The organism is Microbacterium sp. SORGH_AS_0888, from assembly GCF_030818905.1.
In the GTDB taxonomy this organism is placed as follows: domain Bacteria; phylum Actinomycetota; class Actinomycetes; order Actinomycetales; family Microbacteriaceae; genus Microbacterium.
In genome coordinates this window covers 682,941-740,324 of sequence record NZ_JAUTAZ010000001.1, presented here as the reverse complement: position 1 = coordinate 740,324, position 57,384 = coordinate 682,941, and the positions used below count along the sequence as shown (strand labels likewise).

Here is a 57,384-nt window from a genome sequence, read left to right as displayed (position 1 = left end):
AGGACGACGACGACGAGAGCGCGACCAAGAAGCCGGCGTTCACCGATCCGCTGCCCAGCGGCGCGATCGTCATCTCGTCGAGCGACGAGGACGACGTCCCGGTCTACTCCACTCAGATCACGGGTGCGACCGCCGACCCGGTCAAGGACTATCTGAAGCAGATCGGCAAGGTCCCGCTGCTGAACGCGGCCGAAGAGGTCGAGCTCGCGATGCGGATCGAGGCGGGCCTGTTCGCCGAGGAGAAGCTGTCGAAGATGTCGGCGGCCGAGAAGTCGAACCAGCTCGGGCTCGACCTGCAGTGGGTCGCTCGCGACGGTCAGCGCGCCAAGAGCCACCTGCTCGGGGCCAACCTCCGCCTCGTGGTCTCGCTGGCCAAGCGCTACACGGGCCGCGGGATGCAGTTCCTCGACCTCATCCAGGAGGGCAACCTCGGCCTCATCCGCGCCGTCGAGAAGTTCGACTACACCAAGGGCTTCAAGTTCTCGACGTACGCGACGTGGTGGATCCGTCAGGCGATCACACGCGCCATGGCCGACCAGGCGCGCACCATCCGCATCCCCGTGCACATGGTCGAGGTCATCAACAAGCTGGCCCGCGTGCAGCGCCAGATGCTCCAGGACCTGGGCCGCGAGCCCACGCCGGAGGAGCTCAGCCGCGAGCTGGACATGACCCCCGAGAAGGTCATCGAGGTGCAGAAGTACGGCCGCGAGCCGATCTCGCTGCACACCCCGCTCGGCGAGGACGGCGACAGCGAGTTCGGCGATCTCATCGAGGACACCGAGGCCGTGGTCCCGGCGGACGCGGTCGGCTTCACGATGCTGCAGCGCCAGCTCGAGTCGCTGCTCGACTCGCTCAGCGAGCGGGAGGCCGGGGTGATCCGGATGCGGTTCGGCCTCGGTGACGGTCAGCCCAAGACGCTCGACCAGATCGGCGACACGTTCGGCGTCACGCGCGAGCGGATCCGTCAGATCGAGTCGAAGACGATGGCCAAGCTGCGCCACCCCTCGCGGTCGCAGTCTCTGCGGGACTACCTCGAGTGAGCTCCGACGCGATTCCGAACGAGGGCAAGGCGCTCACCGTCCAGTACGAGGGCGTCACGTATCAGCGGATCCCGCTGCGCACGCGCGTCGTCATGCCGGGCGATGAGCTCGACCCCTTCGTCCTCGAGTACGCCGGCTCGGTCGTCGCGCCGGGCGACATCCTGTTCGTGACCGAGAAGATCGTCGCCATCACGCAGGGCCGGTCGTTCCCGGTCAGCTCGATCCGCCCGAGAAGGCTCGCGCACTTCCTGTCCCGTTTCGTCGTCCGGACCCCGCACGGCATCGGGCTCGGAATGCCGGAGACCATGGAGATGGCGTTGCGCGAGTGCGGCACGCCCCGCATCCTGCTCGCCGCAGCCGTGTCGGCCGTGACGAAGCTCTTCGGACGCAAAGGCGACTTCTACCGCGTCGCCGGAGACAAGGCGCGGGCGATCGACGGTCCCACGAGCGGGACGATCCCGCCCTACAACGAGGCGGTCGTGCTGGGTCCTCAGCGGCCGCGTGAGGTCGCCCGGCACCTGCAGGAGCTCCTTCCCGCGGGCGTCCAGGTCGCCATCGTCGACATCAACGACCTGGGCGGCAACATCCTCGGGTCGACGATGGACCGTGCCGCCGAGCGCCGGCTGGTCGGCATCCTGCGCGACAACCCGCTCGGCCAGGGACACGAGTCCACGCCGCTCGGCATCGTCCGCACCGTCTGACGCCAACCGAAGAAGGCCGCACGATTGCTCGTGCGGCCTTCTCGCGTCGTGTGCGCCTCAGGGGGCGTCGATGAGACGCGACGTCTCGTCGTGCCAGCTCGTGGCGACGGCGCGAAGCTTCTCCTCGTACTTGCGTCCGTGGTGAGCGCAGAACAGCAGTTCGCTGCCGTTCACCTCCGCGGCGATGTACGCCTGCGCGCCGCAGGAGTCGCACCGGTCCGCGGCGGTCAGACGGTGTTCGAGGACGGCCTGATCGTCGGGTGCCGAAGTCATGTTCATGTCGGGGCCTCCTTCGAGATGCACGAGGTGCGTGGTGTCACGACATACAACCACGGCCAGGTTTCGAGAATGCCGCGAGGAGGTCACATTTCGCTGTGCGCGTAGCGCGACCCCTGCGCCCCGTGTCTGTGCAGGGTCGGGCGGGGCGCCGCAGATACGCTTGACGATTGTGACCGCCGAGTATTCCGCCCATCATCTGCAGGTTCTGGAGGGGCTCGAGGCGGTCCGGAAGCGGCCGGGCATGTACATCGGCTCGACCGATTCCCGCGGCCTGATGCACTGTCTGTGGGAGATCATCGACAACAGCGTCGACGAGGCGCTGGCCGGACACGGCTCGCGCATCGACGTGGTGCTGCACCGCGACGGCAGCGTCGAGGTCCGAGACCGTGCCCGCGGCATCCCCGTCGACATCGAGCCGCGGACCGGGCTGTCCGGCGTCGAGGTCGTGTTCACCAAGCTCCATGCCGGCGGCAAGTTCGGCGGCGGCTCCTACGCCGCCTCCGGCGGACTCCACGGCGTGGGCGCCTCGGTCGTGAACGCGCTCTCCGAGCGCCTCGACGTCGAGGTCGACCGCGGCGGCAAGACCTGGGCCATGTCGTTCCGTCACGGCGAGCCGGGACTGTTCGCCGATGCGGGGGAGCCACGTCCGGACGCGCCGTTCACCCCGTTCCGGGACCGCAGCGAGCTGCGGGTCGTCGGAAAGGCGGCGAAGGGATCGACGGGCACCCGCATCCGCTACTGGGCGGACCGCCAGATCTTCACGAAGGATGCCGCCTTCACGTCCGACGAGCTCGTGCAGCGGGTACGGCAGACCGCGTTCCTCGTCCCCGGGCTGCAGATCGTGGTCCGGGACGACCGCGGCGACGAGCCCGTCGAGTCCGAGTACCGCTTCGACGGAGGCATCTCCGAGTTCGCCGAGTTCCTCGCGCCCGATGCGGCCGTCACCGACATCTGGCGGCTCACCGGCTCCGGCACGTTCACCGAGACGGTCCCCGTGCTCCAGGCATCCGGCGCGATGGTCCCGACGGAGGTGCAGCGCGAGTGCCAGGTCGACATCGCGCTGCGCTGGGGGACCGGCTACGACACGACGACCCGCTCGTTCGTCAACATCATCGCGACGCCCAAGGGCGGCACGCACCAGCAGGGGTTCGAGCAGGGGCTCATGAAGGTCCTGCGCACGCAGGTCGAGCAGAACGCCCGTCGGCTCAAGGTCGGCAACGACAAGCTCGAGAAGGACGACATCCTCGCCGGTCTCACGGCGGTGCTGACCGTGCGGCTGCCGGAGCCGCAGTTCGAGGGACAGACGAAGGAGGTCCTGGGCACGCCCGCCGTGCGACAGATCGTCGCGTCCGTCGTCGGGAGCGAGCTCGCCGCGAAGTTCGCGTCGCCCAAGCGGGACGACAAGGCCCAGACCGGACAGCTGCTCGAGAAGGTCGTCTCGGAGATGAAGGCGCGCATCTCGGCGCGCACGCACAAGGAGACCCAGCGGCGCAAGAATGCGCTCGAGTCGTCGTCGCTCCCCGCGAAGCTCGTCGATTGCCGCTCGAACGACGTGGCTGACTCGGAGCTGTTCATCGTCGAGGGGGACTCGGCTCTCGGAACGGCCAAGCTCGCCCGCAACAGCGAGTACCAGGCGCTGCTGCCGATCCGCGGCAAGATCCTCAACGTGCAGAAGGCCTCGATCAGCGACATGCTGTCCAACGCCGAGTGCGCCTCGATCATCCAGGTCGTCGGTGCGGGCTCGGGGCGCTCGTTCGATCTCGATGCCGCCCGCTACGGCAAGATCATCCTCATGAGCGACGCGGACGTCGACGGCGCGCACATCCGCACGCTCCTGCTGACCCTCTTCTTCCGGTACATGCGCCCCCTCATCGACGCGGGGCGGGTGTATGCCGCGGTGCCGCCGTTGCACCGTGTGGTGGTCATCAACCCCGGTTCCAAGCCCAACGAGACGATCTACACCTACAGCGAGCAGGAGCTGCATCAGCTGCTGAGCCGGCTGTCCAAGTCCGGCAAGAAGTGGCAGGAGCCGGTCCAGCGGTACAAGGGTCTCGGCGAGATGGACGCCGAACAGCTCGCCGTCACGACGATGGATCGTGCGGGCCGTACGCTGCGCCGCGTGCAGATGACGGACGCGGAGGCGGCCGCGTCCGTGTTCGAGCTGCTGATGGGCAACGAGGTCGCCCCCCGGCGCGATTTCATCGTCACCTCGAGCGACCGCCTGGCGCGCGAGCGCATCGACGCCTGACCCCCGCCTGACCGCGAGACCAGTCCGCGACGCTGAGACCGGCGGGTTTCTCGCCGGTCTCGGCGCGCGGGACTGGTCTCGCGGGTAGTGGGGCCGGGGTGGGGGTCAGGCGATCGCGGTGCCGACGGCGCCGATCACGGCGTCGAGAGGCTGGCCGGATGCGTCGCGCTTGGCTCCAGCCGGCGGCAGGGTGCGAGCGGCGCCGTCCGCGCCGACTGCGCGCGGCTCTGCGCCGACCCACGCGAGCGTGAGCAGGTCCTCGCCCTTCAGGAACCGTTGCGCACGGACGCCGCCGGTCGCACGGCCCTTCGGCGGGAACTCCGCGAACGCGGACACCTTTCCGCTGCCGGTGTCGGCGCCGACGAGTGCCTGGGAGGACCCGGCGATCGTGACGACGACCGGGTCGGTCTCGGCATCCACCGCGCCGAAGAAGACCACCGTGGCTCCGGCGGCGAGCTTGATCCCCGCCATGCCCGCGGCGGTTCGACCCTGCGGGCGCACCGCCGTCGCGTCGAAACGCAGGAGCTGCGCATCGTTGGCGACGAAGACCAGCTCCGTGCCGTCGGGGGCGGGGGCGGCCCCGACGACGCGGTCTCCGGGCTTGAGCGAGATGAGCTCGGCGTCGGACTTGTTGGCGATCTCGGCGGCCGACACCCGCTTGACGACGCCCTGCGCCGTGCCGAGCGCGATCGGCGGTTCCGCCGCGAGCGGCACCAGAGCGACCACGTGCTCGTTGCCCGACAGGCCGAGGTACTGGTCGGCTCGCGTGCCCGCCGCGGGCTGCACGGCGTTGGCGGGGACCGCCGGCAGGTCCGCCGGGGTGAGTCGTACGATGCGGCCGGCCGTCGTGATCGCGCCGAGCTCGCCGCGCACGGTCGTGTCGACCGAGGAGCGGATCGCATCGTGCTTGGAGCGGCGTGCCGGGGGGACGACCCCGCCGGCCGCCTCGTCGGGCCGCAGCACGGTGCGCACCATGCGTCCGGTCGCGGTGAGGTACACACGACAGGGATCGTCGGCGAGCTGCAGGTCGGCCGCGGCGGGACCCCGGGACGACCGCGAGGCGACCGGCCCGCCATCCAGCAGCAGGGTGCGGCGCGGAGTGCCGTATGCCTCGGCGGCGGCGTCCAGCTCGCGGGCGACCTGCGCGCGCAGCAGGACGTCGCTGGCGAGCAGCTCCTCGAGGGCGGCGATCTCTGCCTGCAGCGCGTCGCGCTCGGCCTCCAGCTCGATCCGGGAGAACTTCGTGAGCCGGCGCAGCCGGAGCTCCAGGATGTACTCGGACTGCTGCTCGGACAGGTCGAAGACGTCCATCAGCCGTCCACGCGCCTGCTCGGCGTCATCGGAGGTGCGGATGACCTGGATGACCTCGTCGATGTCGAGGATCGCGATGAGCAGTCCCTCGACGAGGTGGAGCCGCTCTCGGCGGCGTCCCAGGCGATAGCGGCTTCGTCGTGTCACGACCTCGATGCGGTGATCGAGGTACACCTGCAGCAGGTCGCGCAGCCCGAGCGTCCGCGGTTGACCGCCGACCAGCGCCACGTTGTTGATGCCGAACGAGTCCTCGAGCGGGGTGAGCCGGTACAGCTGCTCCAGCACGGCCTGCGGGTCGAACCCGGTCTTGATCCCGATGACCAGCCGAAGGCCGTTGCGGCGATCGGTCAGGTCCGTGACGTCGGAGATGCCCGTCAGCTTCTTGGCCGTGACCGCGTCCTTGATCTTCTCGATCACGCGTTCCGGCCCGACCAGATACGGCAGCTCGGTGACCACGATGCCGGTCTTACGCGGCGCGAGCTGCTCGATCGAGGTCTTCGCCCGCGTACGGAACGAGCCGCGCCCGGTCGCATAGGCGTCCTTGATGCCGTCCAGGCTCACGATGATCCCGCCCGAGGGCAGATCGGGCCCGGGCACGAACTCCATGAGCTCCTCGAGCGTCGCCTCGGGGTGCTCAAGGAGGTGGGTGGCGGCCGCCACGACCTCGATCAGGTTGTGCGGCGCCATGTTCGTGGCCATGCCGACCGCGATACCGGTCGTGCCGTTGACGAGGAGGTTGGGGAAGGCGGCCGGCAGCACCTCAGGCTGCAGGAACTGGCCGTCGTAGTTCGGGATGAAGTCGACGACGTCCTCGTCGAGGTTCTCCGTGAGCGCGAGCGCGGGCGGGGCGAGGCGCGCCTCGGTGTAGCGGGGGGCGGCGGGGCCGTCGTCGAGCGAGCCGAAGTTGCCGTGCCCGTCCACGAGCGGAACCCGGAGCGAGAACGGCTGCGCGAGCCGCACGAGCGCGTCGTAGATCGGGGCGTCGCCGTGCGGGTGGAGCTTTCCCATCACCTCGCCGACGACGCGCGCGCTCTTCACATGGCCACGGTCCGGGCGCAGACCCATGTCGGCCATCTGGTAGAGGATGCGCCGCTGCACGGGCTTCAGCCCGTCGCGGGCGTCGGGAAGCGCCCGCGAGTAGATCACCGAGTACGCGTACTCCAGGAACGAGCCCTGCATCTCCGTGGACAGGTCGATGTCCTCGATGCGACCTTCGGGCACGGGGGAGTCGGAACGCGGGGGTGTCATGGGCAAGCAGTACCTCGGGTCGGTGGTGGCGAGTCGGCCCTGTGCCAGACTTGCCCCGATGTCACTCAGCCTACCGGCGCGCTCCGTCACGGCCCCGCGCCTCACCGACGTCGTCCCGATCGTGCAGGCCGCGATCGACGGGAAGGACGGGCTGTTCCCGCGCGTGAGCAGTGCGATCGTGTTCGTGGTCGATGGACTCGGTGCGCGCAATCTCGCCGCTCGGCGCGCGCATGCCCGCTTCCTGGGGGCCGCGATGGGCCGCCGCGACACGGCGTCCACGGTCTTCCCCAGCACGACGGCGGCGGCGCTCACCTCGCTGTGGACCGGTGTCTGGCCGGGCGAGCACGGCGTCGTCGGCTATCGGGCGCGGGTGCCCGAGACGGGGGATGTCGAGAACCAGCTGACGGGCTGGGACACCGGCGGCCTCGACCCGCTCACCTGGCAGCGCGCCGCGCCGATCCTGCAGACGGCGGCGGACGAGGGCCGGCCCGTGTTCGTGGTGTCCAAGCCCGAGTACCGCGACAGCGGCTTCACGCGGGCGACCCTGCGGGGCGCGGAGATCCATGGGGTGGCGTCGCTCGCCGAGCGCGCAGAGCTCGCCGCTCATCTGGCGCGCGCCCACGCAGGAGCGCTCGTCTACCTCTACGCGCCGGAACTGGATGTCGTCGGCCACCGCGTCGGCGCCGAGTCCGAGCGGTGGGCGAACGCGCTGGAGGAGCTCGACGCGGTCGCGCGCCGTCTCCACGAGCGCGTCGGCAAGGACGTCGGCGTGGTCCTCACGGCGGATCACGGCATGGTCGATGTCCCGTCCGAACGCCAGGTGCTGTTCGGGGCGGGACCCCTCACCGATGCCGTGAGCGCCGTCGGCGGCGAGCCGCGGATGCTGCACCTGTATGCGCAGCCGGGCGCGGCGTCCGAGGTCCACGCCGCGTGGCTCGGCGAGCAGCATCGCTCGTGGGTGCTGACCCGTGACGAGGCCGTGGCCGCCGGCCTGTTCGGCCCGGTCGTCGCCCCCGAGGTGCGCGACCGGATCGGCGATGTGCTGGTCGCCGCGCGGGCACGCATCGCGTACTACGACGATCGCGTGGCCGACACGGCGCCGCGCAGGATGGTCGGGCAGCACGGATCGCTCACCGACGAGGAGACGACCGTGCCGCTCATCCGCTTGGGCGGCTTCGCGCGCTGAACCGGCTCAGCCCTCGTCGCCGCGGGCTCCGAAGACGATCTCGTCCCACGACGGCATAGAGGTCCGGCCCTTGCGCCGTGGGGCGGGCTCAGCGGGCTCCGCACGGGGCGGGGCGGGCTCGGCACTCGCCTCCGGGTCGCCCTCGAGCGCGTCGAAGAGCGCGACGGGCGCGGCCGACCGCTCCTCCTCGGCCCCGTTCGGTGCGGCGGATCGCTGACCCCGCCGACGTCGAAGCGCCTCGAGGAGATCAGCCGTCTCCGGGGATGTCACCAGCTCTTCCGGCGCGCGCTTGATGGCGGCGTCCTGGACAGCCGCGCTGGTGGGGACGCCGGGCTGCTCGGCCAACGACCGCGGGCCGAACGCTCCGCTGTCGAAGCGAGAGTCGTCCTTCATGCCGGGGACGTCGAGCGCGCGCAGTCGGGGGATGAGACCTTCGGGCAGCGAGCCCTGGCGCGACAGCTGGGTCGCGTCGGCGTTGAGGGGCGACAGGACGCTCCGACGAGGGTCGAACGACCATCGCGCGTCGCGGTCGACGTCGCCGACGACGAACGTCAGCTTCACGATCCAGCCCGTCTGCTCCTTCCAGCTCGTCCAGCGCTCCGCGGTCGCACCGGCCTCGGCGAGCTTGGCGCGCACGGCCGTGCCGAAGTTCGTGGCCGGTCCGTCGACGAAGTCGGCCGAGGTGAGCACGGGCACCGAGAGCGCCTGGCCGACGACGAACTCGCGTTCGGCCAGCACGGGAGCCTCGTAACGGCGGACGTCGTCGACCGAGACGCCGAGCAGCTCGGCGACCTCCTCGGCGGACAGGCCGGCGCGCACCTGTGCCTGGATGTCCTTGGGGCGAGCCTTGGCGGCGGGCGCCTCCTGCGGGACCCGGCGGGCACGCCGCAACTCCGCTCGCAGCACCTCGTCGACCGGGATGCGGTACCGTTCACCGGCCTGGTCGGCCAGGATCAACGAGCCGTCCTCGGTGCCGATCACTCTCAGCTGTTCCATGCGAGACACGCCTCCGATCTGCCGTGTGCGCCCATGCTGACACACCGCGGGCCGTGCGCCGGGAATATCCGGCGCGCGCCGCGAGTTTTCCCGCTGGCACGGAGCATCCCGCACCCGCACCCGCATTTGCGAAATGCGGATGGTTCGTGCAAACTAACGCCGCCCGCTCGCCGGGCTGCACCACACACACCGCAAGCAGAGACACGGACGCATGGCCACGGATTACGACGCCCCCCGCAAGACCGAGGATGACAGCGAGTCGATCGAGGCGCTCAAGGAGCGTGTTCCCGACAAGCTCTCAGGGTCGGTCGACGTCGAGGACGCCGACAACCCTGCGGGCTTCGAGCTTCCCGGCGCGGACCTCTCAGACCTCGAGCTCGACGTCGTCGTGCTGCCTGCCCAGGAGGACGAGTTCACCTGCGTGAGCTGCTTCCTCGTGAAGCACCGCTCTCAGCTCGACCACGAGGAGTCCTACGGACCTATCTGCTCGGAGTGCGCAGCCTGAGCTGAGCGCGGCGGACCGCGGCGGCGAGCCTGTCCGGTGTCCGGCTGGAGATCACCCAGGCCGGCGTCGGGTCGTCCGAGTCGAGGACGGGAACGACCACGACCCCGTCGATGCCGCCGCGCAGCAGGTGCCAGGACCGCACGGGGAGCCCCGGACCGCGCAGCGCCCGCGCCTCATCGCCGGTGAGGGCGGTCGGCTCTCCGAGGAACGAGACGTCGATGTGCGCCCGACCGGCCCGCAGGGTCGAGCCGCTCACCGAGACGCGGGGCGCGAGGCCCAGCAGCAGGCTCACGATCGCGATGGCGACCAGGACGCCCACGACGAGCGCGAGCACCGCGCCGGCGGGCACGAAGACGAGGATCGCCATGGGCGCGCACACGGCGGCCGCCACGATCGTCCAGAGCGACGGCGTGAGCCGCTCCCGGTAGTCGGACGGGGAAGCACTGGAGGACATCTTCTGCATTACCCTCGTTGGGTGACCGAAAGCGTGGACATCCCCATTATCGCGTCCGCCGTCCCCGTCTACGCGCACCCGGGTGATGCCGGCGCCGATCTGACGTCGGCCGAGGCCGTGCGGATCGAGCCCGGGCACCGCGCGCTCGTCGGCACGGGGGTGCGGATCGCCCTCCCCGAGGGCTACGCGGCGTTCGTCGTTCCCCGCAGCGGGCTGGCAGCGCGCCACGGCATCACGGTCCTCAACAGCCCGGGAACCGTCGATGCCGGTTACCGCGGCGAGCTCAAGGTCGCGCTGCTGAACACCGACCTCTCGGAGCCCTACGACATCGCCGTGGGCGACCGCATCGCCCAGCTGATCGTGATGCCCGTGCCGCCGGTGCGCTTCGTGCCGGTCGACGAGCTGCCGGACAGCGTTCGCGGCGAGGGCGGTTTCGGCTCCACCGGCTACGCGCAGAAGGAAGGGATCACGGCATGACGGATGCATCCATCACCCCCGCCGAGAAGTCGTCGCCGGAGGACCGCGCCACCGCTGGGCCCTTCGACGACTCCGAGGCGAACCCGGTCCGCCCCTACATCGACCTCGGCGCGATCAAGGTCCTCCCGCGGGAGGGGCTGAACCTCCGGCTCGAGGTGGAGGAGCAGACCAAGCGCATCGTCGCCGTCGGACTCGACCTCGCGGGCTCCACGCTCCAGGTGCAGGCCTTCGCGGCGCCGCGTTCGAGCGGGCTCTGGGACGAGACGCGGGAGCAGATCCGGCAGCAGGTGCGGCAGCAGGGCGGTCGTGTCGAAGAGCGCACCGGGCCGCTCGGGCGAGAGCTGCTCGCGGAGGTGCCGGTCACGGCCGGCCAGGAGTCCGGGATGCGGCTCGCCCGCTTCGTGGGCGTGGACGGACCGCGCTGGTTCCTCCGCGGTGTGATCGGGGGCGCGGCCACCGGAGACGTCGACGCTGCCGCCGAGGTGGAGGACCTCTTCCGCTCCCTGGTCGTGGTGCGGGGGACGACCCCCATGCCGCCGCGCGACCTCATCCCGCTGAAGATGCCGGCGACGCCGGGCTCGGCATGAGCGACGACGACCGGCCTTCGACCACTCCGCCCGCCGCCTCCGAGGCGCTGGGGCAGGCGCTGGGCGCGGCGGCGCGGCGCGCGGGCCTCGACCCCGCGGAGGGGGCGACGACCGGGCACGTCGTCTGGCGCGCGATGGGCGGATGGCGCGGGGTCGCCGAGTCGGTGCTCCCCAGCCTCGTGTTCGTCATCGTCTTCACGGTGACCCTCGACCCGGCGACCGGGCAGGGAGACCTGTGGCTCTCGCTCGGTCTGTCGGTCGGGCTCGCGGCGGTGTTCACGGTGGTGCGGCTCGTCACGCGCAGCGCGGTCACCGCAGCCCTCGGCGGACTGGTCGCGACGGCCGCAGCCGCGGCTCTGGCGTTGTGGACGGGCCGTGGCCAGGACAACTTCGTCCTCGGATTCTTCACCAACGGCGCCTACGGCACCGCCTTCCTCGTCTCCGCCGTGATCGGGTGGCCGCTGATCGGACTGGCGGCGGGCTGGCTCATGAACGAGGGGACGGCCTGGCGGCGCGATCGCCGCAAGCGGCGTGTGTTCACGCTGCTCTCGCTCGCCTGGGCGGCGCTGTTCGCGCTGCGGCTCGCCGTCCAGCTCCCGCTCTACTTCACCGGCGCGGTCGCGCTGCTGGGCGCCCTGAAGATCGCGATGGGCCTCCCGCTGTTCGCGCCGCTCGTGGCCGTGACCTGGCTCGCTGCGCGCGCGCTCTACCCGCGTGCGGCGAAGGCCCCCGATGCCCGCTCCGAGCGCCCCGCCGAGTGATACATTTATCTTGATATCGAGATAAATTGCACCCCATCCGCGGTAAGGTCACCCTTCCTAGCCGCCTCGGTTGCGACCGGGGATGATGGGGGCATCGGGCCGGTGAGAAGCCCGTTACTCGCCCACGAAGGAGAAGGTCGTGTCGACGGTAGACAGCTTCGGAGCCAAGAGCACCCTGACGGTCGGCAGCACCGACTACGAGATCTTCCGCATCGATGCGGTGGAGGGCTACGAGAAGCTGCCCTTCAGCCTCAAGGTGCTGCTGGAGAACCTGCTCCGGACGGAGGACGGCGCGAACGTCACGGATGAGCAGATCCGGGCTCTCGGCTCCTGGAACCCGAGTGCCGAGCCGGACACCGAGATCCAGTTCACGCCCGCTCGCGTGGTGATGCAGGACTTCACCGGCGTTCCCTGCATCGTCGACCTCGCCACGATGCGCGAGGCCGTGACGGCGCTCGGCGGCGACCCGAGCAAGATCAACCCGCTGTCGCCGGCCGAGATGGTCATCGACCACTCGGTGATCGCCGACCTGTTCGGCACGGAGAACGCGCTCGAGCGCAACGTCGACATCGAGTACGAGCGCAACGGCGAGCGCTACCAGTTCCTGCGTTGGGGACAGACGGCCTTCGACGACTTCAAGGTCGTCCCGCCCGGGACGGGCATCGTCCACCAGGTCAACATCGAGCACCTCGCGAAGGTGGTCTACGACCGCCAGGTCAACGGCGTGCTCCGCGCCTACCCCGACACCTGCGTGGGAACCGACTCGCACACGACGATGGTCAACGGCCTCGGCGTGCTCGGCTGGGGCGTCGGCGGCATCGAGGCCGAGGCCGCCATGCTCGGTCAGCCGGTCTCCATGCTCATCCCGCGCGTCGTGGGCTTCAAGCTCACGGGAGAGATCCCCGCCGGTGTCACGGCGACCGACGTGGTCCTCACGATCACGGACATGCTGCGCAAGCACGGCGTGGTCGGAAAGTTCGTCGAGTTCTACGGCGCGGGCGTCGCATCCGTGCCGCTGGCCAACCGTGCCACGATCGGCAACATGAGCCCGGAGTTCGGCTCGACGGCGGCGATCTTCCCGATCGACGAGGTCACGCTCGACTACCTGCGCCTCACGGGCCGCGACGAGCAGACGGTCGCGCTGGTGGAGGCGTATGCCAAGGAGCAGAAGCTCTGGCACGACCCGGCCGTGGAGCCCTCCTACAGCGAGTACATGGAGCTCGACCTGGGAACGGTCGTCCCCTCGATCGCCGGGCCGAAGCGTCCGCAGGACCGCATCCTGCTGAGCGAGGCCAAGGAGCAGTTCGAGAAGGACATCGTCAACTACGCGACGCCGTCGGGGTCCGACTCGATCGTCGACCTGGAGTCCGACCAGTCGTTCCCGGCCTCCGACCCGGGCCCGGTGCCCGGCGAGGAGGAGACCCACACCGGCGAGATCCTCATCTCGAGCGGTGGCCCGGCGGCGGCGTCGAAGCCCGTGAAGGTCACCCCGGCCGACGGCACGCCGTACATCCTCGACAACGGTGCGGTGACGCTCGCGGCGATCACCTCGTGCACCAACACGTCCAACCCCTCCGTGATGATCGCGGCGGGCCTCCTGGCGCGCAAGGCGCGCGAGAAGGGCCTGAAGCAGAAGCCGTGGGTCAAGACCACGCTCGGCCCGGGCTCGAAGGTCGTCACCGACTACTACGAGAAGTCGGGCCTGGACAAGGACCTCGAAGGCCTCGGGTTCTACACGGTCGGCTACGGATGCACGATCTGCATCGGGAACTCCGGTCCGCTCATCGAAGAGGTCTCCGCCGCGATCAACGACAACGACCTCGCGGTCACGGCCGTGCTGTCGGGCAACCGCAACTTCGAGGGACGCATCAGCCCCGACGTGAAGATGAACTACCTGGCGTCGCCGCCGCTGGTCGTGGCCTACGCCCTCGCCGGATCGATGAACTTCGACTTCGAGAAGGATGCCCTGGGCACCGGCGCCGACGGCGAGAAGGTGTACCTCAAGGACATCTGGCCCGCACCCGACGAGGTGCAGGAGATCATCGACTCCTCGATCTCTCGCGACCAGTTCATCACGCAGTACGCGACCGTCTTCGACGGTGACGAGCGCTGGCGGAACCTCCCGACCCCGACGGGTCCCGTGTTCGAGTGGGATGCCGACTCCACCTACGTCCGCAAGGCGCCGTACTTCGACGGCATGCGGATGGAGCTGACACCGGTCTCCGACATCACGGGCGCGCGTGTCATGGCGACGCTCGGCGACTCGGTCACGACCGACCACATCAGCCCTGCCGGCAACATCAAGGCGGGAACGCCGGCCGCGCAGTACCTCACCGAGCACGGTGTCGCGCAGAAGGACTTCAACTCCTACGGCTCGCGCCGCGGCAACCACGAGGTCATGATCCGCGGCACGTTCGCGAACATCCGCCTCAAGAACGAGCTGGTCGCCGCCGTCAACGACGGCAAGATCGTCGAGGGCGGCTACACCCGCGACTTCACGCAGCCCGGCGGTCCGCAGTCGTACATCTTCGACGCCTGCATGAACTACCAGGCCGCGGGCACCCCGCTCGTCGTCCTCGGAGGCAAGGAGTACGGTTCGGGCTCGTCGCGCGACTGGGCGGCGAAGGGAACGAACCTGCTCGGTGTGAAGGCCGTGATCACCGAGAGCTTCGAGCGCATCCACCGCTCCAACCTGATCGGCATGGGTGTCGTGCCGCTGCAGTTCCCCGAGGGGGAGAGCTGGAAGTCGCTGGGGCTGGACGGCACGGAGATCATCTCCATCACGGGTCTCGAGCAGCTCAACGAGGGAGTGACGCCGAAGACGGTGCGCGTCACGGCCGAGCCGAGCGAGTTCTCGCCCGCCGGCAAGGAGACGATCGAGTTCGACGCGAAGGTCCGCATCGACACGCCCGGTGAGGCCGACTACTACCGCAACGGCGGGATCCTGCAGTACGTGCTCCGCTCGCTGGTCTGATTCCGGCACGAGACGCGGAGCCTCCCCGGGGTCCTCTCGGGGAGGCTCCGCGTCTCGTATCGCCGGAGCCGAGGCCCGTCGTCCGAGGCGTCAACCCTCAGGGTTCGGACCGGTCGCGGCGGTAAACTCGAATCTCTTGGCGCCGGTCGAAGGAGTGGGATGTCGCTGTTGTCGTCGATCACGGGTCCGCGTGACCTCGACGCCCTGTCCGTCCCCGAGCTCGAGCGGCTCGCGCAGGAGATCCGCGACTTCCTCGTCGCGAACGTCTCCCGTACGGGTGGCCACCTCGGGCCGAACCTGGGCGTGGTCGAGCTGACCCTGGCCCTGCACAGGGTGTTCCGCTCCCCGCAGGACCCGTTCATCTTCGACACGGGACACCAGTCGTACGTGCACAAGCTGCTCACCGGTCGACAGGACTTCACCGGTCTCCGTGCGCGCGGGGGTCTCGCCGGCTACCCGCAGCGGGGCGAGAGCGAGCACGACGTCGTCGAGTCCTCGCACGCCTCCAGCTCGCTGAGCTGGGCGGACGGGATCTCCCGCGCGCTGACCCGCACCGGGCGCAAGGACCGTCACGTGGTCGCCGTCGTCGGCGACGGCGCGCTGACGGGCGGGATGACGTGGGAGGCGCTCAACAACATCTCTGACGACAACGACCGCAACCTCGTGATCGTCGTCAACGACAACGGCCGCTCCTACGCCCCCACGATCGGCGGCATGGCGCGGTATCTCAACCGTGTGCGCACGACCGACAGCTACCAGACCCTGCATCGCGGCTCATCGAGCGTCGCCCGCCATCTCGGGCCCGTCGCCCGCGCCTTCTACCGCGGCGTCCGCGGCGGCACGCACGGCTTCCTCTCGCGTTTCGTGAACAACGAGGCGCTGTACTCGAACCTCGACATCAAGTACCTCGGCCCGATCGACGGTCACGACCTCGGTTCCCTCATCGAGACGCTGGAGCTCGCGAAGTCGTACGGTGCTCCGGTGATCGTGCACACGATCACCGAGAAGGGGCACGGCTTCGAGCCGGCCCGCAACGACGAGGCGGACCAGTTCCACGCCGTCGGCCGCATCGACCCGACGACGGGGGAGTCCATCGGCTCCTCGGGCGCGGTCGCCTGGACCGACGTGTTCGAGGCGGAGCTGCTCGCAGCGGGGGAACGGCGTCCGGACGTGATCGCGATGACCGCGGCGATGCTCCGCCCGACCGGGCTGCAGGCGTTCGCCGAGCGCTTCCCGGACCGCGTCTACGACGTCGGGATCGCCGAGCAGCATGCCGTTGCCTCCGCCGCGGGCATGGCCTACGGCGGCCTCCACCCGGTGGTGGCGATCTACGCCACCTTCATGAACCGCGCGTTCGACCAGATGATGATGGATGTCGGGCTGCACCGCGCCGGCGTGACCTTCGTGCTGGACCGTGCCGGGGTCACGGGCCCCGACGGGCCCAGCCATCACGGGATCTGGGATCTCGCGATGCTGCAGATCGTGCCGCACATCCGCATCGCCGCACCCCGCGACGCGACTCGTCTCGCGGAGGAGTTCGCGGAGGCGCTCGAGGTGGAGGACGCGCCGACCGTGATCCGCTACCCGCGGGGCGCCGTGTCGCCGGAGCTGCCGGCGCAGGAGCGGCTGCACGACGGCGTCGACGTCCTCGTCCGCGGCGCGGGAGCCGACGTCCTGCTCGTGGGCATCGGGCCGATGGCGCACGTGGCCGTCGACGTCGCCGAGCGTCTCGCGGCTCAGGGGATCGCCGCGACGGTCGTGGACCCGCGCTGGGTCGTGCCGGTGCCCGAGTCGATCGTCGAGCTCGCCCGCGAGCACCGTCTCGTCATCACGATCGAGGACGGGATCCGTGTGGGAGGCATCGGCACGCGTGTGCGTCAGGTGCTGCGTGAGGCGGGTGTGGACACGGCGGTGGACGAGCTCGGCCTCCCCGACGAGTTCATCGACCACGCCAGCCGTGAGCAGATCCTCGCGGATGCCGGCCTCACCGCGTCCAAGATCGCGCAGGACGTCGTCGCCCAGGTCCTGGGTACCCGAGTCCCGGTCGCGCGCCAGGTCGGAACGGACACCTCGCCCGTCTGGACGACCGAGATGTCCGCATCCACCGACACCGACGGCTGAGGCCGGGCGGCAGACAGGGCGCGGCCCGCCGCCCCCGGACGGGAGTGCGGCGAGCCGGCGCCCTGTCTGACCGCTCAGGCTCCGACGCCCCGGATCGGCGGCGTGTGGAAGGTTCCCGAGAACACGCGCTCCGACGCGCCGACGCGGTCGAGGTACGGCGTCGCTCCGCCGTCGATGAAGGGCCAGCCGGCGCCCAGGATGAGGCAGAGATCGATGTCCTCGACCTCGGGGACCACGCCCTCGCCCAGCATGATCTTGATCTCCTGGGCCAGACCGTCCTGCACCCGTCGGAGGATCTCGTCTTCCGACACGGGCGCCTTGCCGGTCTTCAGCACCTTTGCGGCGGCCTTGGACCAGCCGGTGATCTTCCCGTGCTTGTCCTTCTCGACCACCTCCGGCAGTGCCGCGAGCTCGTGGAAGTTCTCCGAGGCGAAGAACCGCTCGGGGAAGGCGTTCGCCATCGTGTCCTGCACGTGCGCGGCCACCTTCCACCCGACCAGGTCGATGAGCTGGAACGGCGTCATGGGCAGACCGAGGGGCGCGAACGCCTTCTCGACCGTCAGCAGCGGGGTCCCCTCGTAGACGGCACGCGCCGCCTCTCCCATGACCTTGGCCAGCAGGCGGTTGACGACGAAGCCCGGTGCGTCCGCGGTGAGCACCGCGTTCTTCCCGAGCCCCTTCGCCACCACGAACGCGGTCGACAGCGCCGCCTCGGCCGTCACGGGCGTCTTCACGATCTCGATCAGTGGCATGACGGCGACGGGGTTGAAGAAGTGGAAGCCGACCAGGCGTTCCGGATGTGCGAGATTCGCACCGATCTCCTCGACCGACAGCGATGAGGTGTTGGTCGCGAGGATCGCATCCTCGGCCACGATCGGCTCGATCTCCGCGAACACCTGCTGCTTGACCCCGACCTCCTCGAACACGGCCTCGATGACGAAGTCGCAGTCCGCGTACTCGGTCTTGTCGGTCGTGCCGTGCACGAGGGCGCGGAGCTGGTTGGCGGAGTCGCCGTCGAGACGTCCCTTCGCCTCGAGCTTGCCGATCTCATCGTGGATGTAGGCCACGCCCTTGTCGACACGGGCCTGATCGAGGTCGGTGATGAGCACCGGAACCCGGAGCTTGCGCACGAACAGGAGCGCGAACTGGCTCGCCATCAGACCCGCACCGATGATGCCCACCTTCGTGACCTTCTTGGCGAGCGCCTTGTCGGGGGCGCCGACGGGACGCTTCGCCCGCTTCTGCACCAGGTCGAAGGCATACATGGACGCGGCGAACTGATCGCCGACGATCAGGTCGCTGAGCGCGTCGTCCTCGCGCGCGAAGCCTTCTGCCTTCGTGCCGCTCCTGGCCTTGTCGAGCAGATCGAGCGCGACGTACGGCGAGCGGGGCACCGTGCCGATGCGGCTCTCCAGCATGCCGCGCGCCATCTTGATCGCGATGGGCCACTTGGTCAGCCGCTCCATCTTGCCGGGCTCGTTCTTGCGCTCGACCTTGATGCGGCCGCTGAGGACGCCGTCGGCCCAGACCAGCGACTCCTCGAGGAAGTTGGCCGGCGAGAAGATCGCGTCGAACATCCCGAGCTCGTATGCCTGCCGGGGCTTGAGCGTGCGGTTCTGCTTCAGCGGATTGGAGATCACGACCTCGAGCGCGTTCTCGATGCCGATGAGGTTCGGGAGCAGGTACGCGCCGCCCCAGCCGGGGATGAGGCCGAGGAAGACCTCTGGCAGCGCGATCGCGGCCGCGGAGGCGTCGACCGTGCGGTAGGTCGAGTTGAGCCCGATCTCCACACCGCCGCCCAGCGCCAAGCCGTTCACGAAGGCGAACGAGGGGACGCCGAGCTCGGAAAGCGAGCCGAGCACCTGGTGACCGCGTTGCGCTATGAGCTTCGCGACATCCTTCGACGGCAGGCGGGACACCCCGGACAGGTCGGCGCCGGCCGCGAGGATGTACTGCTTGCCGGTGATGCCGACGGCGTGGATCTCGCCTGCGGCGGCCCGGCCCTTCAGACCCGCGAGGGTCTCGCCGAGCTCCTTCAGGGTTGCGGGGCCGAGGGTGTTCGGGCGGGTGTGGTCGCGTCCGTTGTCGAGTGTGATGAGGGCGAGGACCTTGCCCGAGGGCAGGGCGATGTCGCGGACGGGGGAGTGGGTGATCACCTCGTCGTCGGCGAAGGCATCAAGCGGGGAGAAGTCGATCTCGTCGTAGTTCGTCATGGCTGTCGCCTCACTTCCGCTTCTTGCCGTCGTAGAACGGGTTCTCCCAGATGACCGAGCCGCCCTGCCCGAGACCCACGCACATCGCGGTGAGGCCGTAGCGGACGTCGGGACGCTCGGCGAACTGCGCCGCCAGCTGGATCATCAGACGCACGCCCGAGGCGGCGAGCGGGTGGCCGACGGCGATCGCGCCGCCCCACTGGTTCACGCGCGGATCGTCGTCGGCGATGCCGAAGTGGTCGAGCAGCGAGATCACCTGGATCGCGAACGCCTCGTTGAGCTCGAACAGTCCGATGTCGGAGATGGTCAGGCCCGCCTTGGCCAGCGCCTTCTCGGTCGAGGGGATCGGGCCGATGCCCATGATCTCGGGCTGGACGCCGGCGAACGCGAACGAGACGAGCTTCATCTTCGGCGCGAGGCCGAGCTCCTTCACGGCGCGGCCGCTCGCCAGCAGACCCATCGTGGCGCCGTCGGTGACCGGCGACGACGTGCCCGCCGTCACGCGACCGTGGGGGCGGAACGGCGTGCGAAGGGCAGCGAGCCCCTCCATCGTGGTCTCGGGGCGGCGGCCCTCGTCCTCGGTCGCCAGGCCCCAGGCGCCTGAGGCGTCCTTCACCGCGACCGGGACGAGGTCGGGCTGGATCTTGCCGGCGTCGTAGGCGGCCTGCGCCTTGTGCTGGCTCAGCATCCCGTAGCGGTCGCTGCGCTCCTTCGTGAGGTGCGGGAACCGGTCGAAGATGCGCTCGGCCGTGACGCCCATGTTGAGGGCTCCGGGATCGACCATGCGCTCGGCGACGAAACGCGGGTTCGGGTCGGCGTTCGCGCCGATCGGGTGGTGTCCCATGTGCTCGACGCCGCCCGCGAGGGCGATGTCGTACATGCCGACCCCGATCGAGCCGGCCATCGTGGTCACGCTCGTCATCGCGCCCGCGCACATGCGGTCGATCGCGAAACCGGGAACCGTCATCGGCAGCCCCGCGAGGATCGCTGCCGAACGTCCGAGCGTCAGGCCCTGATCACCGGTCTGCGAGGTCGCGGCGATCGCGACGTCGTCGATGCGGTCGCCCGGCACCTGCGGATTGCGCTCCATCACGCCGATGAGCGCCTTCACCACCAAGTCGTCCGCGCGGGTGTTCCAGTACATGCCTTTCTCGCCGGCTCGACCGAAAGGGGTACGCATGCCATCGACGAAGAAGACGTCCGAAATCTCGGCCACTCTGCCTCCAAGGTTAGGTTTCCTCCACCCTAGGAAGCGCCCGCAGGCGGTCGGAATCGGTTGGATCGAACCTACGAAACGGCGTCGACGTCGCTCTCGACCGTTTGCACGGAAGCGACAAAGGCATCGGCGATCAGCTGTGCGGTCTCGTGAATCTGCCAGGGGCGCGCGCCGGCCGCTGACAGGGCGTCGGAGATGGTGTCCGCATCCGTCGGCTCCGGCGGAGTCCACGCCAGGCGGCGCAGCAGCTCGGGCGTGAGGAGGTTCTCGGTGGGCATGCTCAGCGCGGCGGCCCGCTCCTCGACGCGGGGACGCGCGGCCTTCAGCCGCGCATCGGCTTCCGGGTTCCGGTCCACCCACGCGCGCGGCGGAGGCAGCGTGTCGCTCGGCACCCGCTCGGGCGGGAGGTCCTCCGTCGTGCGCCCGCGCTCGATCGCAGCCCACCATCGATCGAGCTCGCTCCTCGACGCGCGGCCGATGAAGAGCTTGTTGGCCGCGAGGTCGCGTTTGCTCTGCGGCGATGCCGCGATCGCGGCGACGAGCGCGCGGTCGGGCACGAGACGCCCGGGAGCGACATCCGTTTCCCTGGCCAGCTCCTCGCGGGCGGTCCACAGCTCACGCGCGACCGCGTAGGCACGACGGCCGCGGAGTGTGTGCAGTCCGCTCAGCCGACGCCACGGGTCGGTGCGCACGGGCTTGACGGGGCGGTCGATGACGGCCTGGAACTCCTGTGCCGCGATCTCGGTCTTGTGCTGTTCCTCGAGCTCGGCGACCTGCGCGTCGCGGACGTCGCGGAGATACACGACATCGAGTGCGGCGTACTCGAGCCAGGAGTCGGGCAGGGGACGCGTCGACCAGTCGGCGGCGGAATGCTCCTTGGCGAGCGTGATGCCCAGCGCCCGCTCCACGACCGCGGCCAGCCCCACGCGCTCGTGACCGAGGAGCCGGGCGGCCAGCTCCGTGTCGAAGATGCGGGGCGGCTCGAGGCCGAGCTCCCGCAGCGAAGGCAGGTCCTGGCTCGCCGCGTGCAGGATCCACTCCTCCTGCGACAGGATCGGCTGCAGCCGATCCATGTTCGCCAGCGCGGGCGCATCGAACAGGAGCACTCCTGCTCCCTCGCGCCAGATCTGGACGAGGTACGCGCGCTGCGAGTATCGGAATCCGGATGCCCGCTCGACGTCGACCGCGAAAGGCCCCGTGCCCGCGGCGAGTGCCGCCATCGCGTCGAGGAGAGCCCGCTCGTCCGCGATCACCTGATAGTCAGTCATGTAGTCCTGCTCTGCGCGCGCAAGAGCGGCGCGTTCTCCGATCCCGGCGGGAGACCCGCCAGCATGCACACGAGCTCGGCCCAGGCCTCCACGTGCGGCACGATGTCGCCCGTCGGCGACCAGGATGCGCGCAACTCTATCTGGGCGCCGGTGCCTTCGGCAGCGAGCCCGCCGAAACCCTGCGAGAGCGTCTTCGTCGCCGTGCCCGACATCGCATGGAACGCCGCCCCCCGCGAGGAGAGCGCATCGACCAGCCAGGACCAGGCGACCTCCGCCACCAGCGGGTCGATTCCGATCTCGGGCTCGAGCGGGGCCTGGGCGAAGCAGACGATCCGCCACGCGCCGTCCCACGCCTCGGGCTCGTCGGCGTCGTGGAGGAGGACGAGCCGGCCGGTCCCGTACGCGGAGACACCGTCATCGTCGTCCGGGCGGACGTCGGCGGCGAGCGCGTACGCCTCCGGCGCGAGGCCGGACGGGGCGGGGATGTCGTGCACGACGAGATCGGCGCGGAAGCCGAGTCCCGCCACGGCCGCGATCGCGTCGGCGAACGACGGGACGGGTGAGGGGCGGTGGGCGGCCACGCCGACAGACTAGAGTGATGCCACGATGATGGCCCCCAGGCGCGCCGCCGGACTCGGCGCCTCACCCGCGTTCCGTGTCGGTGTTCGCACCGCCGTCTTTCTGCTGTCGGCAGGGCTCGGGGTGATCGGCGCCGTCTGGGCCGCGATGTCCGTTCGGGTCGCGCGTCTCGTCGTGACGCCCGCCGCCCGTCGGGCCGACACCCGCATCCTCTCCTTGGACACGGCTGCGCAGACGATCACCCTCTCGCGGACGCCGGACACCGAGCTGCCCGGACGCTACGGCCTGTTCACGCGGGGGAGCGAGGACTACGTCAAGCTCGGCAGCGTGCTGTCCGAGGACGCCGCATCCGTCAAGCGGAAGCTCCTGACGCACATCGGCGAGACCTCGAGGCTGTCCGCGGACGCCGCGTTCAGCGGCTGGTACTACGACCACCCCGACCAGATGCACCTGCCGTTCACGTCCCAGCTGATCGGGTCGGCCGTGGGGCCGTGCCCGGCCTGGGTCTTCCCCGGCGACTCCGACACGTGGTGCATCCAGATCCACGGGCGGGGGACGACGCGCGCCGAGTGCCTGCGGGCCGTGCCGCTGCTGCACTCGCTCGGGTTCACCACGATGCTGGTCTCGTACCGCAACGACGGCGAGGCGCCCCGGAGCCGCAGCGGAACCTATGGCCTCGGCGCGACCGAGTGGCGTGACGTCGACGCCGCCGTCGGCTTCGCGCGGCGCTCCGGCGCGCAGCGCATCCTGCTCATGGGATGGTCCATGGGCGGCGCCATCGCGCTCCAGCTGGCGCTCAACTCGGCGCACCGGGATCGCATCGTCGGGCTCATCCTCGACTCCCCTGTGGTCGACTGGCGCGTCGTGCTCGAGTACCAGGCCGAGCTGATGGGGCTGCCGCATCCGGTCACGGCGCTCGCGATCGAGACCCTGGGATCGGAGTGGGGGACGGCGCTGACCCGTTCGGGCGGACCGATCCCGTTCGATCGGCTCGACGGTGTCTCGCGCGCCGGCGAGCTGCGCGTGCCGGTTCTGATCCTGCACAGCGACGACGACGGTTTCGTCCCCTCTGACGCCTCCCACGCCCTCGCGCGCGCACGTCCCGACCTCGTGAGGCTCGAGGTGTTCACCGGGGCCCGGCACACGAAGCTCTGGAACTACGACCAGGAGCGGTGGAACACCGCGATCCGGATCTGGCTCGACGAGACCGGGATCCGCCGCGGGGAAGACTAGCGACGCTTCTCGCGCACCTGGCGCTTGGCGCGGAGCAGCATCCCGGTCATCCCCGCGATACGCAACGGCGACACCGCGCGCGTCAGTCCGATGGACTGGGGATAGTCGTCGGGGATGCTCAACACCGCCTCGGACGAGAGCCCGCTGATCCCCTGGACCAGGATGCTGGCGAAACCCCGGGTGGTGGGCGCCTCCGGGGGAGCGGACGCGTGCATCGTCACGATGTCGTCCTCGTCGACCTCGACGGCGATGAAGACGGGCGACTGGCACTCGACCACCCGTTCGCACGCCTCCGGGCGCGCCGCGATGTCCGCGGGCATCTCCGGCAGCTCACGCGAGTACTCCAGCAGAAGCTGCAGCCGCTCGGGCTCCTCGAGCTCGAGGAACTCGTCACGTGTCTCCGCGAGGGAGTCGGGAAGGGCCGCGTCGTTCACCCGTCCCATCCTTCCATGCCGTCAGCGGGCGGGCACCGCTCCCGGCTCGGCGCCCGTCACGATCGGCACGCGGACGGCGCTGCCCCACTCGGTCCACGAGCCGTCGTAGTTGCGGACGTTCTCGAAGCCGAGCAGATGCTGCAGCACGAACCACGTGTGGCTCGACCGCTCGCCGATGCGGCAGTACGCGACGACGGCGTCGCCATCGGCGAGTCCCGCCTCTCCCCGGTAGATCGCGTCGAGCTCGGCACGGGTCTTGAACGTGCCGTCCTCCGCGACCGCGCGGGCCCACGGCACGTTCTGCGCGGTCGGGATGTGGCCGGCCCGCAGCGCGCCCTCCTCCGGGTAGGCGGGAGCCGTCGTCCGTGTGCCCGTGAACTCCTCGGGCGACCGCACGTCGATCAGGGGGTTGCCCAGGTGGGACAGGACGTCATCCTTGTACGCGCGGAGCACCGAGTCGTCGCGCTCGACGACCGGGTAGGTCGTCTCGGCGCGCACGGGCGCCTCCGTCGTCAGCTCGCGGCCCTCCGCGATCCACCGGTCACGGCCGCCGTCGAGCAGCCGCACGTCCTCGTGGCCGAACAGCGAGAACACCCAGAGTGCGTAGGCGGCCCACCAGTTGTTCTTGTCCCCGTAGACGACGATCGTGTCGGAGCGGTCGATGCCCTTGCGGCTCAGCAGCTCGGCGAATCCCTCGCCGTCCAGGTAGTCGCGCACGACGGGGTCGTTCAGCTCGGTGTGCCAGTCGACCTTGACCGCCCCCGGGATGTGGCCGGTCTCGTACAGCAGCACGTCCTCATCCGACTCGACCACGACGAGTCCGGGCTGCCCGAGGCGCTCCTGCAGCCATTCGGTCGTGACGAGGCGTTCCGGGTGCGCGTACTCGCTGAACTTGGCGGACGTGGTGTCGGTGTCGATGGGCATGAGGGGTCCTCCGAGACGTGTCGCGTGACGGCGTAGGGTGGAGGCCGTCGGCATCGACCCTAGGTTCTCCGGGCGGACGACGCATCCACTTCGTAAATCAGCGACACAGGACTGCCTGAATGACTTCGACCACGACCGGCATCGCGCATCTGATCGATCGGACGCCGCAGGTGTCGGGCGCCGAGATGGTGGCCGCCCTCGTCCCGCCGCCGCAGTTCGCCGACGCCAGCTTCGACTCCTACCGCGCCGATGCCGCCTACCCCTCCCAGCAGGGCACGAAGGACGAGCTGATCGCGTTCTGCGGGCTGGCGCCCGCGGAGCCGGCCAAGCGCGGCGGGCTCTTCCGCCGGGCGCCGAGGGCTCCCGAGCGGAAGCCGGGCGTGTACCTCGACGGCGGCTTCGGGGTCGGCAAGACGCACCTGCTGGCGTCGATCTATCACGGCATGCCCGCGCGCCGGAAGTACTTCGGCTCGTTCATCGAGTACACCGCGCTCGTCGGGGCGCTCGGCTACCAGCAGACCGTCGAGCTGTTCCGCGGCGCGGATCTGCTGTGCATAGATGAGTTCGAGCTGGACGACCCCGGCGACACGATGGTGATGACGCGTCTGCTGGGTGAGCTGGTGAAGACCGGCACCAAGCTGGCGGCGACCTCCAACACGCCTCCGAACGCGCTCGGGGAGGGGCGTTTCGCCGCGCAGGACTTCCTGCGTGAGATCAGTGCGATGGCCGAGAGCTTCGAGACGCTGCGCATCGACGGCGTCGACTTCCGGCAGCGCGCCTTCGACGGCCACGCCGCCGTCCTCACGGACGCGCAGTACGAGGAGGCGGTGAGCACGGCCGGGGCGCGGGCGCTGGTCTCGGATGACGCCTTCGACGCGCTCGTGCAGCATCTCTCCCACGTGCACCCCTCGCGCTACATCCGCCTCATCGACGGGATCTCGCAGATCGGCCTGCGGGATGTCGGTGTTCTCACGGACCAGTCCGCTGCCCTGCGTCTGGTCGCCTTCGTCGACCGGGCGTACGATGCCCAGCTCCCCATCCGGGCGACCGGAGTCAGCCTCGACCGCGTGTTCAGCGACGAGATGCTCGCGGGCGGCTATCGCAAGAAGTACCTGCGGGCGGTCTCGCGCCTGATCGCGCTCACTCACGCCTGACGCTCGGACGCAGCCGAGAGGTTTGGCGGCAACTCGAAACCTGTTGTTTACACAGGGCCGCCCACTGTTACGTGCGCGAAACACGAGTCGCAGCACGGATGAAATCCGGTGTCGCGAGACTGGCGACACCCGAAGCAGCGTCCTTTTCGTGCGTCTCGCCGAGGGACCTGTAACACGACACATGAGTGAGGATTTCATGGACAACGGAAGTCTCGCCTGGTACATCGCCGCAACGGCGCTTGTGCTGTTCATGACGCCTGGCGTTGCGTTCTTCTACGGAGGACTCGTCAAAGCCAAGAGCGTCGTCAGCATGATGATGATGAGCTTCGGAGCGATGGGCCTCATCGCCGTGCTCTGGATCCTCTACGGCTACAACATGCAGACCGCCGACTGGTGGCCCGGCGTTCTCGGCAACCCCTTCAGCGACTTCGGTCTCACCACCATGGCCAGCGACCCGGCCAGCTCGGCGGTCAACCTGACCGCCGTCGCGTACGGCGCGACGTTCGCCATCATCACGATCGCGCTGATCTCCGGTGCGATCGCAGACCGCGCCAAGTTCGGCTCCTGGATGATCTTCGCCTTCCTGTTCGCGACGATCGACTACTTCGCCGTCGCGGGCTGGGTCTGGAACACGAACGGCTGGATCTTCAACCTCGGCACGACGCTGTTCGGCGCGGATGCGGGCGTCGAGGTCATCGACTACGCGGGTGGTACCGCGGTGCACATCAACGCCGGTGCCGCGGCCCTCGCCCTGGCGCTCGTGCTCGGCAAGCGCGTCGGCTTCAAGAAGGGCATCACCAAGCCCCACAACGTGCCGCTCGTCCTCCTCGGTGCCGCCATCCTGTGGTTCGGCTGGTTCGGCTTCAACGCCGGCGCTGCGGCGTTCTTCGTCTCGCCCGACGGCACGACAGGTGACGTTCTCGCCGGAATCGGCGCGGTCGGCTCCCCGGCGGGTCTGATCGTCATCAACACGCTGGGCGCGACCGCGGCCGCCGTGCTCGGCTGGGTCATCGTCGAGAAGCTCAAGGACGGCAAGGCCACCTCGGTGGGTGCGGCATCCGGTGCTGTCGCCGGCCTCGTCGCGATCACCCCGTCCTGCGCCAACCTGGCACCCGGCTGGGCGCTCCTCCTCGGCATCATCGCCGGCGGTGTGTGTGCCCTCGCGGTCGAGCTCAAGTGGAAGCTCGGCTTCGACGACTCGCTCGACGTCGTCGGCGTCCACCTGGTCGGCGGTCTCATCGGAACCCTGTACCTCGGCTTCTTCGCCACCGGCACCGGCCTCTTCCTCGGCGGCGGCTGGCACCAGCTGGTCCTCCAGCTGATCGCCGCGGTCACGGTCCTGGTGTTCTCCTTCGTCGTCGCCTTCATCATCGGCTTCGCGATCGAGAAGACGATCGGCTTCCGCATCAAGAACGAGGACGAGATCGCGGGCGTCGACACGACGGTCCACGGCGAGGAGGGCTACTCCCTCGCTGAGCAGGTCTGACCCGCTCACCTCTCATCGGAAGGGGCGTCGCGCATCGCGCGGCGCCCCTTCCGCCGTCTCGGTTAGGGTGAACGCGTGCTCTCCCTGCTTCGACGGCTGCTCTTCGGACGGTCCGTTCGCGGGGCAGCGGATGCGGCATCGCACACGACCGTCGAGGTCGATCCCACGCGGGTTCGCGGATTGACGCTCGAGTACGCGCCGCGTGCGGACGGACGGGCGGACGCCGGTGAGATCGTCTGGACGTGGGTGCCGTACGCCGAGCGCGACGGCCGCGGCAAGGATCGTCCCGTGCTCGTCCTCGCGCGCCGTGACGCGTCGCACGTCTACGCCGTCAAGCTGACGTCGCGCTCGCACGCGGGGGAGCGGGACTTCGTGCCGATCGGCACGGGAGCATGGGATGCGGAGCGCCGCCCGTCCTGGGTGGATCTCGACCAGCTCTACGTCGTCCCCGACGGAGGACTGCGCCGTGAGGGTGCGGCGCTCGGGCGGGAGGCGTATGCGCGGGTCACGGCGGTGCTCGGCCAGCGCTACGGCTGGCGCGTGCGGCGCTGAGCAGTCCGCTCCCCGCGAAAGCCGGCGTTCCGAGCGTCGCGGGCTGGCGCGCTGAGGGCGTGAGGACGCTGATCCTGGGTGGTACCGGCTGGCTGGGGAGACTGATGGCCCGCATGGCGCTCGCGGCGGGTCACGACGTGACCTGCGTCGCCCGCGGCGATGATCTGCCCACGGGCGCGGTCCACGTCCGTGCCGACCGCGACACGGACGACGCTCTCGCCGGGGTCGCTGATTCTCGTTGGGACGTCGTCATCGACGTGGCCCGCCAGCCCGGTCATGTCCGGCGGGCCGTACGTGACCTGGCACCGGCGGCGGAGCGGTTCGTGTTCGTCTCCTCCACCAGCGCGTACGTCTCTCACTCCGACCTCGGCGCCGACGAGGATGCCGCGCTGCATCCCCCGCTTCCCGCCGACGAGATGTCGTCTCCGGACGACTACGGGGCGGCGAAAGCCGCCGGAGAGCGCGCGGTGCTCGACGGTTTCGGCGCAGCGCGCGCGCTCATCGTCCGCCCGGGGCTTGTGGGCGGCCCCGGCGATCCGAGCGGGCGTACCGGATACTGGGGTTCGAGGCTCGCGTCGCCGTCGAACGTCGAGCGACGGGTCCTCGTCCCGGATGCGCCCCAGCTCCCCACCGCCGTCATCGACGTGCGGGATCTCGCAGGGTGGCTCGTGCACGCGGCGGGCGAAGGGCGGGACGGGATCTTCAACGCGGGTGGCGAGCCGATGCTCTTTCCCGCCCACCTGGAGGTGGCGCGGCGGATTGCAGGGCACGACGGTCCGCTCGAGCTCGTGGGCGAGGACTGGCTGATCGAGCACGGCGTCGCCCAGTGGTCGGGCCCGCGATCGCTGCCGCTGTGGATCGCAGATCGCTCCTGGTACGGGATGAACGCGCGCTCGAGCGCCCGCGCGCGAGCGGCGGGCCTCGCGCTCCGGCCGCTCGAGGAGACGATCGCGGACTCGCTCCGCTGGGACCTCGACCACGCGAACGGGCCGGGAAGCGGCGCCGGCCTGACGGATGACGAGGAGAGGGCGTTGCTGGCGGCGTGGCGGCGTGAGGCGCGCGGCGCGAAGGGGGAGACGACAAAACCCCCGGGATGACCGGGGGTTTCAGCGGTGGGCGATGCCGGACTCGAACCGACGACCTCTTCCGTGTGAAGGAAGCGCGCTACCAACTGCGCCAATCGCCCAAGGCCCACGCGGGGCCGAGAATCGAGCATACCGGATTCCACAGCCGCCGCCGAACCTGCCCCTACGCGAAGCGACGGATTATGCTGGTCGATATTGCGAAAGGGGTCGAGATGAGCACGCCTGCAGCTGGTTGGTACGACGACGGACAGGGACAGCAGCGTTACTGGGACGGTGTGCGATGGACGGAGCACGTCGCACCGCTCGCGCCGACGCCGCAGGCAGGTGCCGGCCAGGACTCCGCGAAGTCAGTGACGTCGGACGTCGTTGCTCCCGCGCCGGACGTCGCCCCCGTGCCCAACGTGGTGCCGGATGTGACTGCTCCCTCGCCCTCCATGGCTGCGCCCGAGCCCTTCGCTCCTGCTCCTGCGCCGTCCGTGGTCGTTCCCACACCCCCTCCCGCGCCTGAGCCCTTCGCTCCTGCTCCTGCGCCGTCCGTGGTCGTTCCCACACCCGCTCCCGCGCCTGAGCCCTTCGCTCCTGCCCCTTCGCCGTCCGCGGCCGTCCCCGCTCCGGGGGCGGTGCCTGACGCCACGGCTTTCGCGCCGGCCGTCGGCGAGGGCCAGGCGTCCGGCGCGTATGCCGTTCCGGGCTCCGTTGCGATCGCCCAGGGGCCGTACCCGCCCGCGCCGCCTGAGCGGCGCAAGTCGCTCAAGGGTTTGTGGATCGCCTTGATGATCGCCGGCGGCGTGGTCGTGATCGGTGCGATCGTGGCCGTCGCTCTCTTGCTGTTCCTGCCCAAGACGTCGCCGGAGCAGACCCTGCGCGACTACAACTCGGCATGGCACGACGCGAACTGCGAGGTGCTGACACGGCTCACGACCGCGTCCTGGAAGACTTCTTTCGACTTCGATTGCTCCTCGTTGACGGCGTCCACCGGCCCCGACTGGAAGCTCAATTTCCTCTCGGTGGATCGGGAGAACGACGTCGCTCTCGCCGAGTACACCGTCAGCGGGATCGGACCAGACGGCGAGTCGTTCGTGCAGACCTACAACGCGCGCCTCATCAATCAGGGCGGCGCATGGCTCGTCGATTCGGACGAAGCAGTGTCCTCTCAGTGACGTGACACGCGCGGAGGGCGCTCGGTTTTGCGTCGTCGCCGAGTTCGAGTAAAGTCATACGAGTGCCCGAGAGATCGGGGACATGCGGATGTAGCGCAGTTGGTAGCGCATCACCTTGCCAAGGTGAGGGTCGCGAGTTCGAGTCTCGTCATCCGCTCGAGTACGGGGTCCCCAGGGACCGCGACACGTGGGTCGAACCACACACGGTGGCGTGGCCGAGCGGCTAGGCACCGGCCTGCAAAGCCGTTTACACGGGTTCGAATCCCGTCGCCACCTCGTCTCATAACTCAATAGCCTTTTAGGCGCGATTGGCGCAGCGGTAGCGCGCTTCCCTGACACGGAAGAGGTCACTGGTTCGATCCCAGTATCGCGCACCACGAAACCCCCGGAATTCCGGGGGTTTTTTGTTTCCTGATGGGAGTGCCGGTCGCCTCTCATGGGACATGTGGGGGACTTCGCGCGGCGATACCGATACGCTCGCGCTCATGCCGCGATGACCGTGCCTCGTCTTGTCGACGCTGCGAGCGTGCTCCCCGCTAAGGGAAGCAGTTGAAGTACCGATCTTGGCGATCGCATCGTCCGGGACGTGGCGGACTGCCGCGATGCGCAGTGCGAGCGGCGTGTAAAGCGGTCGCGATGCTTCCCGCTGGACCGTGGGTTCACGGGTTTCGGCCGAGACAGCTTCTTCCCTGGGAGGCAATCGATGACGGCGGTGCGGATCTGACGGTTGGGGGCGACGGTGGCCTGAACGTTCCCACATGAAACGCCCGGATTTCCGGGGCCTTTTGGCGTGCGACGGGCCTCGGGCACCATCCGGACGGCGCTGCCGCCGGTGCACAGGGAGCGCGTGTGGCGCGCTGTGCGTATCGCTCGACCTGCCGTTACGCGCGGTCAGGTCGGACGGCGGCGGCATCCGTCTGGAGTCCATGCACGGTCCCGCACCCCGTCCTGCGTGAGTGGTGCGGGACCGTCCGGTCGTGCTGCGTACGCTGGAAGGCATGGCACCCGTCCTCAACGTCTCGGCGTATCTGTTCACGCGCATCGACGAGCCGCACGAGCTGCGGCCGGTCCTGCGTGAACGGGCCCAGCTCGCCGGCCTGCTCGGAACGATCCTGCTCGCCGAGGAAGGCATCAACCTGTTCCTCGCGGGCGACGCGTCGGCCGTGCGCGGCTTCTTGGACACCCTGCGCGATGATGAGCGGTTCGCCGCCCTGACCGCGAAGGAGAGCTGGTCGGAGGTCGTGCCTTTCGGACGTCTGATCGTCAAGGTCAAACGCGAGATCATCCGCATGGACAGACCGGAGGTGCGACCCCAGGATGGACGCGCTCCTGCCGTCTCGCCCGCGACGCTGCGCCGTTGGCTCGACCGGGGACGCGACGACGAAGATCGTGAGATCGTCCTCGTCGACACGCGAAACGCCTTCGAGGTCGACTACGGCACCTTCGCGGGGGCGAAGGACTGGCGCATCGAACGATTCACCCAGTTCCCGGAGGCGGCGCTCGTGCACCGCGACGATCTCGCGGGCAAGACGGTCGTCAGCTTCTGCACCGGCGGCATCCGCTGCGAGAAGGCGGCCCTGTACCTGCGCGCCGAAGGACTCGACGCGTACCAGCTCGAGGGCGGGATCCTCGGCTGGTTCGCCGATCAGGGCGGCGCGCACTGGGAGGGCGACTGCTTCGTGTTCGATGAGCGCGAGTCCGTGGACGCGTCACTAGCGCCCCGCGTTGCCGGGAGTCTCCCCGCATGAGGACGTTGTCGGACGGCGGCATCCTGCGCCGCGCGCGTGCCGGCGACGAGTCCGGCATCCTCGCGTGCATCCAGGCCCTGGCCGACTACGAGCGGGAACCGGATGCCGTCGAGAACACGGTCGGTCTGCTCACCCAGACCCTGTTCGGCCCAGATCCGCGTGCTTTCGCCTTCGTCGTCGAGGGCGACCAGGAGATCCGCGCCATCGCGATCTGGTTCCTCACCTACTCGACATGGACCGGCCGCCACGGCATCTGGCTCGAGGACCTCTACGTGCACGAGCCGTACCGCGCACGCGGATACGGCGCCGCGCTGCTGTCCGCACTCGCGAACGAGTGCCTCGAGAACGGCTACGCCCGGCTGGAGTGGACCGTGCTCGACTGGAACGAGCCCGCGATCGGCTTCTACCGCGCCCTGGGAGCGGAGGCCATGGACGAGTGGACCACCCGTCGTGTGACCGGTGACGCGTTGGTCGCGCTCGCGGCCCGGTCGCGCTGAGGCGGACGCGGGGGTCAGCGTTGTCCACAGGGGGGTCAGACCGGCACGACCGGCCGTCGCCGCTGCGCTAGCCTGGCCCCTCGTTGCAAACTGTCTCCGACGCAAAGGTGTCCTCGTGTCTCGTCGTCTTCTCTCCGTCTCCGGTGCCGCTCTCGCGCTGATCGCCTCGCTCGCGCTGTCCTCGTGCTCGTCGCCCCAGGCATCGACGGCCCAGACGTCGTCGGAGTCGGCACCCGCGGCATCGCCGTCCGAGAGCGAGTCGAGTGCCGCGCAGGGGTCGACCGACGCCACCACGTACGCGAACGACGCGGATGCGTGCAGCGCAGCCTTCAAGGACATCACCGCGATCCAGTCCGACCTGTCGAGCGCGATGACCGGCGACCCCTCGACCGCCGTCGCCGCGCTCAAGAAGGTGAGCGGGCAGGTGTCTTCGATCGCCCAGGGCATGCAGAGCGCCGACAACAAGAGCGCGCTCGAGACCCTCGCGACCTTCTACTCGGACTACGCGAACGCGCTGGCTGCGAAGGACACCGCGAAGGTCAGCGCGCTGCAGACGGCGGTGACGACCGAGGGAGACCCGACGAACCTCGCCATCGGCCGTCTCGGCCAGTGCGTCGTGGGGAAGTAGTCGCCGCGATTCGCTCGCCGGCCGCGCTCGGATCGCGCCGGTATCAGGAACCAGCGCGCCGGCGTCGGTGACTGCGCAGCCCCAGCGGGCCGAAGACGAGCACGGGTATCAGCACGATCGCGAACAGCGGGAAGCCGACCGCGGTGATGGCGAGGACCGATCCGATGTCGAAGCCGACGGAGCCGGTCCGGCCGAGCCCGATGCTCCCGTTCATGAAGGTGTCGCCCGCGACGAGGAACTCCGCATCATACGTGTCGATCGCGGAGACGCACGTCACCGCGATCACGCCGGCGCGGGATGACTCGACCTGAAAGACCTGTTCGAATCCGGGGCGCGGCGTCATCCACCACAGGGTGTCGTCCCAACCGAGCGAACGACCTCGACGCACGTCGAGCACCGCGCCGTCCGCGTCCGTCGCCTCGCACCGGAGCAGCCCGAACGAGGCCGCGGCACCGGAGGCCCAGACACCGACACGCTCGCCCGCGGACGCGGTGACCTGCGATGTGCTGCCGAGCGACTGCGGCGTCGAGCGCTGGATCGAGGCGGCGACCGGGAGGACCCACAGCAGCCAGATGAGGACGGTGGCGATCAGGCACACCGGGATCAGGCACCAGAGCAGCTGGCGACGCGCCCGAAGGTGTTCCGGCAAGGCGGGCCCGGCGTGATCCCGCCGGTCGGGCTCCGACGCTGTGTGCATCCTCGAAGTCTAGGAAGCCCACTCAGTGCAGCGCGAGCGGCACGACGGCCAGTGCCACGGTCAGCGGGGCGACGACGAGACCCAGCAGGACGTATCGACGCCAGGGGACGTCGACCTCGACCGCGTGCAGCCGCGCGTGCCAGAGCAGGGTCGCCAACGATGCCCAGGGCGTGATGAGCGGGCCCGCGTTCACACCGACGAGAAGAGCAGCGAGGCGCGCGGGGGAGCCCGCGACCGACTCGAGAGCGAGGTACGCCGGAAGGTTGTTGACGGCATTGGCGCCGAGCATCCCGACGCCGGCGACCTGCCAGAGTGCGACGAGGTCGTCGCCGGTGCCCGCGAGCACACCGAGCACCGCACCCGAGCCGAGCGCCTCGAGCACGCCGACCGCGAGGAACAGGCCGGAGGCGAACACCACCAGCTGCCAGGGCACCAGCCGCGGGCGAAGGGACGACGGCGAACGCCAGGCGAAGAGCGCGACCATCACCGCCATCGCCGCGACCGCGGGGATCCATGGCTCGACCCCCGAGACGAAGAACGGCAGCACCGCCACCACGACGACCGCCGCACACCGCAGCAGCACGACATCCGACACGGTGGGATCCGGGGCGGGTGAGAACCTGCCCCGCAGGTCCCGGCGATGCACGAGCCACAGGAGCACCACCGTCACGACGATCGCGACGAGCGCGGAGGGGCCGAGGAGAAGGACGAACTCCCCGGGTGTCGGCGATCCGAGCGTATGGACGGCAAGCAGGTTGGTGAGGTTGGACACCGGAAGCACGAGCGACGCCGTGTTGGCCAGCCACACCGTCGCGAACGCGAACGGCAGCGGCGGCAGCCGGTGCGCGCGGGCGACGGCCACGACCACGGGCGTCAGGAGCACCGCCGTCGTGTCCAGCGAGAGGAAGGCCGTCACGACGATCGCGAGCAGCACCGAGAGCGACCACAGCACCCACACACGCCCGCGTGCGAGGCGGGCCAGGCGAGCGGCAGCGGCGTCGAACACGCCGGCCGCCGCCGCCAGCTCGGCGACGATCGTGATCGCGACGACGAAGAGCAGTATGGGCCACACCCGGTCGGCGACCTCGAGCGCGGCGTCGACCGGCAACACCCCGGTCGCCACCCCGGCGACACCCGCGAGGAGCAGAACGGCGCCGATGATCGCGAGCTTCACCGCTCTATCCTGCCGTCTCCGCGGGCTCGGGTTCGCCGGGCGGGGCACGCGAGTAGAATCTCCGCATGCGTCTCCGACACCGTGCCCCCGCGACTCGCGGCATTCCGGCGCGGCTCGTCACGTGCGGCACGCGAACGCTTCGGGCCTGAGCGGGCAGGACGTGTCATGCGTCCGAAGCTGAGCACCCCCGGCGGCGCACTCGCGCCCCGGTAGCCTTGACCGACAGCATTCCTCTGGAGATCTCTCGTGACCGACGTCGTTTCCCCTGCCGTCTCGTTCCCTGCCGACGGCTTCGCCCTCTTCCCCGACCGCTCCGTCGTCGCCCTCCGCGTCAACGGCGAGCTGAAGGACCTCGCGACGGTGGTCGAGGCCTCGGATGCGGTCGAGCCGGTGACCGTCGACAGCCCCGACGGCCTCAGCATCCTCCGCCACTCGACCGCGCACGTCATGGCGCAGGCCGTGCAGCGCATCAAGCCGCAGACGACCCTCGGCATCGGTCCGCCCATCACCGACGGCTTCTACTTCGACTTCGGCAACGTGGACCCGTTCACCCCCGAGGACCTCAAGGCGATCAAGAAGGAGATGGAGCGGATCGTCCGCGAGAACCAGCGCTTCGTGCGCCGGGTCGTCGACGAGACCGAGGCGCGCGAGCTGATGGCGGGCGAGCCGTTCAAGCTCGAGCTGATCGGGCTGGCCGGCGGTCCGGGCTCCGGGGCCGGCGCGGCCGAGGGCGCGTCCGCCGAGATCGGCGGCGCCGAGCTCACCGTCTACGAGAACGTCAACCGCGAGGGAGAGGTCGTCTGGCGCGACCTCTGCCGTGGTCCGCACGTGCCCGGCACCCGCCACGTCGGCAACGGCTGGGACCTCACCCGGGTTGCGGGCGCCTATTGGCGCGGCAGCGAGAAGAACCCTCAGCTGCAGCGCATCTACGGCACCGCCTGGCCGACCAAGGACGAGCTGCGCGCATACCAGCAGCGCTTGGAGGAAGCCGCCAAACGCGACCACCGCAAGCTCGGCAAGGAGCTCGACCTCTTCTCGTTCCCGGACGAGATCGGTCCGGGCCTCAGCGTGTTCCACCCCAAGGGCGGCATCATCCGATACGAGATCGAGCGCTACATGCGCGAGCGGCTGCTCAGCAACGGCTACGAGGTCGTCAACACCCCCCACATCACCAAGGGCGACCTGTTCATGACCAGCGGCCACCTGCAGTGGTACGCCGACGGCATGTACCCGCCGATGGTGCTCGACGAGGTGGTGGATGCCGACGGGCACGTGAGCCGCGAGGGCCAGGAGTACTACCTCAAGCCCATGAACTGCCCGTTCCACAACCTGATCTTCCGCTCGCGGGGACGCTCCTACCGCGAGCTGCCGTTGCGGCTGAGCGAGTTCGGCTCCGTCTACCGCTACGAGAAGAGCGGCACCCTCTCGGGCCTGACCCGTGTGCGCGGCATGACCCAGGACGACACCCACATCTACGTCACGGCCGACCAGGTCAAGGGCGAGCTCACCCACAGCCTCGACTTCGTCCTGGCCACCCTCCGCGACTACGGCCTGAACGACTTCTACCTCGAGCTGTCGACGAAGGAGGAGGGCAACCCGAAGTTCATCGGCGCCGACGAGCTGTGGATCGAGGCGACCGAGACGCTGCGCGAGGTCGCCGAGGCCTCGGGGCTCGAGCTCGTGCCGGACCCGGGTGGCGCGGCGTTCTACGGCCCGAAGATCTCGGTGCAGGCGCGCGACGCGATCGGGCGCACCTGGCAGATGTCGACGATCCAGCTCGACTTCAACCAGCCCGAGCGCTTCGAGCTGGAGTACACGGGCCCGGACGGCGAGAAGCACCGCCCGGTCATGATCCACCGCGCGCTGTTCGGCTCGATCGAGCGTTTCTTCGCCATCCTGCTCGAGCACTACGCCGGCGCGTTCCCGGTCTGGCTGGCGCCCGTGCAGGTCGTCGGCATCCCGGTCGCGGACGAGTTCTCGCCCTACCTCGACGACATCGTGGCGCGACTGCGGGCCGCGGGCGTGCGCGCCGAGGTGGACCACTCCGACGACCGCATGCCGAAGAAGATCCGCACCCACACCACGCAGAAGGTGCCGCTCCAGCTGATCGCGGGGGAGCAGGACCGCTCCGCCGGGACCGTCTCGTTCCGGTTCCGCGACGGCACCCAGACCAACGGCATCCCCGTCGACGAGGCGATCCAGAAGATCGTGGCCGCGATCTCCGGCAAGCTGCTCGTCGACACGGCGGAGGACCTGGCGTGAGCGTGGGGGACGCCGGCGCCGACGCGGGCCTCGAAGCGGCGGCGTCGTTCGCCGGCGTCCCCGACGCCTTCCAGCGGCTGTGGACGCCGCACCGGATGGCGTACATCAACACGGGCGCGGAAGCGCTGCGGGGGTCGGGATGCCCGTTCTGCGCCGCTCCGCAGAAGTCGGATCCCGATGGGCTCATCGTCCACCGCGGCACGACCTCCTTTGTGCTGCTGAACCTCTTCCCGTACAACTCGGGGCACCTGCTGGTCTGCCCCTACCGGCACATCGCAACATACGACCAGGCCACACCGGAGGAGGTCGCCGAGATCGGCGTCCTGACGCAGACCGGGATGCGGGTGCTGCGTGAGGTGTCGCGCTGCGACGGATTCAACATCGGGATGAATCAGGGCGCGGTGGCGGGTGCCGGGGTGGACGAGCACCTCCACCAGCACATCGTGCCGCGCTGGGCGTCGGACGCCAACTTCTTCCCCATCATCGCTCGCACGAAGGCATTGCCGCAGCTGCTCGGCGAGGTGCGGGTGGCGGTCGCGGAGGCCTGGCCCGCCTGAGCGGCCGCCGGTTCGCGTCGGCGACCGCGGGAACGGTGCCCGGGCTCAGCGCACCTGGGTGACCGAGAACTGCATCCGCGGGTGCGCATAGAACTCCTGCGACTCGACCAGCTGCAGTTCGCGCTGCCCCGACTCGTGCGTCGTGCGCAGCAGGTCGAACACGCTCGAGACGGTCTTCGCGAGAGCGTCCGCGGCATCCCCGCTCGCGCGGAGATGAGCCGTGAACAGCGCCGCCGTGACGTCCCCCGAGCCGTTGGCCTTCATGGGGATGCGGGGCGTCTGGACGATCCAGGCGCCGTCGTCCGTCACGGCGAGCATCTCGATCGTGCCCTCGGGGGCGTCCGGCCGTTCGACGGAGGTGACGAGCACGGTCCGCGGGCCCATCTCCCGCGCCGCATCCGCCGAGGCGAGCGTCGAGTCGAGGTCTCCGGGCTCGGTCCCGGTCAGGAACCCCAGCTCGAACTGGTTGGGGGTGATGATGTCCGCCGCCGGCACCACGCGCTCGCGGAGCAGGATCGGGATGGCCGGTGCGACGAAGCAGCCGCTCTTGGCGTTGCCCATGACGGGGTCGCAGGCATACACGGCGGATGGGTTCGCGGCCTTCACGCGTGCGACCGCGTCGAGGATCACATCCGCGATGCCCTCGCCGCCCTGGTATCCGCTGAGGACCACGTCGATCTCGCCGAGCACGCCGCGCTCCTCGACGCCGGTGATGACGTCGCGGACGTCGTCGGGCGAGATGAGCGGACCTCGCCAGGCGCCGTAGCCGGTGTGGTTGGAGAACGTGACCGTGTACACCGGCAGCACCTCGACGCCGATGCGCTGAAGCGGGAACACGGCCGCGGAGTTGCCGACATGTCCGTAGGCGACGGCGGACTGGATCGAGAGGATCTTCACGGGTGCATTCCTGCTTTCATGGGACGGGCCGCCGCCACGGCGGCTGCGAGGTCGGACGCGAGGCGAGCGGCCTCGGCATCCGTGAGGTCGTGGACGGTCAGGCGTAGGCACTCGGATGCGGACGCGTCGGCGAGCACGAACTCGTCGCCGGGGCGCGCGAGCCACCCGCGGCGCATCAGCTGCTCGCACACGGGCCCGCGCGGCGACGCCGAGCGGCACCCACAGGCTGAGCCCGTCGCCGCCGGTCACCCGCACCCCGGCATCCTGCAGCAGCGCGACGACGTGCGCGTTGCGCCGAGCGTAGTGGCTGCCGGCGCGGCGGATGCCGGCCTGCACCGAGGCGTCCTCGAGCAGGGCGAGCGCGAGCCGCTGCAGCAGGTGGCTGACCCAGGTGGTGCCCGGGCTCAGCCGGAGCGCCAGCCGGGCCGCCGTCTCCGGGTCCGAGGCGGTCATCGCCAGGCACATGTCCGGACCCAGGAACTTCGACACCGACCGGATGAGCGCCCAGCGTCGGTGCCCGGGTCCGACGAGCGAGTGGTACGGCCGCTGCGAGAGCAGCGAGAAGTGGTCGTCTTCGATGATCAGCACGTACGGGTGCTCCGCGAGCACACGCCGGAGCGCCGCGGCGCGATCCTCCGACAGGCTCGCACCCGTGGGGTTCTGGGCGCGCGGCGTGCACACGATCGCGCGGACCCCCGCCTCCAACGCAGATCGGAGCCCGTCGACCGTCATGCCCTCGTCGTCCACGGGCACCGGCACCGCGCGATACCCGCCGAGACGCACGATGTTCATCGTCGACAGGAAGCAGGGGTCCTCGACGGCGATCGCGTCGTCGCGCGCCAGCGCCTGCCCGAGCAGGCGTTCGATCGCGTCGGACGCGCCGCCGGTGATCGTGAGACGCAGCTCGAGCGCGTCGTCCACCGCCTCGCGCATCCACTCCGTCGCCCAGGCGTCGAGTCCGGGATCGATGACCGGCTCGCCGTACAGCACCGGTCGGCCCACCACGCGGGCGAGTGCCTTCGTCGGGTCGGGGATGAGGGCGGGATCGGGGTTCCCGGTTCCTATGTCGCGCAGCACGGTGCCGACCGCGAAGCCCTCCTGCGCGACAGGGGCGGCGCCCGCGACGAGCGTCCCGCCGCGCCCGCGGGTGACGACCGTGCCCGCCTGCGCGAGCTGTCGATAGGCGGCGACGACCGTGTTGCGGTTGACGCCCAGGCGCTCCGCGAGCGCGCGCACGGGCGGCAGGGCGTCGCCGGGGGAGAGGAGCCCCCGCTCGACGAGCCCTCGGACGCTGTCTGCGATCTCCAGCGCCGTGGCTCCCGTGATCGCCGGCGCCGGGTCGGTGAGTGTCATCCCGTGAAGTCTACGTCGTGGGACATGCTACGTTTTGGCCTAGGCCAAGAAGAAGGGTTTCCTGTGACCACTCCCACCACCGGTTCCTCCCGCGTCAAGCGCGGACTCGCGGAGATGCTGAAGGGGGGCGTCATCATGGACGTCGTCACCCCCGAGCAGGCGAAGATCGCGGAGGACGCCGGCGCCGTCGCCGTGATGGCGCTCGAACGCGTGCCCGCCGACATCCGGGCGCAGGGCGGCGTGTCGCGGATGAGCGATCCGGACATGATCGACGGCATCATCGAGGCGGTCTCGATCCCCGTGATGGCGAAGGCCCGCATCGGCCACTTCGTCGAGGCCCAGGTGCTGCAGGAGCTGGGCGTCGACTACATCGACGAGTCGGAGGTCCTCTCGCCCGCCGACTACGTGAACCACATCGACAAATGGGGCTTCACGGTGCCCTTCGTCTGCGGCGCGACCAACCTGGGCGAAGCCCTCCGCCGCATCACGGAGGGTGCGGCCATGATCCGCTCGAAGGGTGAGGCCGGCACCGGAGACGTGTCCGAGGCGATGAAGCACATCCGGAAGATCCGCGGCGAGATCGCGGCGCTCTCCTCGCTCTCGAAGGACGAGCTCTACGTGGCGGCCAAGGAGCTGCAGGCCCCCTACGAGCTGGTGGCGGAGGTCGCGGAGTCCGGCTCCCTCCCCGTCGTGCTCTTCGTCGCCGGCGGTGTCGCCACCCCGGCGGACGCGGCCATGATGATGCAGCTCGGCGCCGACGGCGTGTTCGTGGGCTCCGGCATCTTCAAGAGCGGCGACCCCGCCGCGCGGGCGGCCGCGATCGTCAAGGCGACCACGTTCTTCGACGACCCGAAGGTCATCGCCGACGTCTCCCGCGGGCTCGGCGAGGCGATGGTCGGCATCAACGTCGCCGATCTCCCGGCACCGCACCGGCTTGCCGAGCGTGGCTGGTAGCCCCGCGCGCGTCGGCGTCCTCGCCCTGCAGGGCGATGTGCGGGAGCACGTGCGGGTCCTCTCCGGCCTCGGAGCGGACCCGGTGCTGGTGCGGCGTCCCGAAGAGCTCGCCGCGGTGAGCGGGCTCGTGCTCCCCGGAGGGGAGTCGAGCGTCATCGACAAGCTGTCGCGATCGTTCGGGATGCGGGAGCCGATCCGTCAGGCGATCGCGGACGGGATGCCGATGTACGGCACGTGCGCCGGACTCATCCTGCTCGCGGACCGCATCGAGAACCCCATCGCCGGCCAGCTGAGCTTCGGCGGGCTGGATGTCACGGTCCGCCGCAACGCCTTCGGCAGCCAAGCCGACTCGTTCGAGACCGCGCTCGCCGTCGTCGGGTTCGACGAACCCGCCCACGCGACCTTCATCCGCGCTCCGCTCGTGGTCCAGGTCGGGGATCGTGCCCAGCCCCTCGCGGAGCTCCCGGACGGCGGCGTCGTGGCGGTGCGGCAGGGCGTGCTGCTCGGGACGGCGTTCCACCCCGAGGTCGCGGGCGACATCCGCTTCCACCGGCTGTTCCTGGACACCGTGCAGGAACAGCGGCGGTGACCGCATGGGTGGCGCTCCTGCGGGGCGTCAACGTCAACGGCATCACGATCCGGAACACCGACCTCGCGCTCCTGTTCACCGACCTCGGGCTCGCCTCGGTGACACCCGTGCTCGCCAGCGGCAATGTCCGATTCCGCACGGCCGACCCGCCCGAGGCCGCCGACGACGAGCGGCGGGGGCTGAAGACCCGGATCGAGAACGCGCTGCGCGAGCGCTTCGCCTACGAGGCCTGGATCGTCCTCGTGACCCTGGCGGAACTGCGCAGCGTCGTCGAGGGCTTCCCGTTCGACCGCGAGGATGCGTCCCGGCAGCCCTACGTCGTCTTCTGCGGCGACGGTGACGCCCTCGCCGAGCTGACGGCCGCCGCGGACGGCCTCGACCCCGCCGAGGACCCGCTGCGTGCGGCATCCGGCGTCCTCTACTGGAACCCGGAGAAGGGGCGCACGCCGGACACGCCGTTCGGCAGGATCCTCGGCAGGGCGCGGTGGAAGGCCACCACGACGACGCGCAACCTGCGCACCCTCGCGAAGATCCTGACCGCCTCCTGAGTAAACTGGCTCCCATGTCCGGACACTCCAAGTGGGCCACGACCAAGCACAAGAAGGCCGTCATCGACGCCCGCCGTGCCAAGTCGTGGGCCAAGCTCATCAAGAACATCGAGGTCGCCGCCAAGCTCGGCGGTGCCGACCTCCAGGGCAACCCGACCCTGTTCGACGCGGTCCTGAAGGCGAAGAAGACCTCGGTCCCCAAAGACAACATCGACCGTGCGATCAAGCGCGGCGCCGGCATCGGCGGCGAGTCGGTCGAGTACTCGTCGATCATGTACGAGGGCTACGGCCCCAGCGGCGTGGCGCTCATGATCGAGTGTCTGACCGACAACAAGAACCGCGCCGCCGCTGAGGTGCGCACCGCCCTCAGCCGCAACGGCGGAACGCTCGCCGATCCCGGCAGCGTCGCATACAACTTCACCCGCAAGGGCGTCATCGTCGTCTCCGACGAGGGCACCACCGAGGACGACGTCATGATGGCGGCCCTGGAGGCCGGCGCCGAAGAGGTCGAGCCGCACGCGCAGGGCTTCGAGCTCGTCACCGACGCCAGCGATCTGGTGAAGGTGCGCACGGCGCTGACGGACGCGGGAATCGAGTACGAGTCGGCGGACGTCGAGTTCGTTCCCAACCTCAAGGTCGAGGTCGACGCCGAGACCGCGCGCAAGGTCTTCCGCCTCATCGACGCGCTCGAGGACAGCGACGACGTGCAGAACGTCTTCAGCAACTTCGACCTGACGCCCGAGGTGCAGGCCGAGCTCGAGAACGACGAGTAGGCGCGTCCTGCGCGCCGGGATGCGGGCCCACGCGTAGCGTGGGGGAGTGTCCTCTCCGCTGCGCGTGATCGGCATCGACCCGGGTCTCACCCGGTGCGGTGTCGGCGTGGTCGACGTGCGCGCGGATCGATCCGCGTCCCTCGTGCACGTGGGCGTCGTGCGGTCCTCGCCCGACGCGCCCATCGCGGAGCGTCTGCGGGTCATCGCCGCGGGGATCCGCGAGGCCGTCGTGACGTACGAGCCTCACGTGATGGCGGTGGAGCGCGTCTTCGCCCAGCACAACCGCAACACCGTGATGGGCACGGCGCAGGCGAGCGGCGTCGCGCTCCTGATCGCCGCCGAGCATGGGCTGGATGCTGAGACGCACACGCCGAGCGAGGTCAAGGCCGCGATCACCGGCTACGGCTCGGCCGACAAGCTGCAGGTGCAGACGATGGTGGCCCGCGTGCTGCGTCTGCCCGATCTGCCTCAGCCCGCGGATGCGGCGGACGCGCTCGCGCTCGCGCTGTGCCACGCCTGGCGGAGCGACCCGCGCCAGAAGGTCGGCGAGACCGGTCGGCTCACGCCCGCGCAGCGCGCGTGGCGGGACGCCGAGCGCGCCATCCGCCGCTGAGCGGTGCGCGTGTCGATCGAACATATCTGCGAACGCCCGGATAGGCTCGTGCCATGATCGCCTCCCTCCGCGGCACGGTCTCGTACACCGCCGCCGACTCCGTCGTCCTCGAGGTCGCCGGCGTCGGCTATCTCGTCGCCGTGACGCCCGAGGTCGTCCGCACCGCGCATCTCGGCGACGAGCTCCACCTGCACACGACCCTCATCGTGCGCGACGACTCGCTCTCGCTCGTCGGCTTCCCCACGCGTGAGGAGCTCGCGGTGTTCTCGGCTCTCGTCGCGGTGAGCGGCGTCGGGCCGAAGTCGGCGCTGGGGGTGCTCGCAGCCCTCACGGTGCCCCAGATCGCCGACGCCGTCGCACAGGAGGACGACGCGCCGTTCCGCCGGGTGTCCGGCATCGGCCCCAAGACGGCCAAGCTCATCGTGGTCCAGCTCGCGGGCCGGCTCGCGGTGGCCCCGGCCGGCGGCAACGCGGCCGCGGAGGCTCCCGCGCAGCTCGACGGCCAGGTCGTGCAGGCGCTGGTCGGTCTCGGGTGGCCAGAGCGTGTCGCGGCCGATGCGGTCGCCGCGGTCGCCGAGGGCGCGCCCGACGCGGAGCGCACTGTGAGCGGGCTGCTCCGCCGTGCGCTCGCGCACCTCGGCCCGGCCAAGGCGGGAGCCGGCCGTGGATGAGCTGCGCGACGGTCGCGCGCTCGACGAGTCCGAGCTGGCGATCGAAGGGGCGCTGCGTCCGTCCTCGCTCGGCGAGTTCATCGGGCAGCAGAAGGTCCGCGGTCAGCTGCAGCTGCTGCTGGACGCCGCCAGGATGCAGCAGCGCTCACCCGATCACATCCTCCTGTCCGGGCCCCCCGGGCTCGGCAAGACGACCCTCGCGATGATCGTCGCCCACGAGAGCGCCCGGCCGCTGCGCCTGTCCAGCGGGCCCGCCATCCAGCACGCGGGCGACCTGGCGGCGCTCCTGTCGAGCCTCACGCCGGGCGAGGTCCTCTTCATCGACGAGGTGCACCGCATGGCGCGGTCGGCGGAGGAGATGCTCTACCTCGCGATGGAGGACTTCCGGATCGACATCATGGTCGGGAAGGGCGCGGGGGCCACCAGCATCCCGCTCGATCTCGCCCCGTTCACGCTCGTCGGGGCGACGACCCGATCCGGGCTGCTTCCCAACCCGCTGCGCGATCGTTTCGGCTTCACGGCTCACCTCGAGTACTACGAGCCGGCGGAGCTGCAGCGGGTGATCTCGCGTTCCGCCGCGATGCTGGGCGTCGAGCTCCCGCCGGAGGCGGAGGCCGAGATCGCCCGTCGTTCCCGTGGAACGCCCCGTATCGCGAACCGGCTCCTGCGCCGTGTCCGCGACTACCTGCTGGTGCATCCGGCGCCCCCCGGCGGTGTGCTCGCGGCCGTGGACGCCGCCCTGGAGCTGTACGACGTCGATCCGATCGGGCTGGACCGGCTCGACCGCGCCGTGCTCGACATGCTCGTCCGGCGGTTCCGTGGCGGGCCGGTCGGACTCGGCACGCTCTCGGTCGCCGTGGGCGAAGAGGCCGACACGATCGAGTCGGTCGTGGAGCCCTATCTGGTCCGCATCGGGATGATGGGACGCACACCACGGGGCCGGGTGGCGACCCCGGAGGCCTACGCGCACCTGGGGATGCCGCACCCCGACGGGGCGCTGAGGCTCGATGACCTATAATCGCAGGAGGCTTTCGCCGCTTTCCATCTGATCGGTAGCGCTCCGCTGCGCGCCGCACCCGAAAGGTCCCGCGCACTCCATGGACTTCGCAAACTTCTTCGCCAACTATGGCCTGATCATCCTGTTGGTCGTGCTCCTCGGGTTCATGTTCTGGAGCTCGCGCCGCCGCATGCAGAAGACCAAGGCCGAGCAGGAGCAGAAGGCGCGCGAGACGGTCCCGGGCGCCGAGGTGCTGCTCCAGGGCGGCCTGTACGGCACGATCGTGTCCTTCGACCCGGACAACCTCGACCAGCCCGCCGTCGTGCAGGTCGCGCCCGGTGTCGAGATCCGCGTGCACAGCCAGGCGATCCTCCGCGTCGTGAACCCCGCCGAGGGGGTCGTGACGGAGGACGAGTTCATCGAGGCGGAGGCCTCGGAGGCGGAGTACATCGCGGGTGTCGCCGACGGCGACATCACCTCGATCAGCGACGACAAGAAGAGCGCGCGCAAGGACGACGAGCCGGAGGACCCGGCCAAGCCGGGCGCCTGAGCCCCTCTCCACTCGACAAGAAAGCTGAGTGTCCGTGGCGACATCGAGCCCCGTCCGCCATGCCTGGCGCGCACTGATCGGCCTGTTGGCGATCGTCGCGGTGCTGGCGGGAGTCAACGCCCTCGGCGTCTACGTCTTCCAGAAGAGCTCGTGGGTCCCCGAGCTCGCCCTCGACCTGCAGGGCGGAACGCAGATCATCCTCGCCGCGCAGACGCCCGACGGCGCCAGCCCCAGCAGCGAGCAGATGAACCAGGCGGTCACGATCATCCGTCAGCGCATCGACGCCTCCGGCGTCGGTGAGGCCTCCGTCACGACGGAGGGCGGACGCAACATCGTCGTCCAGATCCCGGGCGAGGCCGACGAGCAGACCCGTCAGCGCATCGAGGCCTCGGCGCAGCTGCAGCTGCGCGCGGTCCTGTTCTCGTCGCAGGAGGTCTCGGGTGCGCAGATCGGCGCCGACGGCTCTCCGACGCCCTACCCGACTCCCGATCCGTCTCTCCAGTCGACCCCCACGATCAGCCCGACGGACGGCAGCGACCCGAACTGGATCACGCCGGAGCTGTACGCCCGCTTCCAGGCCTACAACTGCTCCGACCCCAACAACACCCCCGCCACGCAGCCCGCGGACCAGCCGCTCATCACGTGTGAGGCCGACGGCTCCGTCAAGTACATCCTCGGACCGGTCGAGATCGACGGCTCGTCGATCACCGACGCGAGCGCGGGCCTGAACAGCCAGAACAACCAGTGGGTCATCAACATCGTGTTCGATGCCAAGGGCACCGCGGCGTTCACCGAGATCAGCCAGCGGCTCTACCCGCTGCAGGCGCCCCGCAACCAGTTCGCCTTCGTCCTCGACGGATCGGTGCTCTCGGCCCCGTCGATGAACGCGATCATCACGGACGGCAAGCCGCAGATCTCCGGCTCGTTCACCCAGGAGAGCAGCAAGACGCTGGCCGACCAGCTCAAGTACGGCGCACTGCCGCTGAGCTTCTCGGTGCAGAGCTCCGACACCATCTCGGCGACGCTCGGGTCGCAGCAGCTCCAGATCGGTCTGATCACGGGGCTCATCGGTCTGGCGCTCGTCGCGATCTACTCCCTCGCCGTCTACCGCGCTCTTGGATCCGTCATCATCGCCTCGCTCGGCGTCATGGGCGTGCTGACCTATCTCATGCTCTGCATCCTCGCCTGGCGCATGGGCTTCCGTCTCTCGCTGGCAGGTGTCGCGGGTCTGATCGTCACGATCGGGTTCACCGCCGACTCGTTCATCGTCTACTTCGAGCGCATCAGGGACGAGCTGCGCGACGGCAAGAGCATCACGGCCGCCGTCGAGGACGGATGGGGTCGGGCCAAGCGCACGATCTACATCTCCAAGTCGATCAACGTGCTCGCCGCGGTCGTGCTGTACATCCTCGCCGACGCCACCGTGAAGGGCTTCGCGTTCACGCTCGGCTTGACGACGGCGATCGACGTGCTGATCTTCATCCTGTTCACGCACCCCGTCATGCAGCTCCTCGTCCGCACGCGGTTCTTCGGCTCCGGTCACAAGCTCTCCGGCCTCGATCCGGAAGCCCTCGGTGCCGTCTACCGCGGTCGCGCCCAGTTCCGCGCTCCGCAGGCCGTCTCCGGACGTGTGGCCAAGTCGCGCGGCGAGGCCGACCGCCGACAGACGATCGCCGAACGCAAGAAGGCGGCCGAGGCGGCCGCATCCAGTACCGGGACGACCGGATCGAAGGGCGGCGACGACTGATGCGCAGCATGAATCAGCTCGGAAACGACCTGTACACCGGCAAGACCTCGTTCCCGTTCGTCGGACGTCGGCGGCTCTGGTTCATCATCGCGGCCGTGCTCGTGCTCGGTGCCGTGCTGGTGCCGTTCATCAAGCCCGTGCAGCTCTCGATCGAGTTCACCGGCGGCTCGCAGTTCACCGTGACGGGTCTCAGCAACCCCGACCAGAGCACGGCGACGACGGCCGTGCAGTCGGTCGTCGCGGGCACCTCCGTCAAGGTCGCCACGGTCGGCGACAGCGGCGTTCGGGTGGAGACCGACCAGATGAGCAACGAGGACACCCTCGCGGTGCGCTCGGCGCTCGCCCAGGCGTACGGCGTGAGCGAGAGCGAGGTGACCTCGTCCTTCATCGGACCGACCTGGGGCGCCGACGTCACCCGTCAGTCGCTGTGGGGTCTGGTGATCTTCCTCGCGCTGACGTTCCTCATCCTCGGCCTGTACTTCCGCACCTGGAAGATGTCCGCCGCAGCGATCATCGGCGTCATCGACGTGCTCGTGATCACGGTCGGCGTCTATGCGCTGTGCGGCTTCCCGATCTCACCGGCCGCCGTCATCGGCTTCCTGACGATCCTCGCCTACTCGCTCTACGACACCACGGTCGTGTTCGACAAGATCCGCGAGAACACGCGTGAGGACGGCGAGCTCGCGAGCCGGACGTTCGGCGAGTCGGTCAACCTCGCGGTCAACCAGACCCTGATCCGCTCGATCAACACGACCGTCGTGGCCATCCTGCCCACGGGTGCGATCCTGTTCATCGGCGCGTTCTGGCTGGGCGCGCAGACCCTCACCGACATCTCGCTGTCGATCTTCGTGGGAACGATCGTCGCGGCCTACTCGACGCTGTTCGTGGCCGCACCGCTCTACTCCCTCTTCCGTGAGGGCGAGAAGAAGGTGCGTCTCCGCGACACCCGGGTGCTCGCCGCGCGCGAGAAGGCCGGGACGCCGGCCTGAGCCGGCGCGCGCCCGGGGGACCCGTGGGGAATAGGATGGGACGATCCGCGGGGAGGTGGTGACAGGACGATGACCGAGACCGCACCCGCGGCAGCCCAGACCTCATCGCTGCGCCGCCTCGTTCCCCGCATCTTCTCGCGCGCCGCGCGGGTCGACGACATCGACCAGCTCATCCGCGCCGTGCGCACGCACCATCCGCGCGGCGACCTCTCCATCATCGAGCGTGCCTACGCGGTTGCCGAGAAAGCGCACCGTGGGCAGAAGCGACAGAGCGGCGAGCCGTACATCACGCACCCGCTGGCGGTCGCGCAGATCCTCGCCGACCTCGGCCTCGGGCCGAAGGCGATCGCGGCGGCGCTCCTCCACGACACGGTCGAGGACACCGGCTACGAGCTGTCGGCGCTGAGCGCCGAGTTCGGCGACGAGGTCGCGATGCTCGTCGACGGGGTCACCAAGCTCGACAAGGTCAAGTACGGCGACGCGGCCCAGGCCGAGACGGTGCGCAAGATGATCGTCGCGATGAGCCGCGACATCCGCGTTCTCGTCATCAAGCTCGCCGATCGGCTGCACAACGCGCGCACCTGGGGCTTCGTTCCGCCGGAGAAGGCCGCAAAGAAGGCCACCGAGACGCTCGAGATCTACGCGCCGCTCGCGCACCGGCTGGGGATCCAGGCGATCAAGTCCGAGCTCGAGGACCTCTCGTTCGCCGTGCTGCATCCCAAGCTCTATGCGGAGATCGAGAGCCTCGTCAAGCAGCGCACACCGCAGCGCGAGGAGTACGTCCAGAACGTCATCGACGCGGTCGACGCCGACCTGCGCGAGCTGCGCATCCGCGGCCGTGTCGTCGGCCGCCCGAAGCAGCTGTACTCCGTCTACCAGAAGATGGTGGTCCGGGGGCGCGAGTTCGATGACATCTACGACCTCATCGGCATCCGGGTGATCGTCGCGACGGTGCGCGACTGCTACGCCGTTCTCGGATCGATCCACGCCCGCTGGACTCCGCTCCCCGGGCGTTTCAAGGACTACATCGCGACGCCGAAGTTCAACCTCTACCAGTCGCTGCACACGACCGTCATCGGACCGCACGGACGCACGGTCGAGATCCAGATCCGTACGAACGAGATGCATCAGCAGGCCGAGTACGGTGTGGCGGCGCACTGGAAGTACAAGGAGCGGATGGCGGGCGGCAAGACCGACCCCAAGGCCGCTGACGCCGACATGGTCTGGCTCGCGCACATCTCCGACTGGCAGGCCGAGACGGCGGACCCGGGGGAGTTCCTCGACGCGCTGCGCTTCGAGATCGGCGCCAAAGAGGTCTACGTGTTCACGCCGAAGGGGCGGGTGATCGGACTTCCGGCCGGTGCGACCCCGGTCGACTTCGCGTACGCCGTGCACACCGAGATCGGGCACCGCACGATGGGGGCGAAGGTCAACGGACGCCTCGTGCCCCTGGAGTCGGAGCTGCACTCGGGCGACGTGGTCGAGGTGTTCACCTCGAAGAACCCCGACGCCGGGCCCAGCCAGGACTGGCTCGGCTTCGTCAAGAGCACTCGTGCCCGCAACAAGATCCGCGGCTGGTTCACGAAGGAACGCCGTGAGGAGGCGATCGAGCAGGGCAAGGAGTCCATCGCCCGTGCGATGCGTCGCCAGAACCTTCCGCTGCAGCGCCTCATGAGCCAGGACTCGTTCGCCGAGGTCGCGCAGCAGCTGCGGTACGAGGACGTCTCGGCCCTGTACGCCGCCGTCGGCGAGGGACACGTCTCGACCCAGTCCGTGCTCGAGAAGGTGACGGCGCTCGTCGCCGCGAACGACACCAACACCGGGCCGATCGACCTGCCGCACATCGGGCGGGGTCGGGCGCCGCGCGACGGCGACTCGGGCGTGCTGGTGCGGGGTGCTCCCGACATCCTCGTCAAGCTCGCCAAGTGCTGCACGCCGGTCCCGGGGGACGAGATCATCGGCTTCGTGACCCGCGGCAGCGGCGTCTCGGTGCACCGGACGGACTGCACGAACGTGAAGTCGCTCATGGCTGATCCCGAGCGGATGATCGACGTGGAGTGGGCGCCGACCACCAAGAGCGTGTTCCTGGTGCAGATCCAGGTCGAGGCGCTGGACCGGTCGGGACTGCTCAGCGACATCACCCGTGTGCTCAGCGAGCACCACGTGAACATCCTCTCGGCCAGTGTGCAGACGACCAACGACCGCCTCGCGCTCAGCCGCTACGTGTTCGAGATGGGCGACACCGTGCACCTGGACCGCGTGCTGAACGCGGTGCGCCGGATCGACGCCGTCTACGACGTCTATCGCGTGACGTCCTCCTAGGCGCGAAGCAGCCGGAGCGCGGCACGTTTGCCGGGGACCACGCTCGCCTCGAGCCGGGCGAGCGCCTCCGGCAGCGCCTGGGGGAACAACGTCAGGATGTCTCGCACGATCGAGGGGTCGCATCCCTCGCGTGCGAGATCGATGAGCGTGCGGGTGGGCGAGGACACGGCCGCGCCGGCGATGCGGACGAGGTCGGCGTCGGGGAGCAGCATCGTCCGATAGCGGCAGCGCGGATCGGCGGGGCGGTAGCGCTTGCGCGTCGTGGTGATGCGCTGCACGCTGTGGCGTGCGGGCGGCGACTCGATCGCGCCGTGGATCCACGCGGCGCTCTCATGGGTCGCGGCGGTGTCCGCGCCGAGCAGCGGACGCAGCGATGCGGCGCGCAGCGCGGGTGACTCGATCGCGTCCGCGGCGAGGTAGCCCTCGCCGAGCGCGACGACGTGGCCGTCGATCCGCGCCGCGCAGAGCTCGGGCTCGGAGAGCCGGTCGCCGGCGAAGTGCAGGACCGAGGATGCCATATCGGCAGTCTCGCGCATGGCGCTCCACCGAGGCCGGCCTCCCTCGTGGTCTGTGGAAAGCCGACGATGATCACCCGGCGGGGGAGCGGAGGATCAGCCGCCGATCGCGCGCAGCCACGCCTTGCGGGCCTCGAGCGCCTCGGTCGCGTCCTTGATGCGGCGAGCGTTGCCGGAGGCCTGCGCCTCGGCGAGCTCGTCCTCGAGTTTCGCGATCGCGTCGGTGAGCTGCCGTGTCAGATCGTTGGCGCGGGCCTTGGTCTCCGGATTGTTGCGCTTCCAGTCGGCGTCCTCGCGGGACTTCACGCCCTGCTCGATCTTGCGGAGATCGTCGTCGAGGGAACGCTCCGCCTCGCGCGGGAAGATACGTCCGATCTCGTCCCACTCGCGCTGCACGGCGGTGAGACGCTGACGAGCCTTCGCGATGTCCTTCTCGTCGGGGATGTCGCGGGCCGACGCGAGCAGCTCGCGCTTGCGCTCGATGCGCTCCTTCGACTCTTCCGCCTGGGCGCTCTCGCGCTCCACGCGGGCCCCGTACAGAGCGTCGCCCGCGGCCTTGAACCGTGCCCAGAGCGCGTCGTCGATCTTCTTGCCGGCTCGGCCGGCGGACTTCCACTGGTCCAGGAGCGCGCGATAGGCCGGGATGCCGTCCTCGCCCTGCGAGGCGAGGGCCTCCGCCCGTTCCACGAGCCGGGTCTTCTGGTCGCGGGCGAGCTTGTGCGTCTCGTCGAGACCGGCGTAGAACGCGCGGCGGTGGCGCTCGAGGGTCGCGCGGGCGTCGCGGAAGCGGGTCCACAGCTGCTGCGCCGTCGACTTGGGCAGTCGCGGCCCGTTCTGCTGCTGCGCCTGCCACTGGTCGAACAGGGCCGTGAGCTCGGCGGAGGTCTGCTTCCACTGGATCGAGCCGGGGTCGCGCGAGGCGAGCGCCTCGGCGCGCTCGACGAGGGCCGTGCGCTCCGCGATCGCGGCGTCGACCGCCTCGCGGGCCGCGGCGGCCTCGGTCGCGGAGGCCTGCTCCAGCTCACCGGTGATCGCGGTGAGCCGTGCGTCGAGTGCCGCGAGGTCGCCGACGGCGGACGCGCCGGAGATCTTCGCTCGCAGGGTCGTCGCCGTGTGGCGCAGGTCGGACGCGGACGCGCCGCCGCGACGGTGCCGGACCTCCAGCAGCGTGACCTCGGAGGCGAGATCGGCGTACTTGCGCTGGAAGTAGGCGAGGGCTTCCTCGGGGTCGCCGTCGGGGAACTGACCGACGACCCGCCACTGGTCGCCGTCGCGGACGGAGACCGTGCCGTCGTCGTCGACACGCCCCCAGGGGGCGTTCTCGGAGGAATCGGGGGTGGATTCGGTGGTCACAGGCACCTCAGGCAGCTCACGTCGGTCGGCGGGCAATGCCACTCAGCCTAGTACGCGACCCGCCGTCGGACCCAGGAGCAGGAGGTCGCTCAGCCCGCGGGCGTGCTCGCGGGGTCCGGGATGCCCCCATCGGTCGACGCGGGATCCGGCGACACGGCGTCGGTCGTGGTCGGCTGGGGCGTGGACGTCGAGGTGTCGCTCGGCGCCGGCGCGCCGGGCCCCGTCTCGTAGTACGCGAACTGGACTCCGGCGATCGCCAGCACGAGGATGCCGCCCGCGACGCCCGCGATCACGTCGTCCCGGCGTCGGCGGCCGACCTGTCGCCGGTGCAGTTCCTGCCGCGCGGCGTACACGCGGGCACGCTCCCGTGCCGCACGCTCCTCGCGCTCTCTCGCCGTCGCCGCCACACGTCCTCCTCGCAGACCGGCACGATCCTACGGTGCCGGACCATGAGCCGCCAAAGTGCGCGGCCCGCGATGTCCCCGCATCCGTCTAGCCTTGAGGACCATGAGCGGATCGGCGGCCTTGTTCGGCACGCCCACGCCTCTGGCGGTGCGGATGAGGCCCGTGTCGCTCGACGAGGTGGCGGGCCAACGCCATCTGCTGCGCCCGGGCTCGCCGCTCGTCGCCCTCGCCGACCCCGAGCGTCGCACGACCGGTGCCGTGTCGGTCATCCTCTGGGGCCCGCCCGGCACGGGCAAGACCACGCTCGCGCAGGCGATCGCCCGTTCCTCCGGGCGGCGGTTCATCGAGCTGTCGGCGATCACCGCGGGCGTGAAGGACGTCCGTGAGGTCATGCAGGAGGCGTTGAACCAGCGCGACCTCTACGGACAGTCGACGATCCTCTTCCTCGACGAGATCCACCGGTTCACGAAGGCCCAGCAGGACGCGCTGCTGCCCGGCGTGGAGAACGGATGGGTCGTGCTGATCGCGGCGACGACGGAGAACCCGTCGTTCTCGGTCATCTCGCCGCTCCTCTCGCGGTCGCTGCTGCTGACGCTGGAGACGCTGTCCGACGACGATCTGGGCGAGCTGATCGATCGCGCCGTCACGGATGCGCGGGGGCTCGCCGGTGCCGTCGAGCTCGAGCCCGAAGCACGTGCCGCGCTCATCCAGCTCGCGTCGGGTGACGCCCGGCGCGCGCTCACGGCCCTGGAGGCCGCGGCATCCATGGCGCCCGAGGGAGAGCCGGTGACCGCCGATGTCGTCTCGCAGGCCGTCGACCGGGCGCTCCTGCGGTACGACCGGCAGGGAGACGAGCACTACGACGTCATCAGCGCCTTCATCAAGTCGATCCGCGGCTCCGATCCGGATGCGGCGATCCACTACCTCGCGCGAATGATCGAAGCGGGCGAGGACCCCCGGTTCATCGCCCGTCGACTCGTGATCTCGGCGGCGGAGGACATCGGCCTCGCCGATCCGCAGGCGCTCCAGATCGCGACGGCCGCCGCCGACGCCGTGCAGTTCATCGGCATGCCGGAGGGGCGGATCCCGCTCGCCGAGGCGACCCTGTACCTCGCCACCACGGCCAAGTCGAACGCCGCATACCTCGCGATCAACCAGGCGATCGCCGACGTCCGTGCCGGCAAGTCCGGGCGCGTGCCGAAGCACCTGCGCGACGCGCACTACGCGGGGGCGAAACGGCTCGGGCACGGCAAGGGCTATCGGTACCCGCACGACAGCGAGATCGGCGTCGTGGCGCAGCAGTATCTCCCCGACACCCTCCGCGGCACCCGCTACTACGAGCCGACGAACCACGGCCAGGAGCGCGATGTGCAGGCGCGCCTCGAGAAGATCCGCCGCATCGTCGACGGGGAGTAGCCGCATCCTTCGCGCCGCATCAGGCCATCTCGCCGGATCAGGCGGCGTCCCGCCGCAACCTTCCTGCCTTCGCAGGATGTCCTGATCCGGTGGTGATGCCGGCGGCGACGGTCCATTCTGGTAGACTTAACCGGCTCGAAACCGAGTTTTCGGGCATCCCCCTTCCGTCAAGCCACTTCGATGCGCCCCGGCGTGCGCCCGAAGCCCGGGGAAGGGGAGATACGTCCGCGGGCCGTGAGAGTCACGGCCGCGTCATCGGAAGGAACACTTCGTGGTCACGAAGTCCCAGGACCGCCGCAAGGTCCGTCTGTCGCGCGCGCTCGGCGTCGCGCTCACCCCCAAGGCCGCGCGCTACCTCGAGAAGCGCCCCTACGCTCCCGGCGAGCACGGCCGCACCAAGCGGAAGGCCGACAGCGACTACGCCGTCCGCCTCCGTGAGAAGCAGCGCCTGCGCGAGCAGTACGGCATCCGCGAGAAGCAGCTGCGCATCCAGTTCGAAGAGGCCCGCCGCAAGGACGGCCTGACCGGTGAGAACCTGGTCGAGCAGCTCGAGATGCGTCTGGACGCCCTCGTCGTCCGTGCCGGCTTCGCCCGCACGACCGCTCAGGCCCGCCAGTTCGTCGTGCACCGCCACATCCTGGTCGACGGCCAGATCGTGGACCGCCCGTCGTTCCGTGTGAAGCCGGGTCAGCTCATCCACGTCAAGCAGCGCAGCGAGGGCACCGAGCCCTTCCAGGTGGCTGCCGCAGGCGGGCACGCCGAGGTGCTGCCCCCCGTCCCGGGCTACCTCGAGGTCGACCTGTCGACGCTGCAGGCCCGTCTCGTCCGCCGCCCCAAGCGTGCCGAGGTCCCCGTGGTCTGCGACGTCCAGCTGGTCGTCGAGTACTACGCCGCGCGCTGAGCGCAGCACACAAGGAGGGCGTCGGGGGTTCCCGGCGCCCTCCGTCGTCCCCGGCACCGGCCGGCGGATGCCGACTACGATGGGGATGTCGCGTCGAGCGACGAGAGCGAGGATGTCTGCGGTGAAGAGCTTCTTCTGGTTTGTGTTCGGCACGCTGGCCGGGTTCGTGCTCGCCCACCTCGTCGACAAGGACCCGCGTGGACACGAGCTGCTCGCCGAGGTCGACGCCCGTATCTCCGAGTTCGCCGATCGCATGGGCGACGCCTACCGCGACCAGCAGGCCCGCCTGAACGAGCTCATCGAGGCGGATGCGCCCGCCGCCGCCCGCGACGCAGACTGACACCGCCGCGCGCCCCTCGGGGGCTTTCGCGCGCCCGTACCGAGGAACATCCATGAAGACTGCCGAGATCGCGCGCCGTTACCTCGATTTCTTCGAGAAGAACGACCACGTCATCGTCCCCTCCGCCTCGCTCGTCAGCGACGACCCGACGCTGCTGTTCACGGTGGCCGGCATGGTGCCGTTCGTGCCGTATCTGAACGGCACGGTCCCCGCGCCCTTCCCGCGCGCCGCCGACGTGCAGAAGTGCATCCGCACGAACGACATCGAAGAGGTCGGGCACACCGCGCGCCACGGCACCTTCTTCCAGATGCTCGGCAACTGGTCCTTCGGCGACTACTTCAAAGAGGGCGCCATCACGTACGCGTGGGAGCTCCTCACGCGTCCCGAGGCCGACGGCGGACTCGGCTTCGCCGAGAAGGACCTCTGGGTCACGGTCTACGAGACCGACGACGAGGCCGCCGGCCTGTGGCGCACGATCGCGGGCCTGCCCGAGGAGCGCATCCAGCGGATGGGACGTGAGGACAACTACTGGTCGACCGGCCAGCCGGGACCCGCGGGACCCTGCTCGGAGATCTACTTCGACCGCGGTCCCGCCTACGGTCGCGACGGCGGTCCTGCGGTGGACGACAACCGCTTCACCGAGATCTGGAACCTCGTGTTCATGCAGTACGCGATCAACAACGTGCGATCGAAGGTCGACTTCGACATCGTCGGCGAGCTGCCCCACAAGAACATCGACACCGGGATGGGGCTGGAGCGGGTCGCCTTCATCAAGCAGGGCGTCGAGAACATGTACGAGACCGACCAGGTGCGTCCGGTCCTCGACCGCGCGGTCGAGCTCTCCGGCCGCCCCTACGGGCGCGAGCACGAGGACGACGTGCGCTACCGCGTCATCGCCGATCACGTGCGCTCGTCGCTCATGCTGCTCTCGGACGGGGTGACGCCCTCGAACGAGGGACGGGGCTACATCCTCCGCCGCCTCATGCGCCGCAGCATCCGCGCCATGCGCCTGCTGGGGGTGGACGGCCCGACCTTCCCCGAGCTGTTCTCCGCCTCCCGTGACGCGATGGCGTCCGCCTACCCCGAGGTCGCCACCGACTGGGACCGCATCTCGCAGTATGCGTTCGCGGAGGAGGACACGTTCCTGCGCACCCTTGCGTCGGGGTCGACGATCCTCGACACGGCGGTCGCGCAGACGAAGTCCGCAGGCGGCGCCACGCTGTCCGGCTCGGAGGCCTTCCTCCTGCACGACACCTACGGCTTCCCGATCGACCTGACGCTCGAGGTCGCCGCAGAGGCCGGGCTGGATGTCGACCGCGCGGCGTTCGACGAGCTCATGCAGGAGCAGAAGACCCGCGCGAAGGCCGACGCCAAGGCGCGGCGCCGTGCGATCGCGGACCACTCGGTGTATCGCGAGCTGCGGGCCGCCGGCGAGACCGTCTTCACCGGGTACACCGACCTCGAGACCGAGTCGAGCGTGCTCGGACTGCTGGTCGACGGCATCCCGGTCGATCGTGCGGGCGAGGGCCAGATCGCGGAGGTCGTCCTGGCCGAGACCGCGCTGTACGCGGAGTCCGGCGGTCAGGTCGCGGACAAGGGCGTGATCGTCGGTCCCGGCTACGAGCTCGAGGTCCTCGACGTCCAGCGTCCCGTGCCCGGCCTCATCAGCCACACGGTCGAGGTCACGGCGGGTGAG

52 protein-coding genes, 4 tRNA genes and 1 pseudogene (2 of these 57 running past the window's edge) are annotated in these 57,384 nt (G+C 69.9%); 39 read left to right on the top strand and 18 right to left on the bottom strand.

The features are described 5' to 3' along the window. Together QE381_RS03600 and QE381_RS03595 are read left to right on the top strand one after the other, a co-directional pair. On the top strand, window positions 1-1,040 hold the 3' portion of the coding sequence (locus tag QE381_RS03600; RefSeq protein ID WP_307215580.1) for an RNA polymerase sigma factor. It extends 277 nt beyond the left edge of the window; 1,040 of the gene's 1,317 nt are visible here — the last part of the coding sequence; its start codon lies off the left edge, out of view; its stop codon occupies window positions 1,038-1,040. Further along, complete coding sequence (locus tag QE381_RS03595) at window positions 1,037-1,741, top strand: coenzyme F420-0:L-glutamate ligase (protein WP_307215579.1); 705 nt, start codon at window positions 1,037-1,039, stop codon at window positions 1,739-1,741. The genes QE381_RS03600 and QE381_RS03595 overlap by 4 nt, the downstream gene beginning before the upstream one ends. Before the next feature lie 57 nt (window positions 1,742-1,798). Here the strand turns inward: QE381_RS03595 and QE381_RS03590 are convergent, their stop codons facing one another. Then, window positions 1,799-2,020, bottom strand: a complete 222-nt coding sequence (locus QE381_RS03590; RefSeq protein WP_307215577.1) for a hypothetical protein — start codon at window positions 2,018-2,020, stop codon at window positions 1,799-1,801. 169 nt (window positions 2,021-2,189) lie between these two features. Here QE381_RS03590 and QE381_RS03585 point away from each other — a divergent pair, with 169 nt between their 5' ends. Next, the gene (locus QE381_RS03585) at window positions 2,190-4,268 is read left to right on the top strand and encodes a type IIA DNA topoisomerase subunit B (protein ID WP_373426907.1); all 2,079 of its coding nucleotides are present in this window, start codon (window positions 2,190-2,192) and stop codon (window positions 4,266-4,268) included. 105 nt (window positions 4,269-4,373) lie between these two features. Here the strand turns inward: QE381_RS03585 and QE381_RS03580 are convergent, their stop codons facing one another. Continuing rightward, the gene (locus QE381_RS03580) at window positions 4,374-6,827 is read right to left on the bottom strand and encodes a DNA topoisomerase (ATP-hydrolyzing) subunit A (RefSeq protein ID WP_307215575.1); all 2,454 of its coding nucleotides are present in this window, start codon (window positions 6,825-6,827) and stop codon (window positions 4,374-4,376) included. A gap of 58 nt (window positions 6,828-6,885) precedes the next feature. Between QE381_RS03580 and QE381_RS03575 the strand changes: the two genes are divergently transcribed. Further along, complete coding sequence (locus QE381_RS03575) at window positions 6,886-8,013, top strand: alkaline phosphatase family protein (protein WP_307215573.1); 1,128 nt, start codon at window positions 6,886-6,888, stop codon at window positions 8,011-8,013. 6 nt (window positions 8,014-8,019) lie between these two features. Here the strand turns inward: QE381_RS03575 and sepH are convergent, their stop codons facing one another. After that, window positions 8,020-9,009 (bottom strand): septation protein SepH, encoded by a 990-nt coding sequence (gene sepH, locus QE381_RS03570; RefSeq protein ID WP_307215572.1) that lies wholly within the window; start codon window positions 9,007-9,009, stop codon window positions 8,020-8,022. 211 nt (window positions 9,010-9,220) lie between these two features. Between sepH and QE381_RS03565 the strand changes: the two genes are divergently transcribed. Further along, a complete protein-coding gene (locus QE381_RS03565) occupies window positions 9,221-9,514 on the top strand; it encodes a DUF4193 domain-containing protein (RefSeq protein ID WP_307215570.1) in 294 nt (97 codons plus the stop codon). Here the strand turns inward: QE381_RS03565 and QE381_RS03560 are convergent. After that, window positions 9,489-9,968 carry a DUF3093 domain-containing protein gene (locus QE381_RS03560; protein ID WP_307215567.1) on the bottom strand — a complete coding sequence of 160 codons (480 nt, stop codon included), beginning with the start codon at window positions 9,966-9,968 and terminating at the stop codon, window positions 9,489-9,491. The genes QE381_RS03565 and QE381_RS03560 overlap by 26 nt on opposite strands. 21 nt (window positions 9,969-9,989) lie before the next feature. On the opposite strand from QE381_RS03560, the gene dut reads away from it, so the two are divergent. The 5 genes from dut to dxs all read left to right on the top strand — a co-directional run bounded on the left by dut (window position 9,990) and on the right by dxs (window position 16,888). Continuing rightward, a complete protein-coding gene (dut, locus tag QE381_RS03555; protein ID WP_307215565.1) occupies window positions 9,990-10,445 on the top strand; it encodes a dUTP diphosphatase in 456 nt (151 codons plus the stop codon). After that, entirely contained in the window at window positions 10,442-11,032 is a 591-nt protein-coding gene (locus QE381_RS03550) for a DUF3710 domain-containing protein (protein ID WP_307215563.1), read from the top strand. The genes dut and QE381_RS03550 overlap by 4 nt, the downstream gene beginning before the upstream one ends. Next, window positions 11,029-11,793 (top strand): DUF3159 domain-containing protein, encoded by a 765-nt coding sequence (locus tag QE381_RS03545; protein ID WP_307215561.1) that lies wholly within the window; start codon window positions 11,029-11,031, stop codon window positions 11,791-11,793. The genes QE381_RS03550 and QE381_RS03545 overlap by 4 nt, the downstream gene beginning before the upstream one ends. 139 nt (window positions 11,794-11,932) lie before the next feature. Further along, window positions 11,933-14,767 carry an aconitate hydratase gene (locus QE381_RS03540; protein ID WP_307215560.1) on the top strand — a complete coding sequence of 945 codons (2,835 nt, stop codon included), beginning with the start codon at window positions 11,933-11,935 and terminating at the stop codon, window positions 14,765-14,767. 159 nt (window positions 14,768-14,926) lie between these two features. Further along, window positions 14,927-16,888 (top strand): 1-deoxy-D-xylulose-5-phosphate synthase, encoded by a 1,962-nt coding sequence (gene dxs / locus QE381_RS03535; RefSeq protein WP_307215559.1) that lies wholly within the window; start codon window positions 14,927-14,929, stop codon window positions 16,886-16,888. 74 nt (window positions 16,889-16,962) lie between these two features. Here dxs and QE381_RS03530 read toward each other — a convergent pair whose 3' ends face one another. The 4 genes from QE381_RS03530 to QE381_RS03515 all read right to left on the bottom strand — a co-directional run bounded on the left by QE381_RS03530 (window position 16,963) and on the right by QE381_RS03515 (window position 22,166). Next, the gene (locus tag QE381_RS03530) at window positions 16,963-19,101 is read right to left on the bottom strand and encodes a 3-hydroxyacyl-CoA dehydrogenase NAD-binding domain-containing protein (RefSeq protein WP_307215558.1); all 2,139 of its coding nucleotides are present in this window, start codon (window positions 19,099-19,101) and stop codon (window positions 16,963-16,965) included. Between the two features lie 10 nt (window positions 19,102-19,111). Further along, window positions 19,112-20,317: a thiolase family protein gene (locus QE381_RS03525; RefSeq protein WP_307215556.1), complete on the bottom strand. Its 1,206-nt coding sequence runs from the start codon at window positions 20,315-20,317 to the stop codon at window positions 19,112-19,114. A gap of 71 nt (window positions 20,318-20,388) precedes the next feature. Continuing rightward, a complete protein-coding gene (locus QE381_RS03520; protein ID WP_307215554.1) occupies window positions 20,389-21,585 on the bottom strand; it encodes an HRDC domain-containing protein in 1,197 nt (398 codons plus the stop codon). Further along, a complete protein-coding gene (locus QE381_RS03515) occupies window positions 21,582-22,166 on the bottom strand; it encodes a DUF3000 domain-containing protein (protein WP_307215553.1) in 585 nt (194 codons plus the stop codon). The genes QE381_RS03520 and QE381_RS03515 overlap by 4 nt, the downstream gene beginning before the upstream one ends. 25 nt (window positions 22,167-22,191) lie before the next feature. Here QE381_RS03515 and QE381_RS03510 point away from each other — a divergent pair, with 25 nt between their 5' ends. After that, window positions 22,192-23,397: a S9 family peptidase gene (locus QE381_RS03510; RefSeq protein WP_307215552.1), complete on the top strand. Its 1,206-nt coding sequence runs from the start codon at window positions 22,192-22,194 to the stop codon at window positions 23,395-23,397. Here QE381_RS03510 and QE381_RS03505 read toward each other — a convergent pair. Further along, window positions 23,394-23,840, bottom strand: a complete 447-nt coding sequence (locus QE381_RS03505; protein WP_373426905.1) for a SufE family protein — start codon at window positions 23,838-23,840, stop codon at window positions 23,394-23,396. The genes QE381_RS03510 and QE381_RS03505 overlap by 4 nt on opposite strands. Before the next feature lie 12 nt (window positions 23,841-23,852). Next, on the bottom strand, window positions 23,853-24,755 hold the full coding sequence (locus QE381_RS03500) for a sulfurtransferase (RefSeq protein WP_307215550.1): 903 nt from the start codon (window positions 24,753-24,755) through the stop codon (window positions 23,853-23,855). A 119-nt stretch (window positions 24,756-24,874) separates the two neighbouring features. Between QE381_RS03500 and zapE the strand changes: the two genes are divergently transcribed. The 4 genes from zapE to QE381_RS03480 all read left to right on the top strand — a co-directional run bounded on the left by zapE (window position 24,875) and on the right by QE381_RS03480 (window position 29,044). Then, the gene (gene zapE, locus QE381_RS03495; RefSeq protein ID WP_307215549.1) at window positions 24,875-25,909 is read left to right on the top strand and encodes a cell division protein ZapE; all 1,035 of its coding nucleotides are present in this window, start codon (window positions 24,875-24,877) and stop codon (window positions 25,907-25,909) included. A 196-nt stretch (window positions 25,910-26,105) separates the two neighbouring features. Then, window positions 26,106-27,395 carry an ammonium transporter gene (locus QE381_RS03490; protein WP_307215547.1) on the top strand — a complete coding sequence of 430 codons (1,290 nt, stop codon included), beginning with the start codon at window positions 26,106-26,108 and terminating at the stop codon, window positions 27,393-27,395. A gap of 75 nt (window positions 27,396-27,470) precedes the next feature. Further along, the gene (locus QE381_RS03485; RefSeq protein ID WP_307215545.1) at window positions 27,471-27,947 is read left to right on the top strand and encodes a type II toxin-antitoxin system PemK/MazF family toxin; all 477 of its coding nucleotides are present in this window, start codon (window positions 27,471-27,473) and stop codon (window positions 27,945-27,947) included. Window positions 27,948-28,006: 59 nt separating this feature from the next. Then, a complete protein-coding gene (locus QE381_RS03480; protein WP_307215544.1) occupies window positions 28,007-29,044 on the top strand; it encodes an NAD-dependent epimerase/dehydratase family protein in 1,038 nt (345 codons plus the stop codon). A gap of 16 nt (window positions 29,045-29,060) precedes the next feature. Here the strand turns inward: QE381_RS03480 and QE381_RS03475 are convergent. Next, a tRNA-Val gene (locus QE381_RS03475) sits at window positions 29,061-29,133 on the bottom strand. Window positions 29,134-29,244: 111 nt separating this feature from the next. On the opposite strand from QE381_RS03475, the gene QE381_RS03470 reads away from it, so the two are divergent. From QE381_RS03470 to QE381_RS03440, 7 genes are all read left to right on the top strand, one after another. Then, window positions 29,245-30,192: a DUF2510 domain-containing protein gene (locus tag QE381_RS03470; protein ID WP_307215542.1), complete on the top strand. Its 948-nt coding sequence runs from the start codon at window positions 29,245-29,247 to the stop codon at window positions 30,190-30,192. A gap of 84 nt (window positions 30,193-30,276) precedes the next feature. After that, window positions 30,277-30,349 (top strand) — tRNA-Gly (locus tag QE381_RS03465). Between the two features lie 48 nt (window positions 30,350-30,397). Beyond that, window positions 30,398-30,468, top strand: a tRNA-Cys gene (locus tag QE381_RS03460). 26 nt (window positions 30,469-30,494) lie between these two features. After that, window positions 30,495-30,569 (top strand) — tRNA-Val (locus tag QE381_RS03455). A 621-nt stretch (window positions 30,570-31,190) separates the two neighbouring features. Beyond that, entirely contained in the window at window positions 31,191-31,940 is a 750-nt protein-coding gene (locus QE381_RS03450; RefSeq protein WP_307215540.1) for a sulfurtransferase, read from the top strand. Then, window positions 31,937-32,437, top strand: a complete 501-nt coding sequence (locus QE381_RS03445) for a GNAT family N-acetyltransferase (protein ID WP_307215539.1) — start codon at window positions 31,937-31,939, stop codon at window positions 32,435-32,437. The genes QE381_RS03450 and QE381_RS03445 overlap by 4 nt, the downstream gene beginning before the upstream one ends. Before the next feature lie 115 nt (window positions 32,438-32,552). Beyond that, window positions 32,553-33,065, top strand: coding sequence for a hypothetical protein (locus QE381_RS03440; protein WP_307215537.1), 513 nt, complete (start codon window positions 32,553-32,555; stop codon window positions 33,063-33,065). Window positions 33,066-33,108: 43 nt separating this feature from the next. Here QE381_RS03440 and QE381_RS03435 read toward each other — a convergent pair whose 3' ends face one another. Further along, window positions 33,109-33,762: a hypothetical protein gene (locus QE381_RS03435; RefSeq protein ID WP_307215535.1), complete on the bottom strand. Its 654-nt coding sequence runs from the start codon at window positions 33,760-33,762 to the stop codon at window positions 33,109-33,111. Window positions 33,763-33,784: 22 nt separating this feature from the next. Beyond that, window positions 33,785-34,936 (bottom strand): SLC13 family permease, encoded by a 1,152-nt coding sequence (locus tag QE381_RS03430; RefSeq protein WP_307215533.1) that lies wholly within the window; start codon window positions 34,934-34,936, stop codon window positions 33,785-33,787. A 246-nt stretch (window positions 34,937-35,182) separates the two neighbouring features. Between QE381_RS03430 and thrS the strand changes: the two genes are divergently transcribed. Together thrS and QE381_RS03420 are read left to right on the top strand one after the other, a co-directional pair. Beyond that, complete coding sequence (gene thrS, locus QE381_RS03425) at window positions 35,183-37,198, top strand: threonine--tRNA ligase (RefSeq protein ID WP_307215532.1); 2,016 nt, start codon at window positions 35,183-35,185, stop codon at window positions 37,196-37,198. After that, window positions 37,195-37,755 carry an HIT domain-containing protein gene (locus QE381_RS03420; RefSeq protein WP_307215530.1) on the top strand — a complete coding sequence of 187 codons (561 nt, stop codon included), beginning with the start codon at window positions 37,195-37,197 and terminating at the stop codon, window positions 37,753-37,755. Before thrS ends, QE381_RS03420 begins: the two co-directional genes overlap by 4 nt. Before the next feature lie 45 nt (window positions 37,756-37,800). Here QE381_RS03420 and pdxY read toward each other — a convergent pair whose 3' ends face one another. Beyond that, window positions 37,801-38,652 carry a pyridoxal kinase PdxY gene (pdxY, locus tag QE381_RS03415; protein ID WP_307215528.1) on the bottom strand — a complete coding sequence of 284 codons (852 nt, stop codon included), beginning with the start codon at window positions 38,650-38,652 and terminating at the stop codon, window positions 37,801-37,803. A gap of 165 nt (window positions 38,653-38,817) precedes the next feature. Then, window positions 38,818-40,005, bottom strand: a pseudogene (locus tag QE381_RS03410) (aminotransferase class I/II-fold pyridoxal phosphate-dependent enzyme); the annotation flags it as partial. A gap of 24 nt (window positions 40,006-40,029) precedes the next feature. On the opposite strand from QE381_RS03410, the gene pdxS reads away from it, so the two are divergent. From pdxS to QE381_RS03355, 11 genes are all read left to right on the top strand, one after another. After that, the gene (pdxS, locus tag QE381_RS03405) at window positions 40,030-40,959 is read left to right on the top strand and encodes a pyridoxal 5'-phosphate synthase lyase subunit PdxS (RefSeq protein ID WP_373426977.1); all 930 of its coding nucleotides are present in this window, start codon (window positions 40,030-40,032) and stop codon (window positions 40,957-40,959) included. Next, on the top strand, window positions 40,949-41,548 hold the full coding sequence (gene pdxT / locus QE381_RS03400) for a pyridoxal 5'-phosphate synthase glutaminase subunit PdxT (RefSeq protein ID WP_307215526.1): 600 nt from the start codon (window positions 40,949-40,951) through the stop codon (window positions 41,546-41,548). The genes pdxS and pdxT overlap by 11 nt, the downstream gene beginning before the upstream one ends. Continuing rightward, window positions 41,545-42,096 (top strand): DUF1697 domain-containing protein, encoded by a 552-nt coding sequence (locus QE381_RS03395; protein WP_307215524.1) that lies wholly within the window; start codon window positions 41,545-41,547, stop codon window positions 42,094-42,096. The genes pdxT and QE381_RS03395 overlap by 4 nt, the downstream gene beginning before the upstream one ends. 14 nt (window positions 42,097-42,110) lie before the next feature. After that, window positions 42,111-42,869: a YebC/PmpR family DNA-binding transcriptional regulator gene (locus QE381_RS03390; protein WP_307215522.1), complete on the top strand. Its 759-nt coding sequence runs from the start codon at window positions 42,111-42,113 to the stop codon at window positions 42,867-42,869. 46 nt (window positions 42,870-42,915) lie between these two features. Then, window positions 42,916-43,482 carry a crossover junction endodeoxyribonuclease RuvC gene (gene ruvC, locus QE381_RS03385; RefSeq protein ID WP_307215520.1) on the top strand — a complete coding sequence of 189 codons (567 nt, stop codon included), beginning with the start codon at window positions 42,916-42,918 and terminating at the stop codon, window positions 43,480-43,482. A gap of 53 nt (window positions 43,483-43,535) precedes the next feature. Then, window positions 43,536-44,153, top strand: a complete 618-nt coding sequence (gene ruvA, locus QE381_RS03380) for a Holliday junction branch migration protein RuvA (RefSeq protein ID WP_307215518.1) — start codon at window positions 43,536-43,538, stop codon at window positions 44,151-44,153. Further along, window positions 44,146-45,171: a Holliday junction branch migration DNA helicase RuvB gene (gene ruvB, locus QE381_RS03375; protein WP_307215517.1), complete on the top strand. Its 1,026-nt coding sequence runs from the start codon at window positions 44,146-44,148 to the stop codon at window positions 45,169-45,171. Before ruvA ends, ruvB begins: the two co-directional genes overlap by 8 nt. A gap of 79 nt (window positions 45,172-45,250) precedes the next feature. After that, window positions 45,251-45,700 carry a preprotein translocase subunit YajC gene (gene yajC, locus QE381_RS03370; protein ID WP_307215515.1) on the top strand — a complete coding sequence of 150 codons (450 nt, stop codon included), beginning with the start codon at window positions 45,251-45,253 and terminating at the stop codon, window positions 45,698-45,700. A gap of 34 nt (window positions 45,701-45,734) precedes the next feature. Beyond that, a complete protein-coding gene (gene secD, locus QE381_RS03365; protein ID WP_307215513.1) occupies window positions 45,735-47,447 on the top strand; it encodes a protein translocase subunit SecD in 1,713 nt (570 codons plus the stop codon). Next, entirely contained in the window at window positions 47,447-48,436 is a 990-nt protein-coding gene (gene secF, locus QE381_RS03360; RefSeq protein WP_307215511.1) for a protein translocase subunit SecF, read from the top strand. Before secD ends, secF begins: the two co-directional genes overlap by 1 nt. Window positions 48,437-48,505: 69 nt before the next feature. After that, entirely contained in the window at window positions 48,506-50,758 is a 2,253-nt protein-coding gene (locus QE381_RS03355; RefSeq protein WP_307215509.1) for a bifunctional (p)ppGpp synthetase/guanosine-3',5'-bis(diphosphate) 3'-pyrophosphohydrolase, read from the top strand. Here the strand turns inward: QE381_RS03355 and QE381_RS03350 are convergent. From QE381_RS03350 to QE381_RS03340, 3 genes are all read right to left on the bottom strand, one after another. Further along, window positions 50,755-51,276 (bottom strand): type IV toxin-antitoxin system AbiEi family antitoxin, encoded by a 522-nt coding sequence (locus tag QE381_RS03350; RefSeq protein WP_307215507.1) that lies wholly within the window; start codon window positions 51,274-51,276, stop codon window positions 50,755-50,757. The genes QE381_RS03355 and QE381_RS03350 overlap by 4 nt on opposite strands. Window positions 51,277-51,369: 93 nt before the next feature. After that, window positions 51,370-52,641: a DUF349 domain-containing protein gene (locus QE381_RS03345; protein WP_373426976.1), complete on the bottom strand. Its 1,272-nt coding sequence runs from the start codon at window positions 52,639-52,641 to the stop codon at window positions 51,370-51,372. A gap of 74 nt (window positions 52,642-52,715) precedes the next feature. Further along, window positions 52,716-53,033, bottom strand: a complete 318-nt coding sequence (locus tag QE381_RS03340) for a dioxygenase (protein WP_307215503.1) — start codon at window positions 53,031-53,033, stop codon at window positions 52,716-52,718. A gap of 100 nt (window positions 53,034-53,133) precedes the next feature. Here QE381_RS03340 and QE381_RS03335 point away from each other — a divergent pair, with 100 nt between their 5' ends. The 4 genes from QE381_RS03335 to alaS form a co-directional block, all read left to right on the top strand. Beyond that, window positions 53,134-54,447 (top strand): replication-associated recombination protein A, encoded by a 1,314-nt coding sequence (locus QE381_RS03335; protein ID WP_307215501.1) that lies wholly within the window; start codon window positions 53,134-53,136, stop codon window positions 54,445-54,447. A 271-nt stretch (window positions 54,448-54,718) separates the two neighbouring features. Further along, window positions 54,719-55,348, top strand: coding sequence for a 30S ribosomal protein S4 (rpsD, locus tag QE381_RS03330; RefSeq protein WP_307215499.1), 630 nt, complete (start codon window positions 54,719-54,721; stop codon window positions 55,346-55,348). 112 nt (window positions 55,349-55,460) lie between these two features. Continuing rightward, window positions 55,461-55,688 (top strand): ATPase, encoded by a 228-nt coding sequence (locus QE381_RS03325; protein WP_307215497.1) that lies wholly within the window; start codon window positions 55,461-55,463, stop codon window positions 55,686-55,688. A 52-nt stretch (window positions 55,689-55,740) separates the two neighbouring features. Then, on the top strand, window positions 55,741-57,384 hold the 5' portion of the coding sequence (alaS, locus tag QE381_RS03320) for an alanine--tRNA ligase (protein ID WP_307215495.1). Its footprint extends 1,488 nt past the window's final position; the window shows 1,644 of its 3,132 coding nt (coding positions 1-1,644); it begins with the start codon at window positions 55,741-55,743; the stop codon falls past the right edge of the window.

Coding starts and splice junctions, on each gene's coding strand:
- QE381_RS03505 (WP_373426905.1), bottom strand. CDS start 23,840: ATGGGACGGGTGAACGACGCGGCCCTTCCCGACTCCCTCGCGGAGACA.
- QE381_RS03450 (WP_307215540.1), top strand. CDS start 31,191: ATGGCACCCGTCCTCAACGTCTCGGCGTATCTGTTCACGCGCATCGAC.
- QE381_RS03445 (WP_307215539.1), top strand. CDS start 31,937: ATGAGGACGTTGTCGGACGGCGGCATCCTGCGCCGCGCGCGTGCCGGC.
- zapE (WP_307215549.1), top strand. CDS start 24,875: ATGACTTCGACCACGACCGGCATCGCGCATCTGATCGATCGGACGCCG.
- QE381_RS03470 (WP_307215542.1), top strand. CDS start 29,245: ATGAGCACGCCTGCAGCTGGTTGGTACGACGACGGACAGGGACAGCAG.
- QE381_RS03390 (WP_307215522.1), top strand. CDS start 42,111: ATGTCCGGACACTCCAAGTGGGCCACGACCAAGCACAAGAAGGCCGTC.
- QE381_RS03560 (WP_307215567.1), bottom strand. CDS start 9,968: ATGTCCTCCAGTGCTTCCCCGTCCGACTACCGGGAGCGGCTCACGCCG.
- ruvA (WP_307215518.1), top strand. CDS start 43,536: ATGATCGCCTCCCTCCGCGGCACGGTCTCGTACACCGCCGCCGACTCC.
- QE381_RS03335 (WP_307215501.1), top strand. CDS start 53,134: ATGAGCGGATCGGCGGCCTTGTTCGGCACGCCCACGCCTCTGGCGGTG.
- QE381_RS03550 (WP_307215563.1), top strand. CDS start 10,442: ATGACGGATGCATCCATCACCCCCGCCGAGAAGTCGTCGCCGGAGGAC.
- QE381_RS03435 (WP_307215535.1), bottom strand. CDS start 33,762: ATGCACACAGCGTCGGAGCCCGACCGGCGGGATCACGCCGGGCCCGCC.
- QE381_RS03500 (WP_307215550.1), bottom strand. CDS start 24,755: ATGCCCATCGACACCGACACCACGTCCGCCAAGTTCAGCGAGTACGCG.
- dxs (WP_307215559.1), top strand. CDS start 14,927: ATGTCGCTGTTGTCGTCGATCACGGGTCCGCGTGACCTCGACGCCCTG.
- QE381_RS03490 (WP_307215547.1), top strand. CDS start 26,106: ATGGACAACGGAAGTCTCGCCTGGTACATCGCCGCAACGGCGCTTGTG.
- QE381_RS03580 (WP_307215575.1), bottom strand. CDS start 6,827: ATGACACCCCCGCGTTCCGACTCCCCCGTGCCCGAAGGTCGCATCGAG.
- QE381_RS03325 (WP_307215497.1), top strand. CDS start 55,461: ATGTCTGCGGTGAAGAGCTTCTTCTGGTTTGTGTTCGGCACGCTGGCC.
- QE381_RS03510 (WP_307215552.1), top strand. CDS start 22,192: ATGATGGCCCCCAGGCGCGCCGCCGGACTCGGCGCCTCACCCGCGTTC.
- QE381_RS03545 (WP_307215561.1), top strand. CDS start 11,029: ATGAGCGACGACGACCGGCCTTCGACCACTCCGCCCGCCGCCTCCGAG.
- QE381_RS03350 (WP_307215507.1), bottom strand. CDS start 51,276: ATGGCATCCTCGGTCCTGCACTTCGCCGGCGACCGGCTCTCCGAGCCC.
- QE381_RS03530 (WP_307215558.1), bottom strand. CDS start 19,101: ATGACGAACTACGACGAGATCGACTTCTCCCCGCTTGATGCCTTCGCC.
- QE381_RS03575 (WP_307215573.1), top strand. CDS start 6,886: ATGTCACTCAGCCTACCGGCGCGCTCCGTCACGGCCCCGCGCCTCACC.
- pdxS (WP_373426977.1), top strand. CDS start 40,030: ATGCTACGTTTTGGCCTAGGCCAAGAAGAAGGGTTTCCTGTGACCACT.
- QE381_RS03565 (WP_307215570.1), top strand. CDS start 9,221: ATGGCCACGGATTACGACGCCCCCCGCAAGACCGAGGATGACAGCGAG.
- yajC (WP_307215515.1), top strand. CDS start 45,251: ATGGACTTCGCAAACTTCTTCGCCAACTATGGCCTGATCATCCTGTTG.
- QE381_RS03355 (WP_307215509.1), top strand. CDS start 48,506: ATGACCGAGACCGCACCCGCGGCAGCCCAGACCTCATCGCTGCGCCGC.
- QE381_RS03520 (WP_307215554.1), bottom strand. CDS start 21,585: ATGACTGACTATCAGGTGATCGCGGACGAGCGGGCTCTCCTCGACGCG.
- QE381_RS03590 (WP_307215577.1), bottom strand. CDS start 2,020: ATGAACATGACTTCGGCACCCGACGATCAGGCCGTCCTCGAACACCGT.
- sepH (WP_307215572.1), bottom strand. CDS start 9,009: ATGGAACAGCTGAGAGTGATCGGCACCGAGGACGGCTCGTTGATCCTG.
- secF (WP_307215511.1), top strand. CDS start 47,447: ATGCGCAGCATGAATCAGCTCGGAAACGACCTGTACACCGGCAAGACC.